42 protein-coding genes (2 of these 42 cut by a window edge) are annotated in these 57,671 nt (G+C 41.7%); 18 read left to right on the top strand and 24 right to left on the bottom strand.

The features are described from left to right. Positions 1 to 459 carry the start of a serine hydroxymethyltransferase gene (gene glyA / locus BCU94_RS18285; RefSeq protein ID WP_102438048.1) on the bottom strand. 798 nt of this gene lie to the left of the window's left edge, so only the first 459 of its 1,257 coding nucleotides appear in the window; it begins with the start codon at positions 457 to 459; its stop codon lies off the left edge, out of view. Positions 460 to 1,021: 562 nt separating this feature from the next. Here glyA and ettA point away from each other — a divergent pair. The 7 genes from ettA (at position 1,022) to BCU94_RS18250 (ending at position 14,120) form a co-directional block, all read left to right on the top strand. Further along, complete coding sequence (gene ettA / locus BCU94_RS18280; protein WP_102477180.1) at positions 1,022 to 2,689, top strand: energy-dependent translational throttle protein EttA; 1,668 nt, start codon at positions 1,022 to 1,024, stop codon at positions 2,687 to 2,689. A 542-nt stretch (positions 2,690 to 3,231) separates the two neighbouring features. Then, complete coding sequence (locus BCU94_RS18275; RefSeq protein ID WP_102477179.1) at positions 3,232 to 4,386, top strand: hypothetical protein; 1,155 nt, start codon at positions 3,232 to 3,234, stop codon at positions 4,384 to 4,386. Positions 4,387 to 4,765: 379 nt separating this feature from the next. Then, positions 4,766 to 5,890: an efflux RND transporter periplasmic adaptor subunit gene (locus BCU94_RS18270; RefSeq protein ID WP_102438040.1), complete on the top strand. Its 1,125-nt coding sequence runs from the start codon at positions 4,766 to 4,768 to the stop codon at positions 5,888 to 5,890. Next, on the top strand, positions 5,890 to 8,991 hold the full coding sequence (locus BCU94_RS18265; protein ID WP_102477178.1) for a multidrug efflux RND transporter permease subunit: 3,102 nt from the start codon (positions 5,890 to 5,892) through the stop codon (positions 8,989 to 8,991). The genes BCU94_RS18270 and BCU94_RS18265 overlap by 1 nt, the downstream gene beginning before the upstream one ends. Positions 8,992 to 9,018: 27 nt before the next feature. Continuing rightward, positions 9,019 to 9,492 carry an NYN domain-containing protein gene (locus BCU94_RS18260; RefSeq protein WP_102438036.1) on the top strand — a complete coding sequence of 158 codons (474 nt, stop codon included), beginning with the start codon at positions 9,019 to 9,021 and terminating at the stop codon, positions 9,490 to 9,492. 231 nt (positions 9,493 to 9,723) lie between these two features. Next, positions 9,724 to 13,506: an EAL domain-containing protein gene (locus BCU94_RS18255; RefSeq protein WP_102477177.1), complete on the top strand. Its 3,783-nt coding sequence runs from the start codon at positions 9,724 to 9,726 to the stop codon at positions 13,504 to 13,506. Positions 13,507 to 13,685: 179 nt separating this feature from the next. Next, on the top strand, positions 13,686 to 14,120 hold the full coding sequence (locus BCU94_RS18250) for a thioesterase family protein (RefSeq protein ID WP_102438032.1): 435 nt from the start codon (positions 13,686 to 13,688) through the stop codon (positions 14,118 to 14,120). Between the two features lie 15 nt (positions 14,121 to 14,135). On the opposite strand, the gene BCU94_RS18245 is transcribed toward BCU94_RS18250, so the two are convergent. After that, on the bottom strand, positions 14,136 to 15,629 hold the full coding sequence (locus tag BCU94_RS18245) for a bifunctional diguanylate cyclase/phosphodiesterase (protein ID WP_102477176.1): 1,494 nt from the start codon (positions 15,627 to 15,629) through the stop codon (positions 14,136 to 14,138). An 82-nt stretch (positions 15,630 to 15,711) separates the two neighbouring features. After that, positions 15,712 to 16,554: an HDOD domain-containing protein gene (locus BCU94_RS18240; RefSeq protein ID WP_102438028.1), complete on the bottom strand. Its 843-nt coding sequence runs from the start codon at positions 16,552 to 16,554 to the stop codon at positions 15,712 to 15,714. Positions 16,555 to 16,780: 226 nt separating this feature from the next. On the opposite strand from BCU94_RS18240, the gene yegQ reads away from it, so the two are divergent. From yegQ to BCU94_RS18220, 4 genes are all read left to right on the top strand, one after another. Then, complete coding sequence (gene yegQ / locus BCU94_RS18235) at positions 16,781 to 18,181, top strand: tRNA 5-hydroxyuridine modification protein YegQ (RefSeq protein ID WP_102438026.1); 1,401 nt, start codon at positions 16,781 to 16,783, stop codon at positions 18,179 to 18,181. 690 nt (positions 18,182 to 18,871) lie between these two features. Beyond that, positions 18,872 to 20,545: an amidohydrolase family protein gene (locus tag BCU94_RS18230; protein ID WP_102477175.1), complete on the top strand. Its 1,674-nt coding sequence runs from the start codon at positions 18,872 to 18,874 to the stop codon at positions 20,543 to 20,545. 77 nt (positions 20,546 to 20,622) lie between these two features. After that, complete coding sequence (locus tag BCU94_RS18225; RefSeq protein ID WP_102436176.1) at positions 20,623 to 21,606, top strand: GTP-binding protein; 984 nt, start codon at positions 20,623 to 20,625, stop codon at positions 21,604 to 21,606. A gap of 116 nt (positions 21,607 to 21,722) precedes the next feature. Beyond that, complete coding sequence (locus tag BCU94_RS18220; RefSeq protein ID WP_102477174.1) at positions 21,723 to 23,381, top strand: amidohydrolase family protein; 1,659 nt, start codon at positions 21,723 to 21,725, stop codon at positions 23,379 to 23,381. An 88-nt stretch (positions 23,382 to 23,469) separates the two neighbouring features. Here BCU94_RS18220 and BCU94_RS18215 read toward each other — a convergent pair whose 3' ends face one another. Then, positions 23,470 to 24,648 carry a threonine/serine exporter family protein gene (locus tag BCU94_RS18215; protein ID WP_102477173.1) on the bottom strand — a complete coding sequence of 393 codons (1,179 nt, stop codon included), beginning with the start codon at positions 24,646 to 24,648 and terminating at the stop codon, positions 23,470 to 23,472. Positions 24,649 to 25,115: 467 nt separating this feature from the next. Between BCU94_RS18215 and BCU94_RS18210 the strand changes: the two genes are divergently transcribed. Further along, positions 25,116 to 25,367, top strand: a complete 252-nt coding sequence (locus BCU94_RS18210; RefSeq protein WP_055023738.1) for a YfhL family 4Fe-4S dicluster ferredoxin — start codon at positions 25,116 to 25,118, stop codon at positions 25,365 to 25,367. A gap of 102 nt (positions 25,368 to 25,469) precedes the next feature. On the opposite strand, the gene BCU94_RS18205 is transcribed toward BCU94_RS18210, so the two are convergent. Further along, a complete protein-coding gene (locus BCU94_RS18205) occupies positions 25,470 to 25,991 on the bottom strand; it encodes an SCP2 sterol-binding domain-containing protein (protein ID WP_102477172.1) in 522 nt (173 codons plus the stop codon). 136 nt (positions 25,992 to 26,127) lie between these two features. Here BCU94_RS18205 and BCU94_RS18200 point away from each other — a divergent pair, with 136 nt between their 5' ends. Then, positions 26,128 to 27,129 carry a peptidase U32 family protein gene (locus BCU94_RS18200; RefSeq protein ID WP_102477171.1) on the top strand — a complete coding sequence of 334 codons (1,002 nt, stop codon included), beginning with the start codon at positions 26,128 to 26,130 and terminating at the stop codon, positions 27,127 to 27,129. Between the two features lie 8 nt (positions 27,130 to 27,137). After that, on the top strand, positions 27,138 to 28,034 hold the full coding sequence (locus BCU94_RS18195; RefSeq protein WP_102477223.1) for a U32 family peptidase: 897 nt from the start codon (positions 27,138 to 27,140) through the stop codon (positions 28,032 to 28,034). A 158-nt stretch (positions 28,035 to 28,192) separates the two neighbouring features. Here the strand turns inward: BCU94_RS18195 and BCU94_RS18190 are convergent, their stop codons facing one another. Next, on the bottom strand, positions 28,193 to 28,954 hold the full coding sequence (locus tag BCU94_RS18190) for a hypothetical protein (RefSeq protein WP_102477170.1): 762 nt from the start codon (positions 28,952 to 28,954) through the stop codon (positions 28,193 to 28,195). A gap of 467 nt (positions 28,955 to 29,421) precedes the next feature. Here BCU94_RS18190 and BCU94_RS18185 point away from each other — a divergent pair, with 467 nt between their 5' ends. Then, positions 29,422 to 30,699 carry a YjiH family protein gene (locus BCU94_RS18185; RefSeq protein WP_102477222.1) on the top strand — a complete coding sequence of 426 codons (1,278 nt, stop codon included), beginning with the start codon at positions 29,422 to 29,424 and terminating at the stop codon, positions 30,697 to 30,699. Positions 30,700 to 30,794: 95 nt separating this feature from the next. Here BCU94_RS18185 and radA read toward each other — a convergent pair whose 3' ends face one another. Further along, positions 30,795 to 32,168, bottom strand: coding sequence for a DNA repair protein RadA (gene radA, locus BCU94_RS18180; protein WP_102477169.1), 1,374 nt, complete (start codon positions 32,166 to 32,168; stop codon positions 30,795 to 30,797). A gap of 226 nt (positions 32,169 to 32,394) precedes the next feature. Between radA and BCU94_RS18175 the strand changes: the two genes are divergently transcribed. After that, positions 32,395 to 34,776, top strand: a complete 2,382-nt coding sequence (locus tag BCU94_RS18175) for a PilZ domain-containing protein (RefSeq protein ID WP_102477168.1) — start codon at positions 32,395 to 32,397, stop codon at positions 34,774 to 34,776. A 184-nt stretch (positions 34,777 to 34,960) separates the two neighbouring features. Here the strand turns inward: BCU94_RS18175 and BCU94_RS18170 are convergent, their stop codons facing one another. Both BCU94_RS18170 and serB read right to left on the bottom strand, forming a co-directional pair. Further along, a complete protein-coding gene (locus BCU94_RS18170; RefSeq protein WP_102436190.1) occupies positions 34,961 to 35,857 on the bottom strand; it encodes an alpha/beta fold hydrolase in 897 nt (298 codons plus the stop codon). A gap of 331 nt (positions 35,858 to 36,188) precedes the next feature. After that, positions 36,189 to 37,175, bottom strand: coding sequence for a phosphoserine phosphatase SerB (serB, locus tag BCU94_RS18165; RefSeq protein ID WP_102477167.1), 987 nt, complete (start codon positions 37,173 to 37,175; stop codon positions 36,189 to 36,191). An 87-nt stretch (positions 37,176 to 37,262) separates the two neighbouring features. Between serB and BCU94_RS18160 the strand changes: the two genes are divergently transcribed. Beyond that, positions 37,263 to 38,081, top strand: coding sequence for an AhpA/YtjB family protein (locus BCU94_RS18160; protein WP_102477166.1), 819 nt, complete (start codon positions 37,263 to 37,265; stop codon positions 38,079 to 38,081). Positions 38,082 to 38,144: 63 nt separating this feature from the next. Here BCU94_RS18160 and deoD read toward each other — a convergent pair whose 3' ends face one another. The 11 genes from deoD to pnp all read right to left on the bottom strand — a co-directional run bounded on the left by deoD (position 38,145) and on the right by pnp (position 51,720). Continuing rightward, positions 38,145 to 38,855 (bottom strand): purine-nucleoside phosphorylase, encoded by a 711-nt coding sequence (gene deoD, locus BCU94_RS18155; protein ID WP_102477165.1) that lies wholly within the window; start codon positions 38,853 to 38,855, stop codon positions 38,145 to 38,147. Positions 38,856 to 38,980: 125 nt separating this feature from the next. Further along, positions 38,981 to 40,198, bottom strand: a complete 1,218-nt coding sequence (locus tag BCU94_RS18150; RefSeq protein ID WP_102436196.1) for a phosphopentomutase — start codon at positions 40,196 to 40,198, stop codon at positions 38,981 to 38,983. 13 nt (positions 40,199 to 40,211) lie between these two features. Then, positions 40,212 to 41,543: a thymidine phosphorylase gene (gene deoA / locus BCU94_RS18145; RefSeq protein ID WP_102436198.1), complete on the bottom strand. Its 1,332-nt coding sequence runs from the start codon at positions 41,541 to 41,543 to the stop codon at positions 40,212 to 40,214. Positions 41,544 to 41,671: 128 nt separating this feature from the next. Next, positions 41,672 to 42,445: a deoxyribose-phosphate aldolase gene (gene deoC, locus BCU94_RS18140; protein WP_076543290.1), complete on the bottom strand. Its 774-nt coding sequence runs from the start codon at positions 42,443 to 42,445 to the stop codon at positions 41,672 to 41,674. Between the two features lie 394 nt (positions 42,446 to 42,839). Continuing rightward, a complete protein-coding gene (locus BCU94_RS18135) occupies positions 42,840 to 43,718 on the bottom strand; it encodes an outer membrane protein OmpK (RefSeq protein WP_102477164.1) in 879 nt (292 codons plus the stop codon). A 360-nt stretch (positions 43,719 to 44,078) separates the two neighbouring features. Next, entirely contained in the window at positions 44,079 to 44,354 is a 276-nt protein-coding gene (locus BCU94_RS19620) for a hypothetical protein (protein ID WP_157937409.1), read from the bottom strand. 64 nt (positions 44,355 to 44,418) lie between these two features. Then, positions 44,419 to 45,681, bottom strand: a complete 1,263-nt coding sequence (locus tag BCU94_RS18125; protein ID WP_102439553.1) for a NupC/NupG family nucleoside CNT transporter — start codon at positions 45,679 to 45,681, stop codon at positions 44,419 to 44,421. A 184-nt stretch (positions 45,682 to 45,865) separates the two neighbouring features. After that, on the bottom strand, positions 45,866 to 46,627 hold the full coding sequence (locus BCU94_RS18120; protein WP_102439554.1) for a TatD family hydrolase: 762 nt from the start codon (positions 46,625 to 46,627) through the stop codon (positions 45,866 to 45,868). A gap of 173 nt (positions 46,628 to 46,800) precedes the next feature. Beyond that, positions 46,801 to 48,384, bottom strand: coding sequence for a peptide chain release factor 3 (prfC, locus tag BCU94_RS18115; protein WP_076542871.1), 1,584 nt, complete (start codon positions 48,382 to 48,384; stop codon positions 46,801 to 46,803). A 164-nt stretch (positions 48,385 to 48,548) separates the two neighbouring features. Beyond that, complete coding sequence (gene nlpI / locus BCU94_RS18110) at positions 48,549 to 49,454, bottom strand: lipoprotein NlpI (protein WP_102439555.1); 906 nt, start codon at positions 49,452 to 49,454, stop codon at positions 48,549 to 48,551. A gap of 163 nt (positions 49,455 to 49,617) precedes the next feature. Further along, positions 49,618 to 51,720 carry a polyribonucleotide nucleotidyltransferase gene (gene pnp, locus BCU94_RS18105; protein ID WP_102439556.1) on the bottom strand — a complete coding sequence of 701 codons (2,103 nt, stop codon included), beginning with the start codon at positions 51,718 to 51,720 and terminating at the stop codon, positions 49,618 to 49,620. 364 nt (positions 51,721 to 52,084) lie between these two features. Between pnp and BCU94_RS18100 the strand changes: the two genes are divergently transcribed. Further along, positions 52,085 to 54,121, top strand: coding sequence for an EAL domain-containing protein (locus BCU94_RS18100; RefSeq protein WP_102477162.1), 2,037 nt, complete (start codon positions 52,085 to 52,087; stop codon positions 54,119 to 54,121). A 113-nt stretch (positions 54,122 to 54,234) separates the two neighbouring features. Here the strand turns inward: BCU94_RS18100 and rpsO are convergent, their stop codons facing one another. From rpsO to infB, 4 genes are all read right to left on the bottom strand, one after another. Next, positions 54,235 to 54,504: a 30S ribosomal protein S15 gene (rpsO, locus tag BCU94_RS18095; protein WP_076542867.1), complete on the bottom strand. Its 270-nt coding sequence runs from the start codon at positions 54,502 to 54,504 to the stop codon at positions 54,235 to 54,237. 177 nt (positions 54,505 to 54,681) lie between these two features. Next, positions 54,682 to 55,626, bottom strand: a complete 945-nt coding sequence (truB, locus tag BCU94_RS18090) for a tRNA pseudouridine(55) synthase TruB (protein WP_102477161.1) — start codon at positions 55,624 to 55,626, stop codon at positions 54,682 to 54,684. After that, positions 55,626 to 56,051, bottom strand: a complete 426-nt coding sequence (gene rbfA / locus BCU94_RS18085) for a 30S ribosome-binding factor RbfA (RefSeq protein ID WP_102439559.1) — start codon at positions 56,049 to 56,051, stop codon at positions 55,626 to 55,628. The genes truB and rbfA overlap by 1 nt, the downstream gene beginning before the upstream one ends. Before the next feature lie 59 nt (positions 56,052 to 56,110). After that, positions 56,111 to 57,671: the 3' portion of a translation initiation factor IF-2 gene (infB, locus tag BCU94_RS18080; RefSeq protein ID WP_102477160.1), read on the bottom strand. Its footprint extends 1,070 nt past the window's final position; only the last 1,561 of its 2,631 coding nucleotides appear in the window; its start codon lies off the right edge, out of view; the stop codon is at positions 56,111 to 56,113.

The raw sequence follows: 57,671 nt of genomic DNA, 5'->3' as shown, positions 1-57,671 counted from the left end.
TTTACCTGTTACTTCATCAATGCCGTACTGTACCGCATTGTATAACTTGCCTGAAAAGCTAACGTGAGAACCATGAGTTAAGTGACCGCCGTGAGCAAGGCTCATACCTAAAACAGTATCACCGCCTTCTAAAAGCGCCATGAAAACTGCTGAGTTTGCTTGAGAACCAGAGTGAGGCTGAACGTTTGCGTATGTCGCGCCAAATAATTCTTTAGCACGAGAAATAGCTAATTCTTCAGCAATATCCACATGTTCACAACCACCGTAGTAACGCTTACCTGGGTAACCTTCAGCATACTTATTTGTTAGCTGTGAGCCTTGCGCTTCAAGTACACGAGGGCTGGTATAGTTTTCTGATGCGATTAATTCAATGTGCTCTTCTTGGCGACGAGTCTCATCTTCAATTGCTGCAAATAGTTGTGGATCATAATCTGCGATATTCATAGCTTTTTTCAGCATTACTCACTCCAGCTGTTAATTCTTATAGTAGGGTTGCGCGGTATGATACAGCGCAATTGATCACAATCCCAGCATTTGAAACATGAAATTAGTTGCAATTCGTCATGAACTGCACTTGTGTTAGTTGTATTTTCTTGTATGGAGTTGTTCGGCAATTGTATTTCATAGAAAAATCCAAATTAACGCTTAGTTTCATAACCTTGTGACAATTTTAAGAAAACTCTTTTCTAAAAAATGAATCAACAAAAATAACAACGCGAACAGTGAAAATAGTCACGAATATCACTTTTTAACCCGCAAAATGCGGATTCAATGAAATAATCTTGAGTTAGCAACAAATTAATTAGATTGTCACGGCTCAATAAGCACTCCGCTTAATATTTCACAAAATCATCTTTATTAGCTGACAGAAACCCTGCTTAGTGACCACTACAGCAACATAAGTCTCCTTCAAAAAAACCGTAAACAGCTAACGGCAAAAAGATCGGTTTTAAGTTGTTGCTCGATTCGAGTAGAATTAGTGCTATTCCTAGTTCGATCCCCCAGTCAAAGAGATATAAAAATGGCTCAGTTTGTATACAGCATGCTTAGAGTGGGCAAAATTGTTCCACCTAAAAAACAAATCCTTAAAGATATTTCCCTTAGTTTTTTCCCTGGCGCCAAGATTGGTGTACTGGGTTTAAACGGCTCAGGTAAATCAACGCTACTTCGTATCATGGCCGGTTTAGATACCGAAATCGAAGGTGAAGCTCGCCCGATGCAAGATTTAAAAATCGGCTACCTACCGCAAGAACCAAAGTTGGATGAATCGCAAACCGTACGTGAAGCGATCGAAGAAGCAGTCAGTGAAGCTAAAAATGCACTAACCCGTCTTGATGAAGTGTATGCACTTTACGCAGAACCTGATGCTGACTTTGATGCGCTTGCAAAAGAGCAAGGTCAACTTGAAGCCATTATTCAATCTCAAGATGCCCATAACCTTGATATGGTATTAGAGCGCGCCGCTAATGCACTGCGCTTGCCGGATTGGGATGAAAAAATCGCAGTGCTTTCTGGTGGTGAACGTCGCCGTGTGGCCATTTGTCGTTTGTTACTTGAAAAACCTGACATGTTGCTCCTTGATGAACCTACCAACCACTTGGATGCTGAATCAGTAGCTTGGCTTGAGCGCTTCTTACAAGATTACACTGGCACCGTTGTAGCGATTACCCATGATAGATATTTCTTGGATAATGCCGCAGGTTGGATTTTAGAGCTAGACCGCGGTGAAGGTATACCGTGGGAAGGCAACTATTCATCATGGCTTGAGCAAAAAGATGCCCGCCTGCAACAAGAGTCTGCCACTGAAAGCGCCCGCCAAAAAACCATTCAAAAAGAATTAGAATGGGTACGTCAAGGTGCTAAAGGTCGTCAATCTAAAGGCAAAGCCCGTATGGCTCGCTTTGAAGAATTGAACACCAATGACTACCAAAAGCGTAATGAAACAAATGAGTTATTCATCCCGCCGGGGCCTCGTTTAGGCGACAAGGTTATTGAGGTTAATAACCTAACAAAATCTTATGGCGACCGTGTATTAATTGATAACCTCACCTTCGCTGTGCCAAAAGGCGCGATTGTTGGTATCATCGGCGCTAACGGTGCAGGTAAGTCAACCTTATTTAAGATGATTTCAGGTGCAGAGCAACCGGATAGCGGCAGCATTGAAGTCGGCGAATCAGTGCAAATAGCCTCAGTTGAACAGTTCCGCGATTCAATGAATGATAAGAACACAGTTTGGCAAGAGATTTCAGACGGTCAAGATATCATGCGGATCAACAATACTGAGATCCCGAGTCGTGCATACGTAGGCCGCTTTAATTTCCGTGGTGGCGATCAGCAAAAAATCATTGGCACTCTTTCAGGTGGTGAGCGTAACCGGGTTCATTTAGCCAAACTACTGCAAGCTGGCGGCAACGTGTTATTACTCGATGAGCCAACCAATGACTTGGATGTTGAAACGCTGCGAGCACTAGAGGAAGCTTTATTAGAGTTCCCAGGTTGTGCCATGGTTATTTCCCATGACCGTTGGTTCCTAGACAGAATCGCTACCCATATTCTTGATTACCGTGATGAAGGGCAAGTGAACTTCTATGAAGGTAACTACAGTGAATATACCACTTGGCTGAAAGAAAACTTAGGTGCAGAAGCCATTGAGCCGCACCGCTTGAAATACAAACGTATTGCAAAATAACAATCGCGTCACTGCCGATATCTATCAATGGTGATGCAAGTTAATAAATGCTCCTTAATGACTATTTACCCATATTTAAGTAAATAGTCTAAAGGAGCATTTTTATATCTCATGACTAAAAAATTCACTAAACAGGTTAAAGCTGCAGTTTTGTTGATTAATGTCATAAAAATGACACCATTAATTCATATCCAAAAACAATTGAAATATTAACAACTCGCCAAACCATATTGCAGCGACGCCGTTATGTTCATGTTTATCCGCCCCTTGCCAAACTCATCATCCATATGGACTATTTTTACTAATTAACAACAGCTTAAAAATCATTTACAACTTATCCCTTAGTGTATAAAAATGGCCTAGATGAATTAATTTTCGTGAGCTGTGGCGATGTTGTAAAAAATACTCAAAAACAACAATCTATTTGTAAAGACATACCAACTTCAGTAATATAAAATTATTGACGGATTGTTTTACTGTTGACCATTTGTTATGGCGCAATTGCTATACACCAAAAAAATTAAGAAAAAACGGAGAAATCAGTGAGATATAGTCGAATAACATTTATGTTTTTATGCTTTTATGCAAGCAGCTCATTTGGTTTAGAAATTATTACCAGCAGTGAAACTAAAGCACTTGAAGAAATTGAGCAAAAATACAACATTGACAGCTTACTTATTTCTGCCAATGACAAGTTATCGACTCATAAGAAAAAAGAATCTGATTATCATGCTCTCAGTGTTGAAATAAAGAGTAAGAAAACTGAGTATGATCACGTTATCTCAAAACTACCGGCTAAAATTTTATCGCGCTCAAACATTAATGCTTATTACCAAGATATCGAAAAACTGGTGCTTAAAATTGACCAGTTAGAAACCAAATATGATATTGACGGCAAATCACTTCGTAGAGAGTACAAGACTATTATGGCCGAGTACGATGCGATTAATACTAAACGTACCGATAAAGACGAGCAATTAGCTTCGCTAAAAAGTGATATAACCAAACGTCTAATCGCTGATGTATCAAAACCAGATACAGTCCAATCTGTTGATTTAGACGGTTCGACGTTATGTTCTAAATTCCAATCAATAAACGACTGTCTTAAAGATTCTGAAAATTACATTGTCACTAATACCATTAAAACGGATCCATTCTTAAATGATCGTAGCGTGTTGCTTTCATACGATGTTATTGATGCCAGCATGAACATGAGTGGTAATTTAAACTACAAGATCAAGATGGCCTTCAAGCCTTCTTATAACAGTAAAATTGATTCGCTCATTAATGAAAAGCTAGGGTTAAAATCAGCCATGATCACCTTAGTGAGTAATGTCGCTGCTGATTGGTTTATTGATGGGGTAAAAATCGGTACAGGCCGAGAATTATTTCATGAGGTGCCATTAGGGCAACATGGCATTTTGGCATCATACCAGTCTCAAGATAAATCGAGTGTTGAGTTCATTCAAGGAAACGGCGTTTTTAACTATAACTTCAATAATATGTCTCGACAAAATGACCTAGTCAGCTTGCCAAACAAAGACAGTAAAAAACAAGTTATAAAAATGAAGCCTAAACAGGTTAATACCAATAACCAAGCGAACGCCACCTCCAAAAAAAGCTTAACCGATAAAGGTTATGAATACTTTATGGGTATTGAACCCGCTAATAGTGAGCATGAAAAAAACTTCGACTAATAGCCCTATAAGCTGCGAGTAAAAAAAGCCATTTAGGTATTACCTAAGTGGCTTTTTTATTTAAGTGCATTTAGCTTAATGAGCTATTTTAATGAGAAGAATAACTAAGCCGCAGGTTGTTAATATCATAAGCTAGCAAATTGTCACAGTAACAATGTCGAACACCAAAAGTCACCAACAACATAAGCCAAGCTAATGTTATCTATTCATTACAAAATGATCAGCTAATCGCCTACAGTTGCAACGAACTGTTGATGAGCTTGTTATCGGAATGTTCAGTTACACTCTTATCTTCTTTGCTTTACATTCATTTACGCTTATATGGCTAATTATTTATTAATATAGACCGCAATTCAGCAACGAGTCATCGAGTTCTATTATGAAAAAATTACTTCCCCTTATTGTCATTTGCAGCTTAGTTGCTGCCGCAGTCATCTATAGTGATTTTTCACAAGCCAATAAAGCTACGCCGTCTCAAAAAGGCCCAGCCAAAAAATCTATTCCGGTTGTTACAGGGCTTGTAGAGCAACATGAATTATCTCAATCACTGTCTTTGATTGGTAAGCTCGACGCTGAACAATCAGTGTATATCTCTTCGCAAGTGGCTGGGCAAATCGGTCAAATTAATATTCAGTCCAATCAAGATATTCAAGCTGGGCAAATCATTGTTCAATTAGACGACGCCAAAGCCAAAGCGGCAACAGCAGAAGCCGCGGCTTACCTTGCTGATGAAAAAAGAAAGCTCAAAGAGTTCCAAAAATTAGTTAAAAGTAATGCCATTACCCAAACTGAAATCGATGCCCAACAAGCCAGTGTAGATATAGCTCAGGCGCGTTTAGCCGCTGCCCAAGCAGAACTTGATTACCATTCATTAAATGCGCCTTTTTCTGGCACCGCTGGCTTAGTTGATTTCAGTGTAGGTAAAATGATTGCTGTCGGCACCGAGTTACTGGCATTTGACGACCTTTCTAGTATGAGACTCGACCTGCAAGTGCCTGAGCATTATTTATCTATGTTATCCATTGGTATGCCTGTAGCGGCACAAAGTAAAGCCTGGCCTGAACAAGTCTTTAGCGGCGAGATTACCGCCATTGATTCCCGCATTAATCAAGACACCTTAAATTTACGAGTTAGAGTGCAGTTTGATAACTCCAATAGTCAACTCAAGCCGGGAATGATGATGGCGGCGACACTTAACTTTCCTGCGATTGCTGAGCCAGTCATTCCTGTACAGGCTATTGAATACTCAGGTACTAAACGCTTTGTCTATTTGATTGGAAAGAACAACATTGCTAAACGTACTGAAGTCATTCTTGGTGCCCGTATTGATAATGAAGTGTTGATCTCAAATGGCCTTAAAATTGGCGACAATGTGGTGGTTCAGGGACTTGTCAATATGCGTGATGGTGTCAGTGTCGATATTTTACAAACCAACTCAACCACTGAGAAAATCGCTAAAGAAGATGACAGCGCAATGCTAACCACTGAATTGGAGAAAAGTTAATGTGGCTTTCTGACGTTTCGGTAAAACGCCCTGTTGTCGCCATCGTACTGAGCCTGCTTTTAGGGGTATTTGGGCTGGTATCACTGTCTAAGCTTTCAATCAGAGAAATGCCAGATGTAGAAAGCCCTGTGGTAACTGTAATGACCACCTATGATGGCGCCTCGGCAACCATTATGGAAAGCCAGATCACCACCACCATTGAAGATGAATTAACCGGTATCAGTGGTGTTGATGAAATTACCTCAGTAACCCGCAATGGCATGTCGCGCATTACTGTAACCTTCTTATTAGGCTGGAATTTAACCGAAGGGGTAAGTGATGTTCGCGATGCTGTCGCACGCGCTCAAAGACGCTTACCTGATGAAGCTAACGATCCTGTGGTCTCTAAAGACAATGGCTCTGGGGAGCCGGCAATCTATGTCAATTTAAGCTCATCGACGATGGATAGGACCCAGTTAACTGATTACTCCCAACGGGTGCTAGAGGACAGATTTAACTTAATTTCCGGAGTGAGTTCTATTTCAATCACTGGTGGATTATATAAAGTCATGTACGTTCAGTTAAAGCCTGAACTTATGGCCGGGCGTAACGTGTCAGCCAATGATATCGTCTCTGCTTTAAATACTGAAAATGTTGAAACCCCAGGTGGTGAGGTCCGTAATGACACCACTGTTATGACTGTGAGAACGGCCAGACTTTATAATAATCCAGATGATTTTGATTATTTGGTTGTACGCACTGCAGAAGATGGCAGTCCGATTTATCTAAAAGACGTCGCTGATGTATTTATCGGTGCAGAGAATGAAAACTCAACCTTTAAAAGTAATGGTGTTCCTAACCTTAGTTTAGGCATTATTGCCCAATCAGATGCTAACCCTTTAGATGTCGCTAAATTGGTTCATCAAGAGGTTGATAACATTCAACAGTTTCTTCCTGATGGCACAGCCCTCGCGGTAGATTATGACTCTACCGTGTTTATATCTCGTTCTATTGATGAGGTGTATAACACTATTATTATCACTGCTATTTTAGTGATACTGGTGCTATACATTTTTATTGGCCAAGTGAGAGCCACATTGATCCCTGCGGTGACGGTTCCGGTATCATTAATTTCTGCTTTTATTGCGGCCAATAGCTTTGGCTTTTCAATCAACTTGTTAACCTTAATGGCACTGATCCTCGCCATTGGTTTAGTGGTCGATGACGCCATTGTAGTAGTAGAAAATATTTTCCATCACCTCGAAAAAGGTGAGCCACCGATACTTGCCGCGTACAAAGGTGCCCATGAGGTTGGTTTTGCTGTAATGGCAACCACAGCGGTACTGGTCATGGTATTTTTACCTATCTCCTTTATGGAGGGCATGGTGGGGCTGCTATTTACTGAATTCTCAGTCATGTTGGCTGTATCAGTGCTGTTTTCATCACTCATTGCCCTAACCTTAACCCCAGTACTTGGTAGTAAATTACTTAAGGCTAACGTCAAACCTAATCGATTTAATCTGTGGGTTGATGACCTTTTTGAGCGCCTAGAGCAGCAATACCGTAAGCTGGTTTCAAAAGCGGTGAAATACCGCTATATCGCGCCTATTATCATTATTGCTTGTGTGATTGGTAGTGGCTGGTTACTCAACCAAGTACCAGCACAGCTAGCACCACAAGAAGATCGCGGTGTCGTGTTTGCTTTTGTTAAAGGCGCTGAAGGCACCAGCTATAACCGCATGGCGGCCAACATGGATATTGTCGAGCAGCGACTACTGCCCATGTTAGGCGATGGTGTTATTAAGTCATTTAGTATTCAAGCGCCTGCTTTTGGTGGCCGCGCAGGCGACCAGACCGGCTTTGTGATTATCCAATTAGAAGAGTGGCAAGACCGTGATATTAATGCCCAGCAATCTTTAGGCATTATCGCTAAAGCACTTGATGGCATTGCTGACGTTATGGTTCGGCCAATGTTGCCTGGCTTTAGAGGCCAATCCAGTGAGCCGGTACAATTTGTCTTAGGTGGTTCTAATTATCAGGAGCTATTTAAATGGGCACAGGCACTGCAACTTGAAGCGGATCATAGCCCACTTCTAGAAGGCGCTGATCTTGATTATGCAGAAACCACCCCCGAATTACTGGTGAGTGTTGATAGGCAACGCGCTGCAGAGCTGGGCGTCAGTGTCTCAGAAGTAGCCGACACCTTAGAAATTATGCTGGGCGGCAAAAGTGAAACCACCTTCATCGAACGCGGTGAAGAATACGATGTTTACTTACGTGGTGATGAAAATAGTTTTAATAGCGTGGCTGATTTGAGTCAGATATATATGCGCACTAAAACCGGTGAACTTATCACCCTTGATACCATTACCAAGATTGATGAAGTGGCTTCAGCGCAAAAACTAAGCCATTTAAATAAACAAAAATCGATAACCTTAAAGGCGAATTTAGGCGCGGGTTATACACTCGGTGAAGCATTAGATTTTCTGGACCAAAAAGCCATTGAGATGCTCCCCAGTGATATAAATGTGTCCTATACCGGTGAGTCGAAGGATTTTAAAGAAAACCAGAGCAGCGTATTTATCGTATTTGGTTTAGCGCTATTGGTTGCCTATTTAGTTCTGGCGGCGCAGTTCGAGAGTTTCATCAACCCATTAGTGGTGATGTTTACCGTACCAATGGGGATCTTTGGCGGCTTCTTAGGGCTTTATTTAACCGGTCAGGGGTTAAATATTTATAGCCAGATAGGCATGATAATGCTCATTGGTATGGTGACTAAGAATGGTATTTTGATTGTTGAGTTTGCCAACCAGCTGCGAGATAAAGGCCTTGAAATAGAGCAAGCCATTATCGACGCCTCAGCTCGTCGTTTAAGACCGATTTTAATGACTGCTTTTACCACTCTAATCGGCGCAATTCCACTCATTATGTCAACAGGTGCAGGCTCGGAAAGTCGAATAGCTGTGGGTACAGTAGTGTTCTTTGGGATGGCATTTGCTACTCTAGTGACCTTATTAGTTATTCCTGCCATGTATCGACTCATTTCAGGGGCAACGCATTCACCCGGATATGTTGAACAACAACTCAATGATGCTATTGAGGCGCAAAAACAACGACCTTAACTTAATGACTTTAATACAGGTGTAAAAATGGAAAAAGTGGCTATTTTTGTTGATGTACAAAACATTTATTACACCTGTAAGCAAGCTTTTGGGCGCTCATTCAATTACCGCGCTTTATATAAATTACTGAGTCAGCAATATCACATTGAACATGCTATTGCTTATGCCATTGCCCCTGCTGACGACGGTCAGAGAAAGTTTCAAGATGCATTAAAACACATAGGTTTTGAAGTCAAACTCAAACCTTATATTCAGCGCAGTGATGGCAGTGCCAAAGGCGACTGGGATGTAGGAATTACCATAGATATTCTTGATATTGCCGAGCATGTCGATAAGGTAATTTTATTGTCTGGCGATGGTGACTTTGATTTATTGCTTGCCAAAGTGGCACAAAAATATGGCTGTAATACCCAAGTGATCAGCGTTGCGCCTTTAACAGCAAAGTCACTGCTTGATGTCACTGGCAGCCATATCGCGATTAACCATGACTTGCTACTTTAACTGTCACATTTTTCATCACTCTTCGGCTTAGTGTAAACAAATATACACACACATATAAGCTGGCTAGTATGTTTTAAAATACCAATATAAACAACTAACTAGGCTTTCCTATATGGTCACAGTGCTCACTTCCCATATTGTGCTGTTTATCCGCATTACATCACTTCTAAATTTATGTAGAATTACTAGCGAACTTCATTAATAAAAAATAATAATAATTGAGGCTAGTCGATGTTTGGAGCGTTAAAGCAGTTTGTATTGTTAATCACTTGCGCCTGCGTCACTGTTTTTTTTACGCCTCAAAGCTATGGCGAACAATTTCGATTAGAAACCCTGACCATCAGTGACGGTCTACCTTCTTCGAGTATTACTACCCTTTATCAACAAAAAAATGGCTTTATCTGGTTTGGTACCGATGCGGGTGCCAGTCGCTATGATGGGGTTAACTTCACCAATTTCCAATTTTCATTAAATGATAAACACCATATATCAAACAATTACGTCACTAAAATCCACGAGGATACAAATGGTGATATATGGATAGCAACCGAAGATGGTCTAAATCAGTTAACCACAGATAATCAGATTATTATTCATGATATGAAATCATCAAGTAATGGCTTAGGTTCCAGTTGGATAATAGATATATTTGAAGATGATAATAACGATCTATGGTTTGGCACCGGCTCTGGTGTCAGTCACTATAATATAGACACTCAAACCTTTACCCCCTACTTCCTCTATGAAGTTGAAACGGATAAAGCATATGATACCTCTATCGCAGGCTTTTTTTACGATAGTAACCATAACATTTGGGTAACCTCAGACTTTGGCTTGGCCAAGGTAAATCGGCTGAAGCAGAAACTGGAATTAGTCAATTTTAACGATAAGCGCACCCAAGAGATCTTTGACGGAAGCTTATCGACCGTGTTTCAGGCTGAAGATGGCCTTGTGTGGATTGGCACTTATCAAACAGGCTTAATCAAGTTTAACCCTGAAACACTGGCTACTGAGGTATTTCAACATCAAGGGGATAATCCCTCCTCCCAGCAGCTCGCTTCAAATCAAATTTTTTACATTACCGCAGAAGATAACAATACCCTGTGGATTGCGCACGATCATGGTGCCACAAGATTACAACTCGATACCATGACCTTCAGCCATATCAAACATCAAGATTATAATGATAATTCACTTGCTGATGATTACGTTGCAAGCATCTTAATCGATTATTCAAACGGTATTTGGTTCGGCACTGGCAATGGTGTATCGCGCTACTCAAGCTTTAAACAAGGCTCTCGATTATATCGCCCTCACCCTTTTAAACCCGAGTTATCAGGTAATTTCGTTTATTGGTTTGATACCGATAAACAAAATAATATATGGATAGCCACTGATAAAGGTATCGATAAGATTAACGCTGGCACAGAAACAATTACCATAGCGCCAATAACAGATGCTGTGATCAATGAACCCTATAGCACCATTGTTGATGAACAAAACAATTTATGGATAGCGGGTGCCAATGGCTTATCACAGTATAATATTGATAATGATACTTTAAGGCATTTTAGTAATAGCTCTGACAACCCCCATGGATTCCCCAGTAATGAGTTTTACCTCGCCATACCTGACAACAAAGGCAATGTTTGGATAAGCGGTTATTTAGACGTGGGTTTAATACTGTTCAATCCTGATAAAGGCATTTTAAAGCGCTATTTCGAGCACTACGATAATGCATATCGCTCTGGAGGTAACTTTGCCTTTGATAAGAAAATCATTCATAACGGCGAATTATGGATGGCCACAACCAATGCTATTTTCCGAATTAACCCTGAAACTGATGAAGTGAAACACTTGCCTCTAGGCAGTGAGGTTGAAAATATTCGCACCGTCAAAATTTACCAAGATGAAGATAATATTATTTGGGTTGCCACTCAAGGGTTAGGGCTGGCTAAAATTGAGATTGGCGAGAAATGGAGTGATGAATTAAACATCCAGTACTTCACCAAAGAGCATGGGTTTACCAGCAATACCCTCAAGGGCGTGGTGGGTGATGGTAAAGGAAATTTATGGATCACCTCGCAAGCTAAATTTGCGCACATGGATACAAAAACCAATAAAATCACCCAATACCCCAGTGCCATCACTCAAAAAGACAGTTCATTTTCAGATGGTGCAATAGCAATAAGAAACCACGAGTTACTTATTGGCACTAATCATGGTGCCTTTAAAATTGACACCCAGCAGCTAACAAGAAATGACTTTCAGCCTCAAGTGCATATTACTTCGGCACTTGTTGCTAACCAAGAATATATTGGCCCTAATAGTAATAATCAGCTCGCTAAGTTAAGCCTAGATTATCAAAAAAATATGGTCCAGTTTACCTTTGCCTCATTAGACTTCAGTGCCCCCACTAAAAACCAGTATCGCTATATGCTGCAAGGGTTTGATAAAGAGTGGACCTATGTCGGTAACACCAACACTGCCACATATACTAACCTCAGTGCCGGTGAATATAACTTCATCGTACAAGGGAGTAATAGCGACGGCCTATGGAGCCCTCATCAAGCCATATTTGCTTTTAAAATAAACCAAGCTTGGTGGCATTACGCCATTATTAGCTTGCTGATAATATGTGCCTTATTACTGTTTTTATACCTATTAACTCGCCATCAAAAAATTACTGAACTTAGAAAAAGAGCGAACTTTGATGCGTTAACGGGGTTATCGAATCGCTTCCAATTTAATAGCAAACTTGAAGCGTCCATTAGCATTAAAAATACTCACGCAGCCATTGTTTTTATCGACCTTGATTATTTCAAAGAAGTGAATGACACCATGGGCCATGACATTGGTGATGAGCTTATTATTCAGGTCAGTCAGCGTTTAAAAGCCAATATAAAAAGGGATGACTTATTAGCTCGATTAGGTGGCGATGAATTTGCCATTATCATTCGAAATCCTGGTGAGTTGGCTCAATTAGTGACTATTGTTGAACGGATAAGAGCAACCATTAATTGCGGTTACCAGGTACAACAGCATTGGATCAGTACTTCAGCGAGTATTGGGGTCGCCTGTTACCCTGAAGATGGCCAAGATGCTAAGACCTTGCTAAAGCACGCCGACACGGCAATGTATGCCGCCAAGCATGCAGGCCGTAATAGTGCATACTTTTTTAATGAGGCGCTCTCCATCGCCCTGCAAGAAAAAATCACTATCAAACAGCAACTGCAACTGGCATTAGAGAATGGTGAATTTGAGTTATTTTATCAACCGAAAGTCTGTTTAGTCAGCGGTGAGATCAGCTCCTTTGAAGCATTACTGCGTTGGTTTCACCCTAAAGAAGGCATGATCCCGCCTAATCGCTTTATTCCAGAAGCTGAAAGTAACGGTCAAATTATTGAGATCGGCTACTGGGTATTAAGACAAGCCTGCATAACCGGCAATCAATGGCATCAGCAAGGGCTATTAAGTGGCAATATTTCAGTCAATATTTCGCCAGTGCAACTATCACAGCCGGATATTTGCCAGCAAATTGAAGCGATTTTAGTTGAAACAGGTTTTCCTGCCGAGAAACTGGAGCTCGAGATTACCGAATCATTATTAATTGAAAACGTGGAAGTCGCTGAAAAAGTACTTAACCAGCTGCATCAACTGCATATCAGGATTAGTTTAGATGACTTTGGCAAAGGCTATTCTTCATTGAATTACCTGACCCATTTCCCGCTAGATACCTTAAAGATTGATAAAGGCTTTATCGATAACTTTATCGATAACAAAGCGGCTGGTAATGTACTTAAAAACATTATTAATCTCGGTAAGGACTTGAATATGCAAATTGTTGCCGAAGGTATTGAAACCGAGCTGCAATTATTAAAGTTAATTCAGTATCAATGTCATGTAGGCCAAGGTTATATCTTCAGCCCAGCGGTCAACGCGCAAAGCGCTTACCAAATGCTTACTGGGGAAACACAATTACTGCCATTGTCTATGCAGCAAAAGGTCAGCTAAAAATTAAGCATCAGTTTGACTGTGATGCTTAAAGCTACTCACAATGCAATATCGTTGCAGGTCTGAGCAGTATGTAACTTAGGTATATCAACAGCAAGAGTCTGTTTAAAGTGGTTTAAATAGGTGACAATAAGCATCCGTTTTACCTTAATAACCAAATCAGCCTAACTGAGTAGCGAATGAGCACAAAAACAATAGCATATAGCCCAATATTTCACTTTCCGGTGCAAATCTATTATGAAGACACCGACTTTTCTGGGGTTGTGTATCATCCTAACTTTTTAAAGTATTTCGAAAGAGCCAGAGAGCATGTTATTGGGGCCGATGTACTAAATAGCTTATGGCAGCTACAACAATTGGGATTTGCAGTGTATCGCACCGATATGCTTTGTCATGATGGGGTTGAGTTTGCAGATATTGTTGATGTTCGCACTCGATATTATTTTGAAAGTAAATATCGTACTGTGTGGCAACAGGAAATTTGGCGACCTAATGCTAACAAGCCTGCTGTGACAGCGACCATAGAAATGGTTTGTATGAATCAACAACGACAAATGGCGCCGATGCCAGTTGAGCTGATCGCACAGTTACGATCACAATTTGGTCAAGATTAGCTATTTAGCAATAAATTACGTCGCGCTAACCGGATTAATTAACTGAGCTAAACAATGCTCTAACTCACTAGGCCGAAGGGGTTTACTAAAATAATCCCCTTGGATGGTATTGGCGCCAAATCCAATCAAGGTATCAAATACCGCCTTTGTTTCGACCCCTTCAACCGTGACATTAAACCCTAAGCTGCTAGCTAAATCTATGCTGGTTTTGACAATTTTGTTAGCTTGTAAATCACAATTAAAATCGTCCAAAAATGCTTTATCAATCTTTACCTCATCCACTGGAAGATGGCGCAGGTAAGCAAGAGAAGAGTGGCCGGTGCCAAAATCATCAATGGCGATGGAGACGCCGATGTCTCTGAGGGTATTTAGCGTTTCTATGGTGCTGTTCAAATCAATCATCAAGGCGCTTTCAGTAATTTCTATGGTCAAGTTTTGCGCAGGCACTTTATATTGCAGCAACTTACTGCTTATGATGATCGGAAGCTGTTTATTCTCTAAATCTTTGGTGGACAAATTCACTGCCACTTTGATATTTAAACCTTTGTTAATCCACTTAACCTGTTGTTTTAACACTTCATCCAGCGCCCAATGGCTAACTAAATCGATAATGCCAGTATGCTCAGCTAATGGAATAAACTCCGAAGGAGAAATGTCACCAAGACCAGCATGTTTCCAACGAATGAGTGCTTCAACTTGATGACAAGCACCTGAGTTCATGTCCAGCTTTGGTTGATATACCATGTACAATTGATTCTGCTTTAAACCTTTTGGTAAGCTATTGATAATTAATAATTCACGATATTGGGCTTTATCATCATCTTGATTATAAAAAGCAACAGAGCCACTGCTGCGCTTAGCTTTTTTAAGGGCTAAATCCAGCCTTCTTAGCATTAAACTGACATCAGCATGGTGTTTATTTAACTCCAATACACCTAGTTGAACTTTAATACAGATTGGCGTTTGAGCAATTTCAAATGGTCGTTGTAAATGCTGCTTCATATCCTGTAAATCCTGGCTCAATAATGAATTTGGATAAAAAAGCAAAAACTCATTACCATTCATTCGCGATACAAACGCAGGGGGGGTAGTTAAGCCTTTAATCCTCACTGCAAATGCTTGCAATAATTGATCGCCAAAAACAAAGCCAAATAAGTCATTCACAAATCTAAACTGTTGAATATCGACCAAAATCAACATACCTTCGGTCGCTGGCATTTTGGCAAACATTTTGCGTTTAAAGCCCACTCGATTGGACAGTCCTGTTAGTTTGTCACGATCAAGATTAACAGGATTATTTTTGTGTAGTTGATTTAGATTGCGAATAAGGGGTTTAAAAGCCCGAGGGGTATGTTTGAAACTTAACGGTAGTTTATTGCTACTATTGACATCAAGGGTTTGGGTTAACTCATTAATAAAGCGCCCTTGCTGAAAATAGCCACCCAGTACAATACCGAGCAGCAAAACTAAGCCAATAAACACAATGATCATTATTTCAACAGTTAACACAACCGAGTGCCTCTATTATCTTGCTTTATTAGCGTTAGCCTTATTAGCGTTAACTCAATAGCCATCGGGCTTGAATTTATGCTTATTGATAACTCTGTTTTATCGAATGATAAACATCTAAAAACTCATCACTCTCTAAATCTTCAGGGGTAACTGGTAAGCCTCTTGTGGCAAATAATGCTAACCGCTGCTCAAGCTCGGGACCTGCTCTTAACTCACCAGAGTAATAGGCCGCTGAGCGAATAAAGTCTAAATAAGTGACCTGCTCAGAGATGTAATGCAAATCAGCCCAGCGCTCAACCACTTCCATCACTTCAGGGGCAAAGTCCCACGTTTTTAAAATAGCTCGACCTATTGGCCCTTGCATTTTACGTACGAGACCGCGTAATTGTTCAATACTGGTAAAGGTATCAGGCCTTGTTTCAGCTTCTGATAACACAGGTAGCGCGCCAATATTGTGCACTAAGCCAGCCAAGGTCAATGTTTCAGCATCTAACCTTTTACTGGGGTTGCGCTTATTATAAATTGCAAGTAATGCCCCTGCCGCTGCTGTCACTTCAATGGAGGTTTGCCATACTTCATCCATCACCTCCCATACCATTTCATTGGTTGAGATAAAAAGTTGCTCTAACGCCACTGAAGTGACAATGGTTTTAATCTGCACTAAGCCAATTCGATTAACCGCAGCACTGATATTTTCAGCTTTTTTACCACGGCTATACAATGCACTATTTGCCACCTTAATAATGCGCGCCGAAATCGCCGCATCTTGGCCAATAATATCACCCACTTGCTTCAAGCTGCTATTAGGGTTTGATACCACCTCTTGCACTCTCATGGCAACTTCAGGAAGCGTTGGCAGTACCAATGCGTCATCTTTAAGCTTTTTCAGTAAACCCACTAGGAGTTGGTGTTCAGTCGTCATCAATTCAGCCCGTTGTATTATTATTATCGCTTTGTAAGCAATTGTACCAGTTATGTGGCTTATTTGAATAAAGAAAAAGAACGACTATGGGGATTTTATTCCATTAAAGATGATCAAATTTGACTGTAACCGCAATCACAGAGGAAAAATTTGCATTCAGCAGCCATACTTCAGTAAAATGCCGCCCCCGCGCTGTGTGCGAGTTTTCATCAAATTGAGAGTTATTATGTTTAGACCAGAGCTATTGTCTCCAGCTGGAACCCTTAAAAATATGCGCTACGCATTTGCCTACGGTGCAGATGCTGTATATGCCGGTCAGCCTCGTTATAGCCTTCGAGTTCGTAATAATGACTTCAAAATGGAAAACCTCGCCATGGGGATCCAGGAAGCCCATGCGCTCAATAAAAAATTATATGTGGTCAGCAACATTGCGCCCCACAATGCCAAGCTAAAAACCTACATTCGTGATATGGAACCTGTCGTGGCGATGAAACCTGACGCCATAATCATGTCAGATCCAGGCCTTATCATGATGGTACGTGAAGCCTTTCCTGATCAAGTAGTGCATTTATCAGTACAAGCCAATGCCATTAACTGGGCTTCGGTGAAGTTTTGGCAGCAACAAGGTATTAAACGCGTTATTTTATCTCGAGAATTGTCGTTAGATGAAATTGAAGAAATTCGTCAGCAATGCCCTGATATTGAATTAGAAGTATTTGTCCATGGCGCATTATGTATGGCTTACTCAGGCCGTTGCTTACTCTCTGGTTACATCAATAAGCGCGACCCTAACCAAGGCACTTGCACCAATGCTTGTCGTTGGAAGTACGATGTCCATGAAGCAAAGCAAACTGAAACCGGTGACATTATTGCGGTAAACCCACAAGGGCTTGTTGACCAACATGGTGTGCAGTTAGAGACGCCGCCAACATTGGGCGCAGGTCAGCCATCAAGTGAAGTGGTGTTATTGCAAGAACCAGGACGCCCAGGCGAATATATGCCTGCTTATGAAGATGAGCATGGTACTTATATTATGAACTCAAAAGATTTACGTGCCATTCAACACGTTGAGCGTTTAACCAAAATGGGTGTCGACTCATTAAAAATTGAAGGCCGTACTAAATCTTTTTATTACGTAGCGAGAACCGCACAGTTATATCGTCAAGCCATTGAGGATGCTGTGGCAGGTAAAGATTTTGACCGCACGCTAATGCATAACCTTGAAGGCTTGGCGCATCGTGGTTATACCGAAGGCTTCTTACGTCGTCACGTTCATGACGAATACCAGAACTATGATTACGGCTACTCAATCAGTGATACCCAACAATTTGTTGGTGAATTTACCGGTAAACGCAATGATGCCGGCGCAGCTGAAATTGACGTTAAGAACAAGTTCTCTGTCGGTGACAGTGTTGAATTGATGACCCCGCAAGGCAATATCACCTTAACCATTTCAGAATTAGTTAATCGCAAAGGTGAATCAGTAGAAGCCGGGTTAGGTTCAGGGCACTTTGTATTCTTAGCTGTGCCGGCAGAAGTCGAGCTGGATAAAGCAATTTTAATGCGCAATCTGCCTCAAGGGCAAGATAGCCGCAATCCACATCAAGCGATTGAACCCGTTACCTAGACCTGCTACATAAGTCAGTCTAACCAGGGGATGGTTATCCGTTTTCAGCTGTTGCAGTTATTGCCTTTTAGGCCATAACTGTGACTGTTGAGAAAGTGTTTACCCGCCAATGCAATACAAGCCACCACTTTGACTCAATCTCTACCTTTCACTCAATCTCTTCCTTTCACTCAACTTCTATCACCTACTCAACTTCTATCACCTACTCAACTCTATCACCTACCCAACTCTATCACCTACCCAACTCTATCGCCCACTCAAGATCCAGCCTACTACATATAAAAACTCATGACCTATCATTTAGTCAGTTATCACCTATCATTTATTTATTATTGGCCAAGGTTGGTCAAAACTTGAAGGGTTAGATCCTTCAAATGTGAGTTCCTCTAATCTATGCTATTAATTAATATCAGTAATAAGTTTTACAGCGGCAAAATTTTATCATTGACGCAACATCAGCAACAAACTCAAAGCGATACGAGCAACCGAAGCTAACAAAGCCGTAACCCTAAGCCCTGAGATATTTATTATTCGCACCCAAAGACACGCATGCGCAACAAAAGTATCAAAGTGTGCTTTACATTATCCAAATTTAGAGCAAAGCTGTTTAAAGTAGCTTTTATGGTGCTTGCCGTTTCACATGTTGCCAGTTTTTACTATTTTTATTGCATGAATAAATGAGGATAAAAAATGAAAGACGATACCAACCTAAATGATTTAACCACTAACAATGTCGACCAGTCAAAGCGTACTACGCTAACTAAGCTTGCAGCGGGTGCTGTTGGTACTGCAGCGCTTCCATTTGCCTCAGTTTTGCAAGCCGCATCAGACAAACTCACTGAGCAGCAAATTAAGCTAATGGCCAATGAAAAGGGCCCATTTGATATTGTTATTGAAAATGGCCGGGTCATTGACCCTGAAACTAAATTAGATGCCATTCGTAACGTCGGCCTTAAAGGCAATCGTATTGCCGCCATTTCAACAGATAAATTACAAGGCAAAAAAGTCATTGATGCCACAGGCTTAGTGGTTGCGCCGGGCTTTATTGATATGCACGCGCATGGTCAACAGCTTCCGGCTGCACGAGCACAAGCATTTGATGGTGTAACCACCGCTCTTGAAATGGAGTCGGGGTTGCTACCTATTGCTAAATTCTATGATGACACAGCCAAAGAGGGCCGCCCTATTAACTACGGCGCCTCTGTTGCATGGACTTATGCTCGTATCACGGCAAAAGAGCCCACAATGCCACCAGCAGACGGTACGATTGTTTGGTTTCAACAAGCATTTTCTAAAAATAACTGGCAAAACACCCTTGCGACAAAAGATGAGCTTAAATCCATTTTAAACTATGTTGAGCAAGGCCTTAAAGAGGGAGGTTTGGGCATTGGTATTAACGCTGGCTATGCACCAGGTTATGGCCATAAAGAGTACTACGAATTAGCAAAGCTAGCTAAACGCTATGAAATGCCTACTTATACGCATGTGCGTTACTTAAATAGCGCAGAGCCTAAATCAAGCTTTGAAGCCTACCAAGAACTGATCAGTTTATCGGCAACCACCGGTGCACACATGCATGTTTGTCACCTTAACAGTACCTCAGTGCAAGATATCGAAGATTGTGCTGATTTAGTTCAAGATGCGGTTGATGCAGGCTTATCGGTGACAACAGAAGCTTATCCTTACGGTGCTGGTTCATCAGTGATCGGCGCAGAAGTTTTCCGCGGTGATGACTGGCTAGAGCGCTGGGGAGTGCCAAGTGCAAGCTACATGGAAGCAAATGGTAAAGCCTTAACACAAGAAAAAGTCACTGAGCTTCAAGCAAATGCGCCAGGTACAGTGGTAGTAATGCACTTTTTAAAACCTGATGAAAGTAAATCCGATCGCCATAAAATGGACCGCTCAGTATTATTTCCAGGCGCAGCCATTGCATCCGATGCAATGCCATGGATGAATCCTAAGGGGCAATTAATCGAAGGTAATGTATGGCCATTACCAAGTGATGCTATTGCTCATCCAAGATCGCTTGCTTGTTTTACTCGCTTTATCAGTAAATACCTCAATGAATACAAAGCAGTTACACTACTCGAAGCGATGGAGCGTACGAGCTTAAATGCGTGTCGAATATTAGAAAACAGTGTTCCTCAAATGAAAAACAAAGGCCGTATTCAAGTGGGTAAAGATGCTGATTTAGTCTTATTTAAACTTGACGAAATCAAAGTGCTAGCGACCTTTGATGCGCCTAATGCACTCTCAGAAGGGATGCATCATGTGATCGTAAATGGTACACCTATTATCGAAAATGGTGAATTGCATTTAGATGTAAATCCTGGCTTAGCAGTTCGTAATCCAGTGGTTGCATAACCATTATGCCTAAAATCATAAAGCTCGGGTAATACCGAGCTTTTTCGTTAAAAAGTAAATCATATAGAGAAACGTCAATGAATAAAAAACCTATTCCAGTGACCATTTTAGCGGGTTTTTTAGGTGCCGGGAAAACCACCCTGTTAAACCATATCCTAACCAATGCCGATGGCATGCGTATGGCCGTTATCGTAAATGACTTTGGTTCAATTAATGTCGATGCAGAGCTAGTAAAATCCCAAAGCGACAATATGATTAGCCTCGAAAATGGCTGTGTGTGTTGCAATCTTGCCGAAGGTTTAGTGGTCTCAGTGATGCGCATACTGGCACTTGAAGAGCGCCCTGATCATATTATTGTTGAAACCTCAGGTATTGCCGAACCTAAAGAAGTGGCATTGCAATTTGAAGATCCTGAACTACAAGCACACGCGCCATTGAACGCGATTATCACCACTATCGATGCTGAGAATATTTTAAGTTTAGAAGGTTCAATGGCCAGCTTGTCAGAGCAACAAATACAAGTCGCCGATATCGTGTTAGTTAATAAAGTTGATTTAGTGGCAACTGAGCAGCTGGAAAAAGTTAAAGCATGGTGCCAAACCCAAGCCCCTTTTGCCAAACTGGTTGAAATGGAGTTTGGAAACGTCGCACTACCGATTTTATTTGATGTACCTGAGCGGTTAGTAAAACTTAGCCATGAGCATACTTGTCAGCACCAAGGTGCAGACCATGACCACAGCCAATGCAACCATCATGACCATGTAAACCACAGCTTTGATACTTTTAGCTTCGAAACCGACAAGCCGCTGTCTTTACAAAGCCTCTATCCGCTATTACAGCAGTTTTCAGTCGATGCCTACCGCATGAAAGGTATTTTAAATTTATCTGATCGACCTGATCATCGCTGTATATTTCAATGTACTGGCCAACGCGCCAATGTCACTGTTGGCGAGCCGTGGGAACACGATGAAGCAAGAGCAACCCGTTTAGTCTTTATTGCCCCCAAAGGTGGCATGGACGAAAAAATAATGCGTGAAAAGTTAGCTAGCTTAGTGGTTTAAATATAAAACGACTATGCAGTAAACGGCCCACTAAAGCTGTTAATGACAAGCTGTAAATGCTTGGCTGATAATTAATAGCATGATAATCAAGGATACTGGCGAGAAAGGAGTAAATGATGTCCGAGTTAAATCAAGATGACAAATTAACCGCTGAAGTTGATCAAACCAAGCGCGATACCATGAAAAAACTGGCTATTGGCGCCGCTGCAATAACACTTTCATCGACTGCCACAGCAGAAACTAACAAGGGTCCACAAAAGCCACAGTTAATGCCAAATCAAACAGGCCCGTTTGATGTAGTGATTACTAATGGCCGTGTCATTGATGCCGAAACGGGTTTAGATGCCGTACGCAATGTAGGCATTAAAGACGACAAAATTGCCGCTATATCGACAGAAAAGCTCACAGGTAAAAAAGTCATTGATGCCAGCGGGCTTGTGGTTGCCCCTGGCTTTATCGACCTTCACGCCCATGGACAACAATTACCCGCAGCCAGAGCTCAAGCCTTCGATGGTGTCACCACCGCCCTTGAGTTGGAATCAGGCCTATTACCCATTGGTAAGTATTATGATGACACCGCTAAAGAAGGTCGCCCAATTAACTACGGCGCCTCAGTAGCTTGGACCTATGCCCGCATTATGGCAATTGAAAGTGAAATTTCGCCCGCAGATGGCACCATTACTTGGTTTCAGAATGCCTTTAGTTTAAAAAATTGGCAAAATGATCTCGCCACCGACGCACAGCTAAATACGATATTGTCTGATGTTGAACAAGGCTTAAAAGAAGGTGGTTTAGGGATTGGTATTAATGGCGGTTATGCTCCCGCCTATGGCCATAAAGAGTATTACGGCTTAGCTAAACTGGCCAAAAGTTTTGATGTACCGACCTTCACCCATGTACGTTATGCCAACGGCATGGAGCCCAGATCAAGCTTTGAAGCCTATCAAGAGTTAATCAGTTTAGCCGCCACCACTGGGGCACATATGCATATTTGTCACCTCAACAGTACCTCGGTGCGAGACATTGATGATTGCGCCGACCTAGTGCAAGAAGCTGTTGATTCTGGTTTGCCGATTACCACTGAAGCTTACCCCTATGGCGCAGGCTCAACACCTGTGGGCGCGGCCTTATTTGCTGGCCCAGAATGGATTGACCGCTTTGGCGTTCCCGATGCAAGTTACATGGAAGCCAATGGCGTACCTATGACCCAAACCAAAATCGATGAACTACGAAAAACCAACCCTGGTGAAGTGATCGTTATTCACTTCTTAAAGCCTGACGACAGTAAAGAAGACTTACGCATGATGAAGCGTTCGGTGTTGTTTCCTAACGCCGCTATTGCCTCTGATGCCATGCCGTGGATGGACAGCAAAGGTAAATTGATTGAAGGTGATGTATGGCCATTGCCTAACGATGCTTTTGCTCACCCCCGCTCGGTAGGGTGTTTTGCCCGCTTTGTAAATAAATACGTGGTTGAGTATAAAGAAGTCAATTTAGTCGAGGCAATGAAGCGCACCAGCCTCAATGCGTGTCATATCATCGAAGATGCTGTGCCGCAAATGCGTAACAAAGGCCGTATGCAAGTGGGTAAAGATGCTGACATAGTGGTATTTGATCTCAATAGCTTTAAAGATATGGCCTCATTTACTGAGCCCAATAAGCTTTCAGTGGGTATGCAGCATGTACTAGTCAATGGCCAATCGATTATTGATAAGGGACAATTGCTTATGGATGCTAAGCCTGGCAGAGCCATACGTCGCGATGTGACAGTCTAATCGATAAACAACCTCGATAAAACATGACAACGAAAAAGCGCCATTAGGCGCTTTTTTCATGTGTTTAGTTTTTCTCAATTAATATCGATTAGTTGCGTTTATGGTTAAACAAAAAGCGGTCATTGAAAATAGAATAAACCATGATCTGCCCTGCCATAATCGAACAAAACATCAATAATGCTGACATACCAATACTGGGGATAGGCAATATTGCAGTGGCAAAGAATGACTCACTGGCACCAACGATGATCCGGCTTCCTGGCACTAAAATGATCACGCCTTGGATAATATACACTAACGCAGGCACTTTACGTACTTTACCGGCTAACAGCCCATAAAGAGTGATAATCATGGTGCTAATCCAAGTGCCGATAACCCAATCAGAGGTAAACCAATGTGGCCCCCACATGCCAACTGCAGCAGCGGGCAGGCCAATAATAATGTCTTGCCAACTGGCATTAAAAATCAGTCCAATCGCAACCGATATGCCAATTAACGCCAGAATATGCAAACCTAAAGGGATTTCATTAATAAATGGCGCAGCTGCTACATGGCCGACAAGCAAGCTTGATAAGCCTAAGCCCATCACCACGCCAATGAATATTTTTATTACCACCAAACTACTTTGGGCCAATAACTCTATGCCTGAGCGAAAGTCATTTAAGGCAAGACTAGCTAAACCATTGGTGACAGTGAGTCCTGGAATAAACAGTACAATGGATGAGATGCATAAAGCTAACACCGGTAACTCAGGAAATTGAGCGGCTAATATCCCCACCACAAAACTGGCAATAAACGCCACAATGAACTCAACCAGCATTGCTCGCTGCCCGGTGCACATTAGTTGAGCTAACCAGGCGATTAACCCTAAAAAAACCGAAATCATTGCCGCAAGATACGTGCTCCCCACCAGCATCAAATAGCAAGGCGGCAGTAATAGGTTGGCAATGCCTAAAGTAAAATTCGAGTAACTCGGCACCCCTTGATAGTTTTCTTTTGAGTGTATTGCCTTTAGGGTTGCCACCAAATTGCGTAAATTGACTGACGGTGGATTTTTAGTTTGCATCACCATTTTTTGAGTGGGTTGCTCGAAAATGGTCACAATTTTAGTTGGGGTAACATCAATGGCGATATCTATCTGGTGATGAGCCGCATAAGACTGAGTATATTTCGCCACTGAGTATGGTGCGCACCCTGATTGATGTAATCGATCTGAAAATGATAAAACATCATCATACTGTTGCTGGGTTGGGCTTTTATCTTCCATTTTTTATTCTCGATAAGTCAGCAAAAAGTGGTTCTGAGGGCTTAGTTAAATCATAGTAGCTAAATGATAATTGCTACATAATAGTAGCGAACTCATTCACTTCATAATCTGGAATAGAGGGTCAAACCCTTCAAAAATGAATCCTTTCATTGAATTAGCAGTGGTCGCGATAATCTCCACTGCAAAACATGCGCTAGCCGGTGAATTTCTCGCTTAACCCTAGGCGGGCTATCTCTGTGTGATATAATCATCGATTGAAAGATTTATAGCGTGTTAAAACGCATTAGATCAGCGCAGTCATTCAACGCTTATTAAGTCTTTGTCTTCATTCAGGTCATTATTCATGGTTAAGTGCATGAAAATCCGCTGTATGAATCATTGAACGTCGGGACAGGGTAATTTTTACCATTATATGGAATATACATAAGCAATTGTTACAGATGAATTTTATAAGGTATATGAACTAGATGGCATTACTAATCGACGATAGCTGCATTAACTGCGACATGTGTGAGCCTGAGTGCCCTAATGAGGCCATCACCATGGGTGAAGAGATCTATGAAATTGATCCTGCGCTATGTACCGAATGCGTAGGCCACTATGCTAAACCGACCTGTGTTTCGGTTTGCCCTATTGATTGCATTGATCCTGATCCCAGCCACGCAGAAACCCCAGCTGAGCTGCAATATAAATATGAAGTCATTACAGGTAAGGTTTAACCCTTAAACTACATGACAAAAAAGGCGCTAATTAGCGCCTTTTTTGATGTTTATATTCATCCCATGTCTAACGCTCTTCATCTGAGTCATTATGACTGAATATTACGCCGTTGCGGCTGCCTGCTCATTAGCATAGCCTTGTAACGTTTGTAGCGTAATAGCTAACTTTTCAATGCTAAGCTTTACCGCTGCTGGTAACGTATCAAGCTCAATACCGAGCAATAAGTTTTTCACTTCAAGGCCGAGTTCGGTATCGCCTTCAATACGCAGCTTACGTTGAAAAAATAACGTGTCAGGATCTTCTTTGGCCGCAGCAACCAGTAATAACTCAGGCACATTGGCAGTAAAAGTTACATCGGCTTGCGTCAAAGGACGTAATAATAACTGTTGATCGTAACTAATTTCAAAGTTGAGCGCGATGTCTTGCACACAAATAGCAACCCACTTACCTTGCAGAAAATCTAACTCACCAAATTTAATTTGTTCACTTAACGAAAGTGACAACATCTTAGCCAGAATATCCAACTTTACCTTTTCAGGGACAACAGCAAGAGACTGGGTGGCGACTTTAGGGGCGATATTAAGCAAATTTTTAGCAACCTTTCCTGAAAAACCGAAAGACATTCATACTCCTACACTGACAAGATTCCAATTTAAGCTAGTTTACTCACATTTTATCAATTGAAACCTGTTTCAAATCAAATCATGTGATGTCATTCAACTTTACACTCACTTTCAATCGAAATTTGAGAGAGAGAATATGGAACTCTTGTGCCCTGCAGGAAATTTAGCCTCATTAAAAGCCGCTTTTAGAGCGGGCGCTGACGCCGTTTATCTAGGTTTAAAGGATGATACTAATGCCCGTTCATTTGCAGGTTTAAACTTCACCCCAGAACAACTAAAACAAGCCACCAAGCTTGCCCATGCCCAAGGCAGAAAAGTATTTTTAACCTTAAATACTTATCCAAAACCTGGAGAGGAAAGCCGCTGGTATCAGGCAATAGATTTAGCCGCCCAGCTGCAAATGGATGCACTTATTACCGCTGATATATCCCTGCTTCATTATGCCAGCAACCGTTATCCACATTTGCCATTGCACCTTTCAGTGCAAGCTTCGGCCACCAATCAAGCCGCACTCGATTTCTATCAGCAAAATTTTAATATTGAACGCGCGGTATTACCTAGAGTGTTATCAATGAAGCAAGTGCGTGACCTAGCCAAATGCAGCTCGGTAGAGTTAGAAGTATTTGCCTTTGGTAGCTTGTGTATTATGGCTGAAGGACGTTGTCATTTATCGTCTTATGTCACTGGCCAATCACCTAATACAGGCGGGTCTTGCTCGCCAGCAAAAGATGTGAGATGGCAAGAGCAAGGCAACCAATGCCTAACTAGGCTAAATGACGTGCTGATTGATACCACAGGTATTGACCAACAACTTGGCTACCCCGTGGTCTGTAAAGGCCGCTACATTGCCGAAGCGGATACCAAAGCCGATTACCTGTTAGAGTCGCCCACCAGCTTAAATACCTTAAGCCTATTACCTCAACTTGCCCAAGCTGGGATCAAATCGCTAAAAATAGAAGGCCGTCAACGCAGCCCTGCATATGTAGAGCAAGTAACGCGGGTTTGGCGTGAAGCGATTGATAGCTATCAAAACAATCCTAGCGCCTTTAAAGAGCAAGCCAGATGGAATCATACCTTAGCCAAGGTATCTGAAGGACAAGTCACCACATTAGGAGCATACGAGCGGCAATGGCAGTAAATAACAATATGAAAATCTCACTGGGCGCCATTAGCTATTGCTGGGACAAAGACACCACGGAACAATTTTATCATCGGGCAGCGCAAAGCCAAGTTGATACTATTTATTTAGGTGAAACCGTCTGCAGCAGACGTCGATTAATGAAATTTAAAGATTACTTCGACATTGCCACTATGCTCAAGCAGTCTGGCAAAAATGTGGTGCTTTCAACCATGGCATTAATCGAGGCACAATCTGAGCTTGGCGAACTTAAAAAGTATATCGATAATGGCGAGTTTATTATTGAAGCCAATGATATGGCAGGCGTGCAATTGGCCTCTGAGGCCAAACTGCCGTTCATTTGTGGCCCAACCATTAATAACTACAATAGAGCCAGCTTAGATATTTTGCATAAAATGGGTATGCAACGCTTTGCTATGCCATTTGAATTATCAAAGTCATGGCTTAAAACCGTGATTGGTGAGGGCGAAAACACGCCGCAATTTGAAGTGGAAGTCATGGGCCATGGTTATATGCCACTGGCACATTCGGCGCGCTGCTTTACTGCCAAACACTTTAATTTGAGTAAAGACAATTGTGAGACCATTTGTCAGCAACACCCAAAGGGGATTTTGGTGCAAACTCAAGAGCATCAGGATTTACTGAGATTAAATGGCATCCAAACTCAATCTGCTTCATTTGTTGATTTAACCGCTGAAATGATGCAAATGCAGCAAATGGGAGTGAACTACTTTAGAGTATCACCTAGCCAATTAGCCTGTATTGAGCTTGCAGATGAACTCACAAAGCGCTTAGCAAACAGTGATGAGACTCAAGATGATATGGCGATGAAAACTCGCGAGTTTGCTAACACAAAATCCTGTAATGGCTATTGGTTCGGCGGCGCTGGTTTACAAAAAATCTAGTTAACACCTTAGTAATCGGGGCTAATGCAAGGCAGTGAATAACGCTGTAAGCTTTAGCCTCTTTGCTTACAAGTCTTTTTACTTACAAGGCTCTTATAACAAGTCTCCTACTGACAAGGCTCTTACTTACAAGGCTCTTACTTACAATTGCCCAAGAGTCATATCTTTGGCTTAGGCTTATCTGCTTTACTTTGCCCCTGGGGCAGAAAATAGCAGCGGCAAATGCTCAAAACCCACAGCCATGTAGTTATGATGCTTAGCCAAAATAAGATGGATAACCACCAAGTTTGTGGCTTAGGAGACTGCGACACAATGGCTTGAAATAGTAGTCCTTCAGAGAGCGGGTTCTCACCTAAACTCCCACCCCAATATGGCCAAGTTAAAATCGCGCCGTGGATCACCGCAATCAAACCAGCAAACACCAATGGCAGCATATATTGGGCTTGGCGCATAATGATCCCGTTAACCAGTCCCAGTAGCGCACTGATTAAGCCAAAGTAAATAAAAATAGACACGGCTTGAATATGTAAATGGTAAACATTAAGGGGAAACAGCCCTGTGGCAGCTAGGGCAAGAAAAGTCACGATAAGAGCCAGCCCAAATAACCGACCAGTAATGGTACGGTTTATTTGTAGGCCAAATAAAGCACTCATCGTCAGGCTTAAGCTACCAAAAAATAGCCCGCCATTAATCAATAAGGCAGAAGAAGAGCGGTTGTAAGTCCCCAGTTCACTGATTGAAAATTGCAGTAAACTATACTTATCACCATGCTGCATATGCTCAATAAACACAGATAAACCTATGCCGATAAAAAGCCCTATCAAGCCTAATAAACCAAACAGGTAAGCTAATCGAGCAATTTTTTCCGTTTTACTTATTATCACAGCGTATCTTGTTCCTTGTAAATTAGGCTCTATCATACTTAATCGCCTTTGATAAAAACGCTATCGACATCTAATGTTTAGTATTCAGTCAATTAACCACGTCAATATAGAGGGCACGACCCAAACAACCTTACAACGATCCACTCACCCATTGTAATAACAAAACATCACAGTAACAACAACTGCATAACACCATGATTACAAACAAAATAATCCGTGCAATTCGGTTGGGAAACGATACAATATAGATAAGCATAAAAAGCCCATAACTATTCGTTTTAGTGAATAGTTTTACTTAGAATAGATAAGCAGGTAACCTTGCCTCGCTTAGATATCCTATGAATGGACATACAGCATTTCCCATAAGACGGTTTGATTAACTCAACCATGATTATTTAGTTAATTGGTAAGGCATAGACAAAGTGACTCAAGAAAAACCAAAATATAATCTCAAAACGATACTTACCTTTATCATTCCGTCACTTATCGGATTGTTATTGTTTATGACACCTATTAGCTACGACGGCTCAATCACCATTCCGATTGCTATCGTATCAAAATTTGTACAAAACCAATTCGCCGATATATTACCTTTAATCGTAACCTGTATCGTAGTCTTTATGGCAATCGTGTCGGTGCTTACTAAACTAATAAACCCAAAGTTAGTTCGTAAGAGCCCGTTTTTGCATTCGCTGCTGAATGTTTCACCATTTTGGTTATTAGTACGCGTCTTAGGGGCAATATTCATTGTATTAACCTACTTAGAGATCGGTTCAGAAGTGATTTACTCAGCTGATACCGGAGCCTTGGTACTCAATGACCTATTACCAGTACTACTGTCAGTGTTCATTTTTGCAGGCATGCTGCTGCCGTTACTGCTTAACTTCGGTCTATTAGAATTTTTCGGTACCATGCTGACCAAATTAATGCGTCCAATCTTCAACCTTCCAGGAAGAAGTGCCATTGACTGTATGGCATCATGGTTAGGTGATGGCAGTGTTGGTATTTTAATGACCAACAAGCAGTATGAAACCCGTCTTTATACCGAGCGTGAGGCGGCCGTAATTGGTACTACCTTCTCAGCAGTATCTATTACTTTTAGTTTAGTGGTTATTTCTCAAGTCAAACTTGAGCATTTATTTGTGCCATTTTACTTAACCGTTTGTCTCGCTGGTTTTGTTGCCGCTATCATAGTGCCTAAATTACCACCGCTATCATGGAAAAAAGATTTATATATCGACAACACCCCACGTCACCCAGATGATGAAATGATCCCACAAGGTCATGGCGTAATGTCTTGGGGCTTTGAGCAAGCGATGAATAAAGCTTCGCGCGCTGGTGGGGTTAAACAGCTATTAACTGAAGGCGTTAAGAACGTGGTTGATATGGTGTTTGGTATTATTCCTGTGGTTATGGCCATTGGTACCATCGCATTGGTATTAGCTGAAAATACGCCGATTTTTAATTATCTAGGTATGCCATTTATTCCACTGCTCGAATTACTGCAAATACCAGAAGCCGATGTTGCATCGACAACGATTGTGGTTGGCTTTGCTGATATGTTCTTGCCTTCAATTTTAGCCAGCTCAATTGAGTCAGACTTAACTCGCTTTGTGATTGCAGCCCTATCAGTAACCCAATTAATTTATATGAGTGAAGTCGGCGCATTACTTATTGGCAGTAAAATCCCAGTTAACTTCTTCGAGTTGTTTGTGATTTTCATTTTGCGTACCTTAGTGACATTACCGGTTATCGCCCTTTGCGGACACTTACTGATTTAGTCGCTTGATTCGAGTCATAAAGTAAATACAAAAAAGGAGCCACTGGCTCCTTTTTTAATACTTAACAAGTTTTGTTAATCCATTTATTAATCAATTTAGTTAATCAGTTCTAATAACTCATGAATGGTTTTAATCGGATGGATTTTAGCGCCTAGCCCTTCCATTGATTTATGGTAGTTACGATGGGGAATATACACCTCGGTAAAACCATGTTGCACCGCTTCTTTTACTCTCGGCACACCACTATCAATCGGTCTTACATCACCATTTAAACTAAGCTCCCCCATAATGCAGGTGGTTCTAGGCACCACAAAGTCATTTAAACTGCTGAGTAATGCCGTCACCAAGGCTAAATCAATACAGGTTTCTGATTCATCAATCTTCAAACCACCCACCAAATTAAAATAAGTATCATGATAAATCTTGGTGCGAGTATGCTTGCGTAATATCCCCGTGAGCATTTTAATCCGGTTCATGTTTAACCCCACACAAACTCGCTGCGGAAACTCGCCTTCAGTCTCAGTGGTTAGACATTGAATTTCTAGCAATAAGTTACGGTTGCCTTTACGGATACAGGTAATGGCCGCGCCAGGTGATTCAGTGGTGGAGCCAGAGAGAAATATCTCACTGGGATTATCAACACTTATCATACCGCGCTCGGTCATCTTAAAAATGCCCACGGTATCCACATCACCAAAACGGTTTTTATTGGCTCTTAGAGTTCTAATTTGGCCGTCATTGCATTCAATATGGGTCAGACAATCGACAATGTGAATAAGCGTTTGCGGGCCGGCAGTTTCATTGTTTTTATTAACGTGCGCCACTAAAAACATGGTGACATTATTTTGCTTACAATACTGGGTTAATGCCTGCGCGCAGCTTTTGACTTGTGAAGGCGAGCCAGGGCTGCCATTGGCGCTTTCAGACACCACCGCTTGGATTGAGTCGATAACAGCAAACTTTACCTGTTTAGCGTCCAGCTCAGCAATAATCGCCTCAACGCTGGTTTCAGCCATTAAATATAGGTTCTCTTCGTTATAACTGAGCTTTAAGCGGTTAACACGATTTTTGAACTGCGATAGTGACTCTTCAGCAGTACAATATAATGAAGGCATAACTTGCGACATGCGGGCAATTAAATCTGACAGTAAAGTAGTTTTACCTGCACCAGGATCGCCTGAAATAATATTCACTGAGCCTGTGGTTAAGCCACCGCATAAGACCCTATCAAGTTCACCAATGCCGGTAAGCATTTTTTGGGCTTCAAACTCTTCCACTTCATGAAGTTTTTTTGAGCCGCCGCCGACAGAGCCTGCATAACCAGCTACCGAATTGGTCGACGATTTAACCGCAGAAATGCGCACTTCTGATATGGTATTCCACTCTTGGCAGGCATTGCACTGTCCTTGCCAGCGAGGAAAATCTTGTCCGCACTCATTACACACATACGCTGTTTTATTTTTTGCCATAGATCACTTTTGTCAGATTGCTGCTTATGGGATTTAAGCACTTATTAATTTATTAAATTTACACAGCTCAATTGTTAAGCTAATGGCGCCAAAATCGCATTATTACCTTAGCTTTAACAGACACCTAGACTAATTTTGTATAAAGTAAGCCTGATGCTAGCCGATAAGATTACCAGTCGAGCCTGCAATTATCACCTTTATCTGAGCCCTCAATAGAAAAGAAGCCATGAGTTTAGAAGAGCACAGTCAGCTTATAGAGCAATTAAAGCCACTTTTAATGGAACCTGATTTTAAGGATGCCTTTGAAATGTTTACGGCTGACGAATCAAACTCGACTCGATTTTTATTGAAAATGGAATTAAATCGCATTGCGGTGATTTGTACTCGGATCATTGATTTACGTGATAAAAGCGATCTTGAATGTGAAGAGGTTCAGGTTGGAAAACTACGTCATTTTCTCGATGAGCCAGCAAAGCTTTCCTTGCTAGAGGCACTGCAGCTGTATCGCAATAAGTATATCGTTGGCGTTTATGAGCATGTACTCAACCAGCACAAATTACGCAAAGAAAAAGCCCGCCAAAACAATCAGCAACCCGTAGCACAAACCTCCCAGTTAATTGTGCCTGGGGTGGTTTTAGGCAGCTATTTTAATCGTAGCGAAGAGCGAATGAATTACAGTATTCGTATTTCAGCCTCACAAACAGGTGGCCCCGAAGTTAATGGCGCCAGCTTAGATTTATCTGTCGGTGGCGCGAGAGTTCGCTTACCTGCTGACATTCGCTTTGATCAAGATAAGCCGCTGCGTATTAAATTACTTGAATTAAACGAAGAGTATTTTTTTGACGATCTCCAAAAAGGCATCGACTATAAAATCGTCGATATACAACACAAAGATGATAGTGCCATATTGCGCCTATGCCGTATTGGAGAAAGTAACGAGCTCGATAACTTATTAACCCAGCTGATCCGCAGTTACCGCTTTCGCTATAAAGTGGATGTCAACGATGTGATTGTCAATGCAACCGGGCTTGGGTTTGAACGCCATTATTTACCACTATTAGCTCACCTCCCCATTTATATCAGTTTAAATGACGGTAAACCGACCATTAGCCATTTGCTATTAAGTCAAGGCAACCAAGCTTCATTACAATATTTTCAAGATGAGCAAGAGATTAATCAGCTACCCGGTTTACTGACCAATAATCGCTTAGTCAATCTCATTAAGCACCCACAAGACAGTGACCATAGTTTATTTTTTTGCTTCACCTACCAAGCAAACGACACAATCCAATACTTTTCAGCCTCGCTTTATGAGTTAAAGCAACATGATGCCTTAGGGTTATTCCTTGGCTTTGGCGCAAGCAAAACTAGTTGGCGAGTGTTCAAAGTAAGCCAACAAAGCATTGACCATAAACTGAATTATAAAACCTCGACGCTACCAGGGGATGAAACCCACTACTCAGCGCTAGTAGAGCAACAACTGGCAGGCTTTAGCTACGTGCTGCAGTTAATCGATTTAACCAATGAGCAGGTTCAATCCGATTATCAAACCTGGTTTAACCCAAGTGATAACGTCAATAAGCTTAAAAAGTTTAACCAAACTAAGCTCAAACAAAACAGCATAAAACGTCTATCAATGCCCTTTAGCGAGCGACGACGAGAAGCGCGCTATGCCTTTAAAACCTTGGTAGATATTGAGCACAACAACCATAAAACCCGTGGGATAAGCCATGATATATCCACCCGTGGGCTGCAGCTTGCTTTAGAAGATAATCTTAACCTCAAAAAGCCTACAGATGTGTTACTTAGTTTCCCTAAACTGCAGCAAATTGCAGGCAAGACATCACTGTCAAACTTGCCATATCGATTGATCCGCAGCCGTAATCATGACCAAACCCTGCATTTGTCGGCCAACATTGGTCACGAACCCCATGCTGGAGTTGAGTTTATCAATAAACTCATTAATCATAATCGGGATAAACTTGAGCAATTATCAGATAGTGAAGGCGAGTTAAAAGAGCTAGCCGATGGCATGAAAAACTTACTCCTAAGACAGCTGGCTAATGTGCCCTTTTTTGTAGAAAAAACGCAAAAATCGGCGCAACTATCATGCTTAGGGATCGGCGTTAAAACTGATGCTATTAGCCATCTATTTGCCGCTGGCTCCACTAAACCATTAAATTATAATTTGACGCCATTATTTAATGAAAGCCAGTTTAAGCAGCTAATTATTAATCCAGTTCGAGCAATGAAGCCCATTGATGGCCTGAAATATATAGAGATATTCCTGCAGGTGTCTCGTCAAGGTAGAGGAGCAATTAACATTCAATCTCAGTTAGTCAACGACTTCGCTAGCCGAGATGCTCAAATTGCCTTTGTGCGCCACGCTAAAACTGTTGGCCGCTTTGTGGCATTACGAGTTTATTATGGCGCAACTGAAAAGCCAGACATGAGCTATATTCGCCGCGAAATGGAATATATTGCCACCCATGCTTCCCACAGAGCAAAACAGCTTGAAGCCCTGTTATGGCGGGTTTTAGGAGCCGGAGAACTGTTAGAGATTAGTGCTGAAGTTGAAATGAGATATCCAGAGTTACACCAAGTCTAAATACCCCAAATCTGAATGACTCAAAACCTGAGTTGCTCAAAACTTGAAGGCTCCTAGCCTAAGTGCGCTAATGCTAAACCAAATTGATACACTAATCTCGACAGCGCTAATAGAGTATATATTGCAATCACTTGGTTTGTATTACTTCAGCTAGCGCTTATCGCTGCAGTTTATTTTTAAGTTGCTACTTAGCCAAACTGTCATACCAGCTTTTCACTAACGGGAAATGATCATCTACTGCGGATTTGTCGGTTAACATGCCTGCATGGGTGTAGTCCCGCTTAAAGCCGCGATGTTTAGCCAGTAAAGTATACTCAGCTGCCACCATCTGACACTCACCCATCATATCTTGCACATCTGAAGGGTTACCTAACACGCGGTCCTTTTTAGCGGCTAAAAACCAACAAGGCGGCCAAGTCACCTGCCTAGCTGCAGCGGCATAATCAAAGTTATCATGGCAATCTACCCAATCACCTTTTACCCAATCTATGGTTTGCCTTAATGATTGCCGGCTTTCATTGTCCATACCCATTCGATATTTATCTGCCGCTAAATAGCCATCCACTTTTGACAAAAATGGCGCCAACCGATTCCAAAATAAATCCACCATCATGGTTTTACGCAGAGATTTAATTTTGATGGTTCTTTTACTACCAAAGGTGACAAATGAAGCCACTTGAGTACGCACCTTAGCTAAGCGAACATAACAGCTCGCCATTAACACCCCGCCCCATGAGTGCGCGCACCAATGCACTTTACTTGCTGATGAATGCGATAAAATAAACTCATTGGCAAGGGGCAGCTGCTCTAAAATCACTTCGGTTTGACCTAAGGAATAGGCCGCGCTGATTTTAGGCTCACTTAAGCCTCTGCCTGCCGTATCGAGTATATACACATCAAAACCTTGCCTAGCAAGATAGCAACCTAAGCCTTTGCCCGAGGCACTGTAAAATACCCGTCCATTTGACATTGCGCCATGTAACATCAAAATTGGCATGCCTTTAGCCAAGCTAGGGTTTGCTTTGATATGCCGAATATGAAGGCGACCATTTCGATAGGGAATAAAATGTGACTGCTGCATGGGAATGAATATGACTATTTTGAGTGTATGAACTTAATACGGTAATCAGTGTAAATGTTAATTACAAGTTAATTAGAGTAATGAGCCTAATCAAGATAAAAAATGGCTCACTTAAAGTGAACCATTTAAAAGTGCTCTCAGCCAATATCTAAACAGCTAAGAGTCGATGCCATTGATGCTTGCAGCTCTTTACCCTTGCAGTGTTTTTAGGCTTGCAAGTAATACACAAAGTAATAAACAAAGCAGCGTAAATCCAAGTTATTGATACTGGTATCGGCAGCTTTTAGTTACTTAGGTTAAACCGTCATTTAACATTATGCTTGCAGTGTTTTTAGGCTTGCAAGTAATACACTAAGCAGCGTAAATCCAAGTTATTGATACTCGCATCGGCTGCAGCAAGCAGTTTCGGCTTAGCATGGAAGGCAATACCAAAATCAGCAGCATTAACCATAGGAATATCGTTGGCGCCATCGCCAATGGCCAGCCGTTGCCCTGCAGCAATTTGCCAAGTGGCACTGCACTTATCAATCACATTGGCTTTATATTGGGCATCAACCACATCACCTGTTACTTCACCGGTTAACTTACCCGCTTCAATGACCAGCTCATTGGCGTAAGCGGCATCTAAATCCAGTAAATCTTTTAAATAGCCCACAAATGGGGTGAATCCGCCCGAGGCTAACACTAACTTCCACTCGTTAGACTTTAGCTCTGCCACTAGGCTTTTAAGTCCTGGCATCAAAGGAAGTTGCTCACATAAAGTGCTGATAATACTCTCATTGGCGCCTGCAAGCTTACTGACTCTTAAGCGTAAACTCTCTTCAAAGTCTAATTCCCCTTGCATGGCCCTTTCGGTGACTTCTGATACCGCCTCACCCACGCCAGCCATCACAGCTAATTCATCAATACATTCTATTTGAATCGCGGTGGAGTCCATATCCATCACTAATAGACCCGGTTTAAATAAGCTCGCTAGCGGCGCGGTTATATTGAGAAGTTCTGCTTTTACCTGCAGCGGAAATTGACTCATCAGTGTCCCTAAAGCTGAGGTTGAGGCAAGTTCAAAACCTTGTAAATCGTTATGTCTCATCAAAGGCGTAATCGCGCAGTCTTGGGTTAACTTTGCCAGCCAGTCATTAATGGCCCCAAAAGATTGCGCTTCAAATACCACTCTAAAACGATAAGGGTACTTAACCTGAACATTGTTAAGATACTCGTCTTCAAAATAACGAGTTAAAGTGACATGATTATGGCTATACGTCGCATCAAATGTTGAGAATAACCACGTTAATGGCTGAATATTTACCTGAGTTTCCATGGACTGCATTTCCCCAATGATTTCGACTATCTACAATGAATTATTTCGATTAGTATTAATTAAATAGAAAAATGACCAAGGATTAAAGTGATTTTTGTTAAAGGTCTTAAAAAAAGCCAAAAAATCAGCAGATTAATTCAAATCAGCATTGCTGTAATTTTATTATTTGCTTTAGTGCATTTATGGAAGTCGAGCCTTAATAACGGTCAGCAACTGCTGAGTTCGCAAACCCAAATCATGGCGCGCTTATTAGCTCAACAAGTGGCCAATGGCGCAGCCCCAGCAATGCATCTACAAAATGATGAGCAACTACAATGGCTAGCCAATGCGCTCGTGCTCGACCCAAAAGTGATGTCAGTGAACATGTACAGTACTCAAGGGGTAAGGCTGGCGTTTGCCCAAAGCGTATCAGACATCGAATTTGACGCCGATGATAAAGTACTAACTGAGATGTTATCGCCCTACCCACCTTTAATTGAAAACGTGCTTCAAGGTGACAATAACTTAGGCTATATCGAGGTGAGGTTAAACTTACATATTTTCTTTGATGAATTAAAAAGCCACTATCAAGAAAATATGAAGCAACAACAAATTATGCTGATTATTGCAGGTATTATTGGTTTGCTGCTGTCGCGGGTCTTTTCGTTTAAACGCGCAGATTTCGACCGACGTAAAACTCGCGCCAAACAAGGACGTAAAAATAGCCAATTAGTGCAAAAAAGCTTGTCTGAAGAAATGCATCAACTTGAAGATAGCCGGACTGAACCGACAGATGTGGATGACCAAAGCGCTAACCCAAAATCATCACTGATAACAGAGTCTGATAGCGATGAAAATATGACTTTTAAACAAGAGATACTAGAAGCCGAAAACCTCAGACTTGATGATAAAAGTAAACCCAGTTAACCATTAAAAAAAAGCGTAACTGATAAATCAGTTACGCTTTTTTACGAAATAATAAACGTTAAATTACAGAGTAACTACTGCATCTAATGTCATGATAATCATTTCGTTGAAAGTATTTTGACGTTCATCAGAAGTGGTTTTTTCTCCGGTTCTGATGTGGTCAGAAACTGTCACTACGCATAATGCTTTAGCGCCAAGTTCGTGTGCAACACCGTAAAGGCCTGCCGCTTCCATTTCGACCCCAAGTACACCCATTTTTTCCATGGTATCGAACATAGAAGGATCTGGAGTGTAGAATAAATCAGCAGAGAAAACGTTACCTACACGCACTTTAGTTTCGTGCGTTTTAGCTGATTCGATCACTGCGTTCATTAAGCCATAATCTGCAATCGCAGCAAAATCTTGACCTTTAAAACGTAAACGGTTTGCTTGCGAGTCAGTACAAGCGCCCATTCCGATAATCACATCACGCACTTTTACGTCAGTGCTAATTGCGCCACAAGAACCCACACGGATTAGGTTTTTAACGCCGTAATCAGAAATAAGCTCATGCGCATAAATAGAACATGATGGAATACCCATACCAGAACCCATTACAGATACGCGAGTACCTTTATATGCTCCAGTAAAACCAAGCATGTTACGTACATCAGTAACTTGCTCTACATTTTCTAAAAATGTTTCAGCAATATATTTTGCACGTAATGGATCGCCTGGGAATAAAACTGTTTCAGCAAATGCACCGTCAACAGCATTAATATGTGGTGTAGCCATGGAAAAACCCCTATATTTTTATCGTATATCTTTATATGTGGGCAGCAAAGTCATCCCCTTCGCTGCCGGACGTGATTCTACTATATTTATTAACAGATTAACCTTAGTAGATAGCATTTGAATCATCAATTTATGAATGATTCGCCATAATCCATAGGTTCAAGCTTAAAATACGTCGCAATAGACTGCCCAATGTCGGCAAAACTGTTTCTACGGCCTAATGAACCGGCAGCTAACCCCGCGCCTAAAGCAATCACAGGAACACGTTCGCGGGTATGCTCGGTGCCAACCCAGCTTGGATCGCAACCATGATCGGCTGTCAGTAATAACAAGTCATCAGGGTTAAGTAAGGCTAATAACTCTGGCAAACGTTGGTCAAAGTATTCTAAAGCTTTGGCGTAACCGGCAATATCACGACGGTGTCCGTAGTGGGAATCAAAGTCAACAAAGTTAGTAAATACAATGGTGTTATCTTCTGCACGCTTGATTTGCTCAAGGGTTGCATCGAATAACTCTTCAAGACCTGTTGCCTTAAATTTCTGGGTAATACCGCTGTTAGCATAAATATCGGCAATTTTACCAATACTCACCACTTCACCACCGGCATCTTTAAGCTTATCTAATACCGTTGGCGCTGGCGGTAATACCGCATAATCATGTCGATTACCTGTACGGGCAAAATCTTCAGGACCCGAGCCCACAAATGGACGCGCAATCACGCGGCCAATATTGTAAGGCTCTAGCTCTTCACGGGTAATTTCGCACAAACGGTATAGGTTTTCTAAACCAAATGATTCTTCATGACAGGCAATTTGAAAAACTGAATCAGCTGAAGTATAAAAAATTGGCTTACCGCTGCGCATGTGTTCTTCGCCAAGTTCTTCTAAAATTGTTGTACCTGAAGCATGGCAATTACCCAAAAAGTCGGTTAAGCCCGCACGTTTGAGGATTTTATCCGTAAGCTCTTTTGGAAAAGAGTTGGTTAAATCAGAAAAGTAACCCCATTCATACAATACTGGCACGCCAGCCATTTCCCAGTGTCCACTAGGCGTATCTTTACCTGAGCTTAATTCATCCGCATGGCCATAAGCGCCAATCACGTCGATATTATCAGCGAAACCATCGGCGAATTTACCCGTACTTTCAAAACCTAAATGGCCTAGACCGAGCTTTGCCAGGTTTGGCAGTGTTAATGGTCCTTTTCGGCCAATATCGGCTCGGCCTTCAGCACAGGCTTTAGCAATATGACCAAAGGTATCTGAACCTGTATCTCCGAATTTTTCAGCATCAGTGGCAGCACCAACACCAAAAGAATCCAACATTAAAATAAATGTACGTTTCATAATTTTTACTCCATTATAAATCTGAAGCGCGGATATAACGGTAGATTTCAGGCGTCTTTTCTGGCGCAGAATCTTCAATGTTAATCGCCTGCTGAACGGCAGCAGAGGCTTCTTCGAAAGCGGCTTCAGATTGAGCATGTACCATGGCGATAGGCTTATCAGCTGATATCTCATCACCTAATGCACATACTTCTGTTAATCCAACGCTATAATCTAATGCGTCGCCAGGCTTTCTGCGGCCACCACCTAAGGTCACTACCGCTAAACCTAACTCTCGGGTATCCATGCTATGAGCAAAACCCTGTTTGTTGGCATACACAGGACGAATAATTTTCGCCTGTGGCAAATATTTGTCATAAGACTCAACAAAATCTGCTGGCCCGCCAAGGCCTGATACCATACGGCCAAAAATTTCAGCCGCTTTACCATTATTTAAAACAGTATTTAATTTTGTACGTGCGTCAGCATCATTTTGCGCAATGCCGCCAAGTACGAGCATTTCAGCACATAAGCCCATAGTGACTTCGTAAAGACGTGGGTTACGGTAAGCGCCAGTTAAAAAGTTAATCGCTTCACGCACTTCAACCGCGTTACCGGCACATGATGCCAATACTTGGTTCATGTCAGTTAATAAAGCGGTAGTTTTAGTGCCAGCACCGTTTGCCACTGCTGTAATACTGCGAGCAAGTTCTTCAGAGGCTTCATAAGTAGGCATGAATGCGCCGCTACCGACTTTGACGTCCATTGCTAAAGCATCTAGCCCAGCTGCGAGCTTTTTAGAAAGAATTGAAGCGGTAATTAACGAGATAGACTCAACGGTTGCGGTATTATCACGGATTGAATAGAAACGCTTATCGGCTGGGACTAAATCACCGGTTTGGCCAATAATGGCAACGCCAGCTTCTTTAACTACTTTGCGAAACAACTCACTTGATGGCTCGGTTTGGTAACCAGGAATGGCATCAAATTTATCTAAGGTGCCGCCAGTATGACCAAGACCGCGACCCGAAATCATCGGGACATAACCACCACATGCCGCCGCCATTGGGCCAAGCATCAGGCTAATGACATCACCAACACCGCCGGTGCTGTGCTTATCAATAATGGGGCCGTCAAGTGACAGTGCATCCCAGTTTAATACAGTACCTGAGTCACGCATACCTGTGGTTAAGGCAATACGTTCATCCATGTTCATATCTTGAAAATAAACTGCCATACCAAAAGCGGCTATTTGGCCTTCTGAAACGGTATTTTGAGTAATGCCATCAACAAAAAATTGAATTTCAGCTGCGCTTAATGCATCACCATTACGTTTTTTACGAATAATTTCTTGAGCGAGAAACATGCTACTTCCTCCAGCAAGATGAATTTATTGAGCCATCTTGCTACAACAATAAGGCACCGAATGGGCTAAAATGATCCATTCGGTGCATGCTAAATCGTTATGTCAAAACCGTACAATACTAACTTTGATTAGTAACCTTGTGCACCAGCAGGCGCATCGGCTAACTCAAGAGTATGAAGTAAGCTAGTTAATAAGCTTGAAGCGCCGAATCTAAAGTGTGCAGGAGTAACCCAGTCAGCACCTAGAATGCGTTCAGCTAAACCTAAAAACTCGGCAGTTTTAGCCGCGTCACGTACACCACCGGCTGGTTTAAAACCAACATTGGTGTTCTTTTCGCTAATCACGGTTAACATGATTTCAGCCGCTTCAAGTGTGGCATTAACCGGTACTTTACCGGTTGATGTTTTGATAAAGTCAGCACCTGCATCAATTGAAAGCTCAGATGCTTTACGAATTAACGCTGCATCTTTTAACTCACCTGATTCGATAATCACTTTTAAGATAGCTTGATCGCCACAGGCTTCTTTACACGCTTTTACTAGCTCAAAACCTAAGCTTTCGTTGCCAGCCATTAATGAGCGGTATGGAAATACCACATCAACTTCGTCTGCGCCGTAAGCTACAGCGGCACGGGTTTCTAATACTGCGATAGCAATATCGTCATTACCGTGTGGGAAGTTAGTCACTGTGGCGATTTTGATGTCTTCACAATCAAGTTCGTTTAAGGTTTTACGAGCGATAGGGATAAAACGAGGGTAAATACAAATTGCAGCGGTATGTCCAGCAGCAGTATTCGCTTTATGACATAAATCAATGACCTTTTGGTCAGTATCGTCATCATTTAATGTGGTTAAATCCATTAATGAAATGCCAAGTTGTGCTGCTTTTTTTAAATCACTCATGTGTGCTCTCCAAAACAAAAAATAAATTAATCTTGTTATGGCAATGCAATTAAGCTGGCATTAGGGTGTTGATGGGGCCGGGCCTTCGAGCATTGCCAGTAAATAAATTCATAAATTACTGAACTAAGTATTCAATCTGATAACGAGTACCACGACTTGAATCCTTGAAGACCGGAAGAGGTGAAACAAAGATTATTGTTTCATCCATTCCGCGAAAAATCCGTTTTAGCGCGCAAATCAATCCAAATTAATGACAAGCTAATATCACTTATTTGGACCTTAATATTTATCTAAATACACTTTAGCAAATTCTACGATATATTTAAGTAAATACTAACATAAATTAATAAAAAAATAGAGCCACACAAGTGTGGCTCTATACTTTCAAGCAATCTTAGAACTTGTAAGTTGCTGTGAAGTAATGTGCGAAACCGGTAGTTTCTAGACCGAATGTACCTTCATCTTTAAGAAGGTAAACGTCTTTAAAGCCCTTTAAGCCGTAACCTAGTGCGTAGTTGTCTGAATGCCAATGTAAACCGAAATATGCCGCGCCACCGTTAGAGGTGAAAGTAGTGTTGTAGAATGAACCATCGTCATCATACGCATTAACTTCATCTGCACCGAACTGGTAATCAACATAGCCCTGGAAAGAAATAAAAGTACCGTTATCAAAGTTAACCACAGGCTTAAACCAGTTCATAGAGAACTGGTAACCGTTCCACTCTTTGGCATTTAGGTCGTAGAAACCGTATAAGTTCATGCCAGTTTTACCTAACCATGGAACCATAACGTCAGCACCGATACCAACTGAAGCGTTGTTTACGTCACCGTCGTAAACGTTGCCATTTTTATCAGTACCTGAGATAGCGCCGCCACCGAAGTTGAACAAAGTTGAGATGTAAACTTCTTGAACTGGGCCAAAAGAAAGGTCTTTGCCAGTGATTGCATCAAGAGAAAAACGTGGAGCAAACTTCATGAACATCTTGCTAGCACCAGCGCCTTTGTCGCCATAATTCTGGTTAGTGATGTTAAAAACATCCACGTAGCCATACAGATCAACAATACCAGCGCGACCACCAAATTCCATTTCTAAGTAGTCATGGCCATTATCAGTAGAACCATCGCGTGGAAGCTCATTTACTGCGTACATTGCGTTGAACTGCATCCAGCTGTAATCGCCAGAACGTAAATCGGTACGGTCAGCAGCCATTGCTGGTGCAGACATTGCAGCAACAGTTGTTGCAGCTAAAGCTAAAGTTTTAACGTTTTTCATTATCAACCCCATTGATATTTGTTTTTAACCACCTACATGGATGGCGTTTTTTATAAACGTTCGCATTGTACCTATTTCGGCCAAAAGCTCAATACAAAAAAGACAAAATACGAATACTTAATCCCAAAACGTGAACAATGTCGCTACTTTTAACTAACAACCAATAATTAAATAATCTATAAAACTATTTATATGCCCAATGTCATCATATAAAACCCTAGCAAGTAACATACCATAAACAGCTGTAGCAAAAGTTGATTAAGTAAAATTCACTGAGAATGCCTGTTTTTAAAGACAAAAAAAAGCCGTAGTTACTAAATGATAACGACCTTTTTATTGGTAATGTTTACATCATGGGAGTTATAACATCGCTAAAAATTGACCCGTAAATGTTGAACTTAAGAAGTTAACAAGCGAGCTATCAATAACGGCACGTATATCAAACTTAGCAAGTTCATGGTGACCAGTAGGAACCATTGAACCAGCTAATCCAGCTAATCCAGCTAATCCAGCTAATCCAGCTATTAGCATAGCCATAGCCATAGCCATAGCCATAGCCATAGCCATAGCCATAGCGGATAAGTGAGCAGCGCCACATAATGCCAATGCAAGGATAACCACTATTTTTAGACACAAAAAAGGCCGCTATTAATAAATAATAACGGCCTTTTTATTAACTAGGTTTAAACCATAGCGAATATTAAATCGCTAAGAATAGACCCGCTAATGTTGCACTCATTAAGTTAGCTAGTGAACCAGCAATAACAGCACGGATACCAAGCTTAGCAAGGTCATGGCGACGACTAGGCGCCATTGAACCTAAACCACCTAATAGAATAGCAATAGACGATAAGTTAGCGAATCCACATAATGCGAATGAAATGATAGCTTTGGTTCTATCAGACATCATCATGCCAGTCTCAGCAACTACTTTGAAACCTTCTGCAGACGCATCAAGTAAGTAAGGAGCAAAGTTAAGATAAGCAACAAATTCGTTTACAACAATCTTTTGCCCGATGAATGAACCCGCTACAAGCGCTTCGTTCCAAGGTACACCGATTAAGAATGCTAATGGCATGAAAATGTAACCAAGAATAAGTTCTAAAGTAATACCTTCAAGACCAAACCAACCAGTTACACCACCGATGATACCGTTGACCATTGCAATTAAACCAACGAAGGCAATTAACATTGCACCCACGTTTAGTGCTAAATGCATACCAGATGAAGCACCGCCAGCAGCAGCGTCTAATACGTTAGCTGGTTTATCAGGATCTTCAGGAAGATCTGACATGTCATTTTTAGCTTCTTCAGTTTCAGGATGCATTAGTTTAGCCATCATCAAACCACCAGGAGCCGCCATGAATGATGCTGCAACCAAGTATTCAATTGGTACACCCATTTGCGCGTAACCGGCTAATACTGAACCCGCGATTGATGCTAAACCACCAACCATGATTGCGAATAATTCAGAGTTAGTCATAGTCGCAATAAATGGACGAACAACTAGTGGCGCTTCAGTTTGACCAACGAAAATATTCGCTGTCGCTGACATAGACTCAGTACGGCTAGTACCTAATGCTTTTTGCAAGCCACCACCGATGAGACGGATGATCCACTGCATAATGCCTAAGTAGTAAAGCACTGCGATTAATGAAGAGAAGAACACGATAACGGGTAAAACATTTACCGCGAAAATAAAGCCAACTTTGAATTGAGCTAAATCGCCAAATACGAAGTTAATGCCCGATTGTGCATAACTAATTACACTAGATACGGCATCTGACATACCTTGTAAGATATCTTTCCCCACTGGTACGTATAAAACGAAACCTGCAAAGAATGCTTGAATAGCTAAAGCACCACCAACAGTACGCACATTAATTGCTTTTCTGTTATTTGATAGTGCATAACCGATTGCTAGTATGGTAACCACACCTACTAGACTCATTAGTATATCCATTAATCACGACCCTTTTTTAATTTGTTAACGATATGTATAATTGTTGTTAACTCACCTATTTTCAGTTAGTGATTATAACTGACGAGCAGATGAAAATCGTGGATTAGTTCATAGTTTTAGAGTTTAATTTCAGGATCTTATCCCACAGCAACGCCCATCAACCACGGTGTTTAAAAAAAAAGAATTACAGCTCAAACAGTTGTCGAGCATTTAACCCCAACTGTTCCATAATTAAAACAGTGGTTTTTTTTTGTAATTTTGCTATCTGTTCAACAAAACTTATTATCTGAAGCGGAGTATTTCGTTTATCTGGTGAATTATAGGGCGCCATGCTGGGAGAGTCGGTTTCTATTAGGAAGTGTTTAATATCAACTTCTGTAACCGTTTTTTGTAACTTTTTGGCGCTAGGGTTCATGATTAACCCACCTATTCCCAGTTTATAGCCCAGTTCAATATAAGATTTTGCCAACTCTGGGGCGCCATAAAAGCCATGAATAACCCCACCTTTAGGGTTAGGGTATTTTTTCAACATGGCTAATAGCTGTGGATGAGCTTTTACGGCATGTAAAATCACCGGTAATTGCCAATCAATTGCTGATGCTAATTGAGCCTCGAGTAAATCCAACTGTGATTGAGACCAATGTCGAAGCTTATCTAAACCACATTCCCCCAGGGCAACAAACCTTGGATTAGGCCTATGTTTAGCGATGAGATTATTTAACGCCGCCACTGCTTGAGAAATGTCAGCAGGTACATACCAAGGGTGGATACCTAAGGCAAAATAGCAGTCAAACTCGCTGGTAACCTCTAGCTGTTTAGCCCAAGATGACTCACTCACCCCTGGAATAATGACGTTGTCGATCCCGTTTGCGCGCATCTTTGCAAACAAAGCAGCTCTATCGTGGTCAAAATCCACAAGATCAAGGTGGGCATGGGTATCTATCATCACTTTCCCTCAAACAAATAACTTTACTGCAAATCACAGCTAATGCAGCAAACCTGTTTAGCACTTTTTACGTTACTCATCTTGCCACTATAGAATAAAATTAGCCTCAAGCTTAAATCACAGCCAATAAAAAAGGCGGTTAGACCGCCTTTTAACATCAAACACCCCAGTGATTAGTTTTCGCGAGTTTTAGCGAACTCTACATCAGGGTAACGTTCCATGGATAAATTCAGATTTACCATAGTCGGTGCAATATAAGTTAGGTTATTACCACCATCTAAGGCTAAATTGCTGCTGCACTTACGACGGAACTCTTCGAGTTTACGCTCATCTTTACAGTAAACCCAGCGGGCGGTTGAAACACTAATGCCTTCATAAATCGCTTCGACGTTATATTCACTCTTAAGGCGTCCAACAACCACTTCAAACTGCAGTACGCCAACTGCGCCCACAATTAAGTCGTTGGTATCTAGCGGTCTAAAGACTTGAACAGCGCCTTCTTCGGCAAGCTGTACGAGACCTTTAAGCAATTGCTTTTGCTTTAACGGATCTTTTAAGCGAATACGGCGGAACATTTCAGGGGCAAAGTTAGGAATACCAGTAAACTTAACTTTTTCACCTTGGCTGAAAGTATCACCAATTTGAATGGTGCCATGGTTATGTAAACCGATAATATCACCTGGGTAGGCTTCTTCAACTTGCTCACGATCACCAGCAACGAAGGTTAACGCATCAGAAATACGCACATCTTTACCGACACGTACATGATGCATTTTCATGCCTTTCTCGTACTTACCAGACACAATACGCATAAATGCGACGCGGTCACGATGCTTAGGATCCATGTTCGCTTGGATTTTAAAGATAAAGCCAGAGAACTTTTCTTCTTCAGCATGAATATCACGTACTTCAGTGGCGCGAGGTTGAGGCTTAGGTGCCCACTCAGTTAAACCGTCAAGTATATGATCAACACCAAAGTTACCTAATGCGGTACCAAAATAGACAGGTGAAAGTTTACCGGCTAGAAACGCCTCTAAATCGAACTCATGTGATGCACCGATCACAAGTTCTAATTCTTCACGTAATAACTCAGCAAGTTCAGCACCAATTGCTACATCAAGTTCAGGATTATCAAGGCCTTTCACTGTACGCACTTCTTGAATTTTATGCCCTAAACCTGACTGGTATAAAATTGCTTCGTCGCGATGGATATGATAAACACCTTTAAACGACTTACCACAGCCAATCGGCCAAGTGATTGGCGCACATGCGATTTTTAGCTCAGTTTCAACTTCGTCCATCACTTCCATAGGATCGCGAATATCACGGTCACATTTATTCATGAATGTCACGATTGGTGTGTCACGTAAACGGGTAACTTCCATTAGTTTACGGGTTCGGTCTTCGACACCTTTGGCCGCGTCGATCACCATAAGACATGAGTCAACAGCGGTTAAGGTACGGTAAGTATCTTCAGAGAAGTCTTCGTGACCTGGAGTATCAAGTAGGTTTACTAGGCAATCACTGTAAGGAAATTGCATTACCGAAGTAGTAATAGAAATACCACGGTCTTTTTCCATTTCCATCCAGTCAGATTTTGCATGCTGTTTAGAGCCACGACCTTTAACGGTACCTGCAGTTTGAATTGCTTGTCCGAATAAAAGTACTTTCTCAGTAATAGTGGTCTTACCGGCATCAGGATGCGAAATAATCGCGAAGGTACGACGTTTATCGACCTCTACTGTTTGAACTGACATGGTTTACTTGCCCTAGCATAATAAAAAGGCGCAAATTATAGCGTTTCCCATCTAGGTTGGCTAGGTAAACTCACTTAAACCCAAATGGTGATGGTTTAAAAAACTCAAAAACCCAAAAGGCTAATGCCGATGCATTAGCCTTTGTGCTGAGCTAACAATTATTATTAATTAGCGACTGTAGATTGTTCAAGTATTTGCAGCGCTTGGGCTAGCTCTATTCTGGCATAACGATGTTCAACAAAATCATAAATATTTGTTGCCAAGCTTAAGCGATAATAATCCGCTGCCAGTTGATAATCTTTTTGCTCCACCGCTTTTTTAGCTAGGTAGAAATAGGCTTCACACAGACGCTCAGCATACTCCTGAGGTTGAGTCAGGTTGACTTTAGCTGCATCAAAAACTTGCTCTTTAGTCAGCTTACCAAGGTAATAATCAATGATGACTGAAGACCACGCCTGATCGTTAAGCGATTGGCGGTTAGTTAATAGCTCGGCTTGCGCTGCTTGCTGATCTGTCGGCACTTGCACTAGGTATAACCACAAAGCACGATAACCATCAGCAGGTGCTTGGGCCAAAAATGTGCGCATATCTTCAGTGGCTAACTCATAGCGTTCACCGTAATACAAAGCAATACCACGGTTGAGATAAGCATAATCGTATTGGGGGGATAACTCTAAGACCCCATCAAAAGACTCATAAGCAGGTTCAAACTCGCCTTCTTGGGTGTAATAAATCCCTAAGAAATTATATGCATCAGCAAGATTAGGTTGTAATTTTATCGCTTGGTGAAAATCAATTTTAGCTAGTAGTCGTAGGCCAACACTATCGTAGATAACACCACGGTCATAATGAAAGCGTGCTCGTTGCTCAGTGGTTAATTCCATAGAGGCTAAAATGTCATTGAGCTTAGCTAAAGTGACTTCTAACTTGTAATCAGGCACTTTGGGAGAAACCATCACTTTGCCTGACGCTGCGCTATTATCATTGCCTGAAAGTGAAGCACAACCTGACAATAACATACTGGCACCGACACATAATGCTACCACAGTGGTCCGTAATTTATGTTCCATTTAAATACCTTATCAGGTTCTATAGTTAGTTTGCATCATATCAACCAATAGCGCCAAGGGCTACGCAGTTAAAGATAAATTTATCATTGGCTAAATTTTGCCAATAAAAAAGGAGAGCCTTAGCTCTCCTTTATCGATTAGATTAACTGAGTTAATCTAACAACTATTCTGCAGCAGGTTCTGCTTTAGTAACAGCTTCTTTGATAGAAAGTCTTACACGACCTTGACGGTCAACTTCCATCACTTTAACGTCAACTTCTTGGTTCATCTCAAGGTGGTCAGAAACGTTAGCAACACGCTCTTCACTGATTTGAGAAATATGAACTAAGCCATCTTTACCAGGTAAGATGTTAACGAATGCGCCAAAATCAACGATACGGATAACTTTACCTTTGTAGATACGGCCGACTTCAACTTCAGCAGTAATCTCTTCGATGCGACGGATAGCTTCTTTAGTTGCTTCACCATTTGAAGAAGCAATTTTAACAGTACCGTTGTCATCTAATTCAATTGTTGTACCGGTTTCTTCAGTAAGTGCACGAATAGTTGCACCACCTTTACCGATAACGTCACGAATTTTTTCAGGATTAATCTTGATAGTCGTAATACGTGGAGCGTGATCAGAGATATCTTCACGTGCGCCACCAATTGCTTGGTCCATCACGTTAAGAATATGAACACGAGCGCCGTATGCTTGTTGCAGAGCGATATCCATGATCTCTTGAGTGATACCTTCAATCTTGATATCCATCTGCAGAGCAGTAATACCATCACGGGTACCAGCTACTTTAAAGTCCATGTCACCTAAGTGATCTTCATCACCTAAAATGTCAGAAAGAACAACAAAGTCGTCGCCTTCTTTAACTAGACCCATTGCGATACCAGCAACTGAACTCTTGATTGGTACACCCGCATCCATTAATGCTAATGAAGTACCACAAACAGAAGCCATAGAGCTTGAGCCGTTTGATTCAGTAATTTCTGAAACAACGCGGATGCTGTATGGGAATTCTTCAGCTGAAGGCATAACGGCATTCATACCACGCCAAGCTAGCTTACCGTGACCGATTTCGCGACGCTTAGGTGAACCTACCATGCCAGTTTCACCAACTGAGTATGGAGGGAAGTTGTAATGAAGCATGAAGCGGTTAGTACGCTCGCCCATGATGCTATCAATTTTCTGTGCATCACGTTCTGTACCTAAAGTACAAGTAACTAACGCTTGAGTTTCACCACGAGTGAATAATGAGCTACCGTGAGTACGTGGAAGTACACCAGCAAGTACATTCAATGCGCGGATCATATCTGGTTCACGACCGTCGATACGTGGCTTGCCACTGATAATACGACCACGAACAATGTTCTTCTCTAAGCTACCAAGTAAGTTATCAACTTCACGTTGATCAACATCTGCGTTTTCAGCAACTAATGCCGCTTTTGCTGCTGCTTTAACAACACCAACTTGCGCATAACGATCTTGCTTAACTTCAATTTGGTAAGCTTCAGTCATGCCAACTTCAGCTAAATCTTTAATTTTAGCAACTAAGTCTTGATCTTGAACAGGAGCAGTCCAATCCCAAGTAGGCTTGCCCGCTTCAGCTTTAAACTCAGCAATCGCATCAACCACAACTTGTTGTTGATCGTGACCGTAAGTTACCGCGCCTAGCATGATTTCTTCAGCAAGTGACTTAGCTTCAGATTCAACCATCAATACAGCGCTTTTAGTACCTGCAACAACAAGATTTAAGTCGCTTTCAGCAACTTGATCTACTGATGGGTTAAGTAAGTATTCACCGTTGATATAACCAACACGTGCAGCACCTAATGGTCCATTGAATGGAATACCAGAAATAGCCAGCGCTGCTGAAGTACCAATCATAGCCACAATGTCTGGCTCAATTTGTTGGTCTACAGAAACAACAGTAATAATGACTTGGACTTCGTTTTTAAAACCGTTAGGAAATAAAGGACGAATTGGACGGTCGATTAAACGAGCAATAAGCGTTTCGTCTTCATTTGGACGACCTTCACGCTTAAAGAAACCACCAGGGATCTTACCAGCAGCGTAAGTCTTCTCTTGGTAGTTAACTGTTAGTGGGAAGAAATCACGGCTTAAATCCGCAACTTTTTTACCAACTACAGTAACAAGGACAGTTGTATCGCCCATGCTCGCTAGTACTGCAGCATCAGCTTGACGTGCAATAACACCTGTTTCTAAGGTGACAGTATGTTGACCATACTCAAAACTCTTTACAATTGGATTCACGTGACCCATTCCTTAATTATTGACCTTTAAATTACGCGCATAAGTATACTTCAATTTTTTATAATAGTTAAAGGTCATCGCCATATCAGTCTAAAAAATAATTTATATTTTGCCTTTTAAGGTCGATATGGTTATATGAATTCATATCTCATGGCAATATAAAATGATAATAACAATGCCCTGGCCGAAAAATAGGCTTTAATCCTTGGGCTAAACGCTATACTTAATGACTTTTTGAACAAATTTATCTAAAGTGAAAAGTAGAAAATACCTAACAATAACAAGCAGGTTTTTAGGTAATTTAAGATTTTGTTAGCCCGCCAACAAAAGTAAGCTCAACGTTATTGCAAATGGAAATAAAATAATGCCGCCACAGTTTAAGTCTTTGACATGGAAGCAAACAAATTTAGTGGTGTTCACAGCATTATTTTTTGCTATTGCTATTTTTATTGTCGAGCTTGCACTGGTTGTTATTACCACCAAACAGCAAATCAAGGCCTCCCAGCAAGAACTCGTCAATTCTGTTGAACAAACCATATCTAATGTGGTGTGGGCTTTAGATGACAAACAGACCCAGCAAAACTTAGAAGGTATTATAAAAATTGATGATATTCGTTCTGCTATCATCACCTTAGATGACAATTCCTTGTATGTTGAAGCAAGTCATCAGGCCAAACGATATCCAACTTACTATGACAGTTTGAGTTACTTGCTCTTTGATGAGTTAAAGGAAATCTCACGACCTTTGTATCGACCGCACTATTTTGAGGGCGATAAAAAACAGCAACAAATTGGCACCTTATCTATCCATTACGATATTCAAGCAATGACCAATAATTTGTTTAACCGACTTCAGTTAAGTTTTATCGCCACCTTAGCCAGAGCCTTATTGCTCACTTTAGTGCTCACGATTGTGTTTCACCGATTCCTCACTCAGCCAATCGCGCAGATCAGCGAAGCCATTGATAACATTGATCCTGAATTACCGGATGAAAACCTCATTCCCATAACCTGTGCCCATAAAGATGACGAGCTTGGACTTGTCTCCACAAAATTAAATCAAATCTTATTGCAGTTCAGTCAGGCTCAAAACAAATTACGAAAAATGGCCACCCGAGATCCTCTCACTAATTTGCCCAATAGAACCCTATTACTTGAAACATTAAGTGTCACCATACAACGTGCGCGCGTTCACAAACGCCAATTCGCACTATTATTTATTGACCTCGATAGATTTAAAAATGTAAATGACTCTTTAGGGCATACTATCGGTGATCAATTCCTTGTAAGAATAGCCCGAATTTTAGAATCGGGCATCGCTGATAAAGGCAGCGTGGCCCGCCTAGGAGGTGATGAGTTTGTTATCGTTGCAGATGATATAAAAACCCCGCAACACGCCGCTGATTTCGTTGAACAGCTGTTAAAGCAACTCAATATGCCAATACAGCTGAATGAGCATACGATTCACCCTGCGGCCTCGATTGGTATTGCGATATACCCTGAAGATGGCCAAGGCGCTGAGGAGCTTATCCGGCACGCCGATATTGCCATGTATAGCGCTAAAGCCGCGGGTTCAAACCAGTGGGCCTTTTTCAAGCAGCAAATGACCGAACATGCCGCACTTAGATTAAAAACCGAGGCCTCTTTACACAATGCGCTTAAGCGAAATGAATTTAGGCTTTATTTTCAGCCCAAATTAGATCTTAAAACTAATGAAATTGTCGGCTGTGAAGCCTTAATCCGCTGGCAAAAAGACGGCAAACTTGTGCCACCCATGGCGTTTATTCCTATCGCTGAAGAAACTGGCATTATCATTCCCATCGGCAGATGGGTTATTGAGCAAAGTTGTAAGCTGCTCCGTGAGTGGGAGAAAAAATACAACCGCGTCATTCCCATTGCGGTAAATGTCGCTTCACAGCAGTTTGCTGATGCAAGCTTGGTATCCGATATCAAACAATTGGCGCTACGTTATCAAATTCGCCCCGAGTTATTGGAAATCGAAATAACCGAAACATCACTGATGAATGATATCACTCAAGCCATCGCTAAACTCGAACAACTTAAAAGTGCCGGTTTTGGTATTGCCGTGGATGATTTTGGTACCGGCTATTCATCTTTGTCTTATTTACGCCGTTTGCCTATTACCACAATGAAAATCGACCGCTGCTTTGTCTCTGACTTACCCCATGATGGCGCCATCGCCTCCACTATTCTAATGCTAGGGCAACAGCTAAATCTGGATATTGTTGCAGAAGGGATTGAAAACCAAGCGCAGCTGGCATGGCTACAACAACATCATTGCCAAGTTGGTCAGGGGTTTCTATTTAGTAAACCTTTACCACAAGACGAGTTTGAAGCGCGCTATTTTGGTGAGCAGCAGGTAAAGGTAGAGCAGGCGTAAGCAAGAATGCTAGTTAAACTACATTTATTTTAGCCAATAAAAAAGGAGGCATAGCCTCCTTTTTTACGGTTTGATCTACTTACCGCAAGCAATAAGCAAATTAAACGTCGTTATTAACGACGTAAACCTAACTTCTGGATTAGAGCAGTATAACGAGCTACGTCAGTACGCTTAAGGTAAGCAGTAAGCTTACGACGTGCGCTAACCATACGTAGTAGACCACGACGTGAATGGTGATCATGGATGTGCTCTTTGAAATGACCTTGTAGATGGTTAATCTGTGCAGTCAATAAAGCTACTTGTACTTCAGTTGAACCAGTGTCGTTTTCACAACGTGCGAATTCAGCTACGATTTTAGCTTTTTGTTCATTACTTAGTGACATAAATATCTCCAGAAAAAATTAAATTATCTCAAGCCGATCACTAACTCAGCCTGAGGGCGCGATATATTAACCGAAAGCGCAGCTTACCGCAATAAAAAATCTGCATATCCGACTGCGGCAATCTTGCCACAGTAAAATATACAGATTGATATAGATTAAACTAACAAGTTAGAGCCACTACTCTTGACTGTGGTCAACCACTAATCTTTTGGGTGCGAGTAAGCCATCATCATTTTTAAAGCCAATGCCAATAAACTTTCTTGACTCACCTAAAGTGATCCGTAGAAGTTGATCATCTAGCACACCTTCAGCCTGAACAGGTTGGCCTTGTAAAATATACTGAGCACTGGTCTCAGGTAAATTTACTTCAGCAAAGTTCGCGACCGCGGTATCCATTGGTAATAGTAATGGGTCTAATACATTACTTGAAGGTATTTCAGACTTTTCAGCCTCATCTACCATCGCCATCAATTGCTCTAAGGTCACCATTTTTTCATATGGATAGTCAGCAACTTGAGTACGTCTAAGCATAATGACATGAGCCCCACAGCCTAGCATTTCCCCTAAATCATCAACGATGGTGCGAATATAAGTACCTTTAGAACAATGAATGTCTAAGGTTAACTCATCACCTTCTAAGCCGACGTATAGCAACTCAAACACATTAATTGGTCGGGCTTCACGGGGGACTTCAATGCCTTCACGTGCATATTTGTATAAAGGCTGACCTTGATACTTTAATGCCGAATACATAGAAGGAACTTGCATGGTTTTACCACGAAAGTGTTCAAGTGACACTTCAAGCTTTTCTTGGGTAAAATTTACAGGTCTTATCTGCACAACTTCACCGTCAGAATCACTGGTATCAGTTCTTTCACCTAACTTGGCCGTCACTAAATAACGTTTATCAGCATCAAGTAAATGTTGAGAAAACTTGGTTGCTTCACCTAAACAAATAGGTAGCATCCCGGTTGCCAATGGATCCAAAGCGCCAGTATGGCCGGCTTTGTTAGCTTGGTAGAGACGTTTGACACGTTGCAAAGCATGGTTAGAACTGATGCCAGTTCCTTTATCTAATAGCACGATGCCATCAATAAAACGCCCTTTGCGACGACGAGCCATTAGTCTTTTCCTTCTGTATTTTCTTCAGCGTCAGTTGATTCTTCAGAACCAAACTTTTCTTGCTTTGCCTTATCACTCGTAATCACTTGGCTTACTAAGTTAGACATACGCATACCTTCAACTAATGAACTGTCATAGACAAAACGTAGTTCAGGCATAACACGTAGCTTCATGCGGCCAGCAATTAGTGTTCTGATGTAAGGAGCTGCTGCAGCAAGTGCTTCGACTTTTTGATCGACTAATTCACGATCTTCTTCAAAGAAGGTCACAAATACTTTTGCGTAGCTTAAATCTCGTGACACATCAACATCGTTTACTGTAACAAAACCGATGCGAGGGTCTTTCATATCGCGCTGTAACACCATAGCAAGCTCTTGTTGCAGCTGCTGCGCGATTCGACGAGTACGACTAAATTCTTTTGCCATAATATTGTTACCATAGCCTTATATAAATAAAAAAGGCGGCTTACGCCGCCCTTTCTGTGTTACAGCGTTCGGGCCACTTCGACCGTCTCGAAGACTTCAATCTGATCGCCCACTCGGACGTCATTGTAGTTCTTCACACCGATACCACATTCCATGCCGTTACGAACATCAGCAACGTCATCTTTAAAGCGTCGTAATGATTCTAGCTCACCTTCGTAGATAACCACGTTGTCACGTAGTACACGGATAGGAGCGCTACGCTTGATGGTACCTTCGGTAACCATACAACCGGCAATTGCACCAATCTTAGGCGACTTAAATACATCACGAACTTCTGCCAGACCAATGATTTGTTGCTTGAATTCAGGAGCAAGCATGCCCGTCATCGCCGCTTTAACTTCATCAATCAAGTCGTAGATAACACTGTAGTAGCGTAAATCAACACTTTCAGAATCGATAGTCTTACGCGCTTGTGCATCAGCACGCACGTTGAAACCAACCATGATGGCATTTGAAGCTGCAGCTAGCGTAGCATCAGTTTCAGTTAATGCACCAACGCCACGAGCGATGATATTAACTTTAACTTCATCAGTAGACAGTTTAGCTAATGATTCACAAATTGCTTCAAGTGAGCCTTGAACGTCTGCTTTAAGAACGATGTTAAGTTCTTGCACTTCGCCTTCGGTCATGTTCGCGAACATGTTTTCAAGCTTAGATTTTTGCTGACGTGCTAGTTTAACATCACGGAATTTACCTTGACGATAAAGTGCAACTTCACGTGCTTTACGCTCATCACGAACAACTGTTGCTTCATCACCAGCTGAAGGTACACCTGAAAGACCTAAGATCTCTACAGGGATTGATGGACCAGCTTCAGTAATTGCTTTACCGTTCTCGTCTTTCATTGCACGGATTTTACCGTACTCAAGACCACATAGAACGATATCGCCTTGGCGTAAAGTACCTTCTTGAACAAGTACAGTAGCAACTGGGCCACGACCTTTATCCAATTTAGATTCAATAACAACACCAGCAGCCATACCTGAACGGTCAGCTTTAAGCTCTAATACTTCAGACTGAAGTAAAATGCCTTCAAGTAATTCGTCAATACCGGTACCCGCTTTAGCCGAAACGTTTACGAACATGTGTTCGCCGCCCCAATCTTCAGACATAACACCGTGTTGAGCTAATTCACTCTTAACACGCTCTGGGTCAGCTTCTGGCTTATCCATTTTGTTCACTGCAACGATTAACGGCACGTTACCAGCTTTAGCATGTTGAATCGCTTCGATAGTTTGCGGCATAGCACCATCGTCTGCAGCCACAACCAAAATAACAATATCAGTTGCTTTAGCACCACGAGCACGCATTGACGTAAACGCCGCGTGACCAGGAGTATCTAAGAAAGTGATCATGCCATTTTCAGTTTCTACATGGTATGCACCAATATGCTGGGTAATACCACCGGCTTCACCGTCAGCAACTTTGGCACGACGAATGTAATCAAGTAATGAAGTCTTACCGTGGTCAACGTGACCCATGATGGTAACGACTGGAGCACGAGTCTCTAGTACCACATTTTCTTCATCACGATCACCAAGTACTTGATGCTCTAATTCG

The sequence above is a fragment of the Shewanella sp. 10N.286.52.C2 genome (assembly GCF_002874545.1).
GTDB lineage: Bacteria > Pseudomonadota > Gammaproteobacteria > Enterobacterales > Shewanellaceae > Shewanella.
This window is presented reverse-complemented; position numbering and strand designations above follow the sequence as displayed.

Excerpts from the sequence above, each read along its gene's own strand:
- ettA (WP_102477180.1), top strand. The coding sequence starts at position 1,022 with ATGGCTCAGTTTGTATACAGCATGCTTAGAGTGGGCAAAATTGTTCCA.
- BCU94_RS18270 (WP_102438040.1), top strand. The coding sequence starts at position 4,766 with ATGAAAAAATTACTTCCCCTTATTGTCATTTGCAGCTTAGTTGCTGCC.
- BCU94_RS18265 (WP_102477178.1), top strand. The coding sequence starts at position 5,890 with ATGTGGCTTTCTGACGTTTCGGTAAAACGCCCTGTTGTCGCCATCGTA.
- BCU94_RS18260 (WP_102438036.1), top strand. The coding sequence starts at position 9,019 with ATGGAAAAAGTGGCTATTTTTGTTGATGTACAAAACATTTATTACACC.
- BCU94_RS18255 (WP_102477177.1), top strand. The coding sequence starts at position 9,724 with ATGTTTGGAGCGTTAAAGCAGTTTGTATTGTTAATCACTTGCGCCTGC.
- BCU94_RS18250 (WP_102438032.1), top strand. The coding sequence starts at position 13,686 with ATGAGCACAAAAACAATAGCATATAGCCCAATATTTCACTTTCCGGTG.
- BCU94_RS18240 (WP_102438028.1), bottom strand. The coding sequence starts at position 16,554 with ATGACGACTGAACACCAACTCCTAGTGGGTTTACTGAAAAAGCTTAAA.
- yegQ (WP_102438026.1), top strand. The coding sequence starts at position 16,781 with ATGTTTAGACCAGAGCTATTGTCTCCAGCTGGAACCCTTAAAAATATG.
- BCU94_RS18230 (WP_102477175.1), top strand. The coding sequence starts at position 18,872 with ATGAAAGACGATACCAACCTAAATGATTTAACCACTAACAATGTCGAC.
- BCU94_RS18225 (WP_102436176.1), top strand. The coding sequence starts at position 20,623 with ATGAATAAAAAACCTATTCCAGTGACCATTTTAGCGGGTTTTTTAGGT.
- BCU94_RS18220 (WP_102477174.1), top strand. The coding sequence starts at position 21,723 with ATGTCCGAGTTAAATCAAGATGACAAATTAACCGCTGAAGTTGATCAA.
- BCU94_RS18215 (WP_102477173.1), bottom strand. The coding sequence starts at position 24,648 with ATGGAAGATAAAAGCCCAACCCAGCAACAGTATGATGATGTTTTATCA.
- BCU94_RS18210 (WP_055023738.1), top strand. The coding sequence starts at position 25,116 with ATGGCATTACTAATCGACGATAGCTGCATTAACTGCGACATGTGTGAG.
- BCU94_RS18205 (WP_102477172.1), bottom strand. The coding sequence starts at position 25,991 with ATGTCTTTCGGTTTTTCAGGAAAGGTTGCTAAAAATTTGCTTAATATC.
- BCU94_RS18200 (WP_102477171.1), top strand. The coding sequence starts at position 26,128 with ATGGAACTCTTGTGCCCTGCAGGAAATTTAGCCTCATTAAAAGCCGCT.
- BCU94_RS18195 (WP_102477223.1), top strand. The coding sequence starts at position 27,138 with ATGAAAATCTCACTGGGCGCCATTAGCTATTGCTGGGACAAAGACACC.
- BCU94_RS18190 (WP_102477170.1), bottom strand. The coding sequence starts at position 28,954 with ATGATAGAGCCTAATTTACAAGGAACAAGATACGCTGTGATAATAAGT.
- BCU94_RS18185 (WP_102477222.1), top strand. The coding sequence starts at position 29,422 with ATGACACCTATTAGCTACGACGGCTCAATCACCATTCCGATTGCTATC.
- radA (WP_102477169.1), bottom strand. The coding sequence starts at position 32,168 with ATGGCAAAAAATAAAACAGCGTATGTGTGTAATGAGTGCGGACAAGAT.
- BCU94_RS18175 (WP_102477168.1), top strand. The coding sequence starts at position 32,395 with ATGAGTTTAGAAGAGCACAGTCAGCTTATAGAGCAATTAAAGCCACTT.
- BCU94_RS18170 (WP_102436190.1), bottom strand. The coding sequence starts at position 35,857 with ATGCAGCAGTCACATTTTATTCCCTATCGAAATGGTCGCCTTCATATT.
- serB (WP_102477167.1), bottom strand. The coding sequence starts at position 37,175 with ATGGAAACTCAGGTAAATATTCAGCCATTAACGTGGTTATTCTCAACA.
- deoD (WP_102477165.1), bottom strand. The coding sequence starts at position 38,855 with ATGGCTACACCACATATTAATGCTGTTGACGGTGCATTTGCTGAAACA.
- BCU94_RS18150 (WP_102436196.1), bottom strand. The coding sequence starts at position 40,198 with ATGAAACGTACATTTATTTTAATGTTGGATTCTTTTGGTGTTGGTGCT.
- deoA (WP_102436198.1), bottom strand. The coding sequence starts at position 41,543 with ATGTTTCTCGCTCAAGAAATTATTCGTAAAAAACGTAATGGTGATGCA.
- deoC (WP_076543290.1), bottom strand. The coding sequence starts at position 42,445 with ATGAGTGATTTAAAAAAAGCAGCACAACTTGGCATTTCATTAATGGAT.
- BCU94_RS18135 (WP_102477164.1), bottom strand. The coding sequence starts at position 43,718 with ATGAAAAACGTTAAAACTTTAGCTTTAGCTGCAACAACTGTTGCTGCA.
- BCU94_RS18125 (WP_102439553.1), bottom strand. The coding sequence starts at position 45,681 with ATGGATATACTAATGAGTCTAGTAGGTGTGGTTACCATACTAGCAATC.
- BCU94_RS18120 (WP_102439554.1), bottom strand. The coding sequence starts at position 46,627 with ATGATAGATACCCATGCCCACCTTGATCTTGTGGATTTTGACCACGAT.
- prfC (WP_076542871.1), bottom strand. The coding sequence starts at position 48,384 with ATGTCAGTTCAAACAGTAGAGGTCGATAAACGTCGTACCTTCGCGATT.
- nlpI (WP_102439555.1), bottom strand. The coding sequence starts at position 49,454 with ATGGAACATAAATTACGGACCACTGTGGTAGCATTATGTGTCGGTGCC.
- BCU94_RS18100 (WP_102477162.1), top strand. The coding sequence starts at position 52,085 with ATGCCGCCACAGTTTAAGTCTTTGACATGGAAGCAAACAAATTTAGTG.
- rpsO (WP_076542867.1), bottom strand. The coding sequence starts at position 54,504 with ATGTCACTAAGTAATGAACAAAAAGCTAAAATCGTAGCTGAATTCGCA.
- truB (WP_102477161.1), bottom strand. The coding sequence starts at position 55,626 with ATGGCTCGTCGTCGCAAAGGGCGTTTTATTGATGGCATCGTGCTATTA.
- rbfA (WP_102439559.1), bottom strand. The coding sequence starts at position 56,051 with ATGGCAAAAGAATTTAGTCGTACTCGTCGAATCGCGCAGCAGCTGCAA.